This is a genomic window from Methylobacterium indicum, assembly GCF_017347565.1.
Lineage (GTDB): Bacteria > Pseudomonadota > Alphaproteobacteria > Rhizobiales > Beijerinckiaceae > Methylobacterium > Methylobacterium indicum.
Genome location: NZ_AP024145.1, coordinates 4,124,385 through 4,179,817, shown reverse-complemented (window position 1 = coordinate 4,179,817; position 55,433 = coordinate 4,124,385). Strand labels below are relative to the sequence as shown.

Here is a 55,433-nt window from a genome sequence, read left to right as displayed (position 1 = left end):
CTGCGATCCGGCCTGACCCGGAGATCCAGCCGGTCCCTGCGGGCCGGCCGGCCCCTGCTCGCCCTTCGGCCCGGATGCGCCCGCCGCGCCCTTCGCACCTGCCTCGCCCTTGGGACCGGCGTCACCCTTGGGACCGGGCTCGCCCTTCGGACCCATGTCACCCTTGGGACCCATGTCACCCTTGGGACCCGTGTCACCCTTGGGACCCATATCGCCCTTCGGGCCCGCCGGCCCGGCGAGGCCGGCGACGCCCTGTGGCCCGGTCGGACCGGGCTCGCCCTTCGCCCCCGGTGCGCCGGTGGCGCCGCAATTGGCGATCGCGATCTCGCGGGAGGCCTCGCCGGCCTTGAGCGTCGCGACGCAGTTCTGCGGCACGTAGGGCACCTTCAGGGTGAAGCGCCCGCGCTTGTCCGAGGTGACCGGGATGTCGTCGTCGAGGGTGACCACCACCCCGGCCTTGCCGACGCTGCCCGACACGGTGAGGTCGCCGGCCTCGATCCGGGCATCCCAGACCGTGATGGCGGATTGCCCCGCAGGGGCGGCGCGGGAGCCCGCCGGCTGCGGCTGTGCGAGGCCCGCGCCGGACAGGACGGCACAAGCGGGCAGGATCGCGGACAGGATCAACGCAGCGCGGAATGGACGCATCGTTCGGCCCCAGAGGCGTGACGGACGGGCCCGCGCGTGAAACGACGATCGGCGGGCGCCGCACCTTGCGGCGCTGTCAAGCTGCGGTCAACTGCGCAGGCGCCCGCCGAAAACAGGCCCGTCAGGCCTCGTCGTCGAGCACGCCTTCGAGGGCGTAGTGGCGCACGGTGTGGCGGTTGGCGATCAGCTCGTCGACGGTGGGCTCGCCCTTCAGCGCCCGGGCGATGGCGAGCTTCGTCGCCTCGTAGTTGGTGCGGTAGAGGTCCTTGCGGTCGAGGTTCGGGTCCTCGGGGCAGCGCGGGTCGAGCCAGATCATGATGATCATGCACAACTCGTCGAGCCCGTCGCGGGGCAGGATGCCCTCGATGATGCAATCGACGATGGCGTCGCCGGTGGCGGCCTGGACCACGCCGCCGAGGAGCTCGACGTACTCCGCGGTGTGGATCGTCGCCTTGGTGGTCATCATCGTGGCCGGGCGCACCAGCTGGTTGAGGTCGCGCACCACGAACATCCGGGTATGGCCCTGGACCTGCCCCATCATCGAGGCGAAGGCCTGCCCCACCGGGCCGCGCACCGAGCCGATCAGCACCTCGGGCATCGCGTCGGTGTACTGGCCCTCGGCCGCCAGCACCGTGGCCTCGCCGGTCCGGAAGACGATCTCGCTCATGGTCGGATTCCTCACGCTCACATCCCGGCGCGGGTCGACCACGGGGACGGCCGCAGCGTCAACCGGGGCGAACCCATCGACCTGTCCGGAAATTGGTCTATAGGGCCGAGGCCCCGGGGATGTGCGCCCGGGCAAGAGCTGATGCGGACGGATGAGCGATCGCGACTGGACCCTGCGGGTGACGCCGACCGAGGCGGGCGTGCGGCTCGAACTCGACCTCGCCGACCTCGACGGCGCGCCGGTCACGGCGGCGATCGCCCTCGACCGGGCCGAGGCGCGCCGCTTCGCCCGGGCGATGCTGGCCGCGGCCGGCGACGCGGCCGAGCGCACCTTCCCGCATCCGCCGGTTCAGGACCAGGATTGAGGGATCTCAGTAGCGTCCGGGCAGGCGCGGCACCTTGGTGCCGGGCTTCTCGATCGGCTCGGCGCAGGAATAGACGAACTCGGTCTGGAGATCGGTGAACACCGTCTCGCCGACGATGGTGCAGGTCTCCCGCGCCGTCTCCTTGAGATAGGTCGCGGCGGCCTCCGAGAAGCGGCGCCGGCGGGTGAGCGCCGGGTCCTTGCCCTCCAGGCCGCAGCCGGCGATCTCCCGCAGGTTGTTCGAGACGATCAGGACCTTGCGCTGCTGGCGCTGGTCGTAGACCTCGTAGGGGTCGTTGCAGCCGATCGTGACCACCTGCGGCTGGAGGCCGACATAGGTCTTCGAGATGTAGGAGAATTCGGTGCAGCCGGCCGCCGCCGCGACGGCGCCCGCGACGGCGACGAGGGCGAGCCTCCCTGGTCCTGTCCGCATCCCCGATCCTTCCCGCATCCTCAAGCCCAGCTTTGAGCCGGGGCGGGCGCGGCGGTCAAGCCCGGGTCAGGAGGTGGGCTCGTCCTCCTCCACTGCGTCGTCGGGGGGCAAAGGCGGCTGTTCGGTCGCAGCTTGCACGAAGTCGTCGTCCAGCGGACCGACGAGATCACGGAGCCAATCCCATTCACCCGGGACGTCCGCCGGCATCTCGACCGGCTCGTTCAGGGCTGCCTCGACGTCGGCATCGAGCGGTCGCACGCGCTCTTGAAGCCAGTCCCAGCGTCCCGGCACCGGCTTGTCGGGCTCGATCATACGCACCTCCGGGGTTGCAGCCCATCATGACGACGGGCCGCCCCCGGAGGCAAGCGCCCCCCTACTCCGCCGCCACGCGATACCGCGCCGTATCGTAGTTCAGCACCGGGCCGAGCCAGCGCTCGACCTCGGCCACGTCCATCCCCTTGCGGGCGGCGTAATCCTCGACCTGGTCGCGCTCCACCTTGGCGACGCCGAAGTAATGCGCGTCCGGGTGGGCGAGGTAGAGGCCCGAGACCGAGGAGCCCGGCCACATCGCGTAGGATTCGGTGAGCTTCACGCCGATGCGCCGCTCGGCCTGGAGCAGGTCGAACAGCGTGACCTTCTCGGTGTGGTCGGGCTGGGCCGGGTAGCCCGGGGCCGGGCGGATGCCGGCATAGGGCTCGGTGACGAGCTCGGCCGGGCTGTAGGTCTCGTCCGCCGCGTAGGCCCAGAATTCCCGCCGCACCCGCTCGTGCATCCGCTCGGCGAAGGCCTCGGCGATGCGGTCGGCCAGCGCCTTGACCAGGATCGACTTGTAGTCGTCGTTCTGGCGCTCGAAGCGCTCGGCGATCCGCACCTCCTCCAGGCCGGCCGTGACCACGAAGCCACCGACATAATCGGCGAGCCCGCTCTCCACCGGGGCCACGAAGTCCGACAGGCAGGTATTGGGCCGCCCGTCGCGCTTCGAGAGCTGCTGGCGCAGGCCGTGGAAGGTCGCGAGGGCGTCGGTCCGGCTCTCGCCGGTGAACAGCCGGATGTCGTCGCCGACCGCGTTGGCCGGCCAGAAGCCGATCACCGCCTTCGGGTTGAACCAGCGCTCCTCGACGATCTGGCGCAGCATGGCTTGCGCGTCCTCGAACAGGGCGCGGGCGGCCGGCCCCTGCTCGGGGTCGTCGAGGATCGCCGGATAGCGGCCCTTGAACTCGTAGGTCTGGAGGAACGGCGTCCAGTCGATATAGGGGACGAGCTCCGCCACCTCGTAGCTGCGGAACACCCTTGTGCCGGTGAAGGTCGGCTTGACGGGCCGGTACCCCGACCAGTCGGCCTTGAAGGCGTTGGCACGGGCTTTCGCCAGCGGCAGACGCTGCTTGTCGGCCTCCGAGCGGGCATGGGCCTCGGCGACGCGCTTGTACTCGGCGCGCACGGTCTCGATGGTCTGGCCCTTGGTGTCGGGCGAGAGCAGGTTCGAGACCACGCCGACGGCGCGGCTGGCATCGGTCACGTAGACCGCCTGGCCCTTGGCATAGGCCGGGTGGATCTTCACCGCGGTATGGACCCGGCTCGTCGTCGCGCCGCCGATGAGGAGGGGCACGTCGAAGCCCTCGCGCTCCATCTCGGCCGCGACGTGGACCATCTCGTCGAGGGAGGGCGTGATGAGCCCCGACAGGCCGATGATATCCACGTTCTCCTTGCGGGCGGTATCGAGGATCTTCGCCGCCGGCACCATTACGCCGAGATCGATGATCTCGTAGTTGTTGCAGGCGAGCACGACGCCGACGATGTTCTTGCCGATGTCGTGGACGTCGCCCTTCACCGTCGCCATCAGGACCTTGCCGGCCGCCTGCCGCCCGCCGACACCGCCATTGGCGGCTTTTTCCGCCTCCATGAACGGCATCAGGTAGGCCACCGCCTGCTTCATCACGCGGGCGGACTTCACCACCTGCGGCAGGAACATTTTTCCCGCGCCGAACAGGTCGCCGACCACGTTCATCCCCGACATCAGCGGGCCCTCGATGACGTGGAGCGGACGCTCGGCCTGCGACCGAGCCTCTTCGGTATCGGCCTCGATGTATTCGGTGATGCCGTTGACGAGCGCATGCTCCAGGCGCTTCGCCACCGGCGCCTCGCGCCAGGCGAGGTCGGCGGTCTTGTCGCGGGCCTGCCCCCCCTCCTTGAAGCGGGCGGCGGCCTCGAGCAGACGCTCGGTCGAGTCCTTGCGGCGGTTGAGGACCACGTCCTCGCACAGCTCGCGCAGTTCCGCGGGAAGCTCGTCGTAGACCGCGAGCTGGCCAGCATTCACGATGCCCATATCCATGCCGACCTTGATCGCATGGTACAGGAACACCGCGTGCATCGCCTCGCGCACCGGCTCGTTGCCGCGGAAGGCGAAGGACAGGTTCGAGATGCCGCCCGAGATATGGGCGTGGGGCAGGGTCTCGCGGATGATCCGGGCCGCCTCGATGAAGGCGACGCCGTAGCCGTCATGCTCCTCGATGCCCGTCGCCACCGCGAAGACGTTGGGATCGAAGATGATGTCCTCAGGGGGAAAGCCGACCGTCTCGGTCAGCACCTTGTAGGCGCGGGTGCAGATCGCGACCTTGCGCTCGAGCGAATCGGCCTGGCCCTGCTCGTCGAAGGCCATCACCACCACGGCGGCACCGTAGGAGCGGCAGATCCTGGCCTCGTGGATGAACTTCTCCTCGCCCTCCTTGAGGGAGATCGAGTTCACGATCGCCTTGCCCTGCACGCATTTCAGGCCGGCCTCGATGACCGGGAACTTCGAGGAATCGATCATCACCGGCACCCGGGCGATGTCGGGCTCGGCGGCGACGAGGTTGAGGAACTCGACCATGGCCTTCTGCGAATCGAGCAGGCCCTCGTCCATGTTGACGTCGATGATCTGGGCGCCGGCCGCGACCTGGTCGCGGGCGACGTCGAGCGCGGCGGCGTAGTCGCCGTTGGTGACGAGCTTGCGGAAGCGCGCCGAGCCGGTGACGTTGGTGCGCTCGCCCACGTTAACGAACGGGATCTCGGGCGTCAGCGTGAAGGGCTCCAGCCCTGAGAGCCGCATCAAGGGCTTCACGCTCGGCACCCGGCGCGGCGCCTTGCCGGCCACCGCACCGGCGATGGCCCGGATGTGGTCCGGCGTCGTGCCGCAGCAGCCGCCGACCATGTTGACGAGGCCGCTCTCGGCGAATTCGCCGACGAGCTTGGCCATCGCCTCCGGGCTCTCGTCGTAGAGGCCGAACTCGTTCGGCAGGCCGGCATTCGGATAGGCGCAGACCAGCGTGTCGCAGGTGCGCGACAGCTCGTCGATATGGGCGCGCATCTCGCGGGCGCCGAGCGCGCAGTTGAGGCCGAAGGTGAGCGGCTCGGCGTGGCGCAGCGAGTGCCAGAAGGCGGTCGGGGTCTGGCCCGACAGGGTGCGGCCCGAGAGATCCGTGATGGTGCCCGAGATCATGATCGGCAGGCGGGTGCCGGTCTCGTCGAAGACCTGCCAGGCCGCCGCCACCGCCGCCTTGGCGTTGAGCGTGTCGAACACCGTCTCGATCAGGATCAGCTCGGCGCCGCCGGCGATCAGGCCGCGCACCTGCTCGGCATAGGCCTCGCGGACCTGGTCGAAGGTCACGGCGCGGTAGCCGGGATTGTTGACGTCCGGCGAGATCGACAGGGTGCGGTTCGTCGGGCCGATGGCGCCGGCGACGAAGCGGCGGCGCCCGTCCTGACCCTCGGCGAGCACGGCCGCCTCGCGGGCGAGCCGCGCGCCCTGCGCATTCAGCTCGTGGATCACCGATTCCATGCCATAATCGGCCTGGGCGATGGTGGTGCCCGAAAACGTGTTGGTCTCGACGACGTCGGCGCCGGCCAGGAAGTAGTCGAGGTGGATCTGCCGGATCGCGTCGGGCTGGGTCAGGATCAGGAGGTCGTTGTTGCCCTTCTGGTCGTGGGCGTGATCGCGAAAACGCTCGCTGCGGAAATCCGCCTCGGTCAGGCCGAGGCGCTGGATCACCGTACCCATCGCCCCGTCGAGGACGAGGATTTTTTCCGCCGCGCGCCGGCGCAGGGCGGTCAGGATGTCGGCACCGTCGGCGGGGCGGAAATCGGTCATCGGGGTGGGGTTCCAGCGGGTCGGGCGAGGTATGGAATCAGTCCGGGCCGCGTCATGCGGCCCGGAAGACTGTCAGCGATGTCGAGACGTCCGGGGATCAGGCCGCCGCCTTCTCCGCCGCCGCGGGCGCCGCGCGCAAGCCCAGCAGGTGGCAGATCGCGTAGACGAGGTCGGCGCGGTTCATGGTGTAGAAGTGGAAATCGGTGACGCCGCGGTCGACGAGGTCGAGCACCTGCTCGGCGGCGACCGCCGCGGCCACCAGCTTGCGGGTGGCGACGTCGTCGTCCAGCCCCTCGAAGCGGGCGGCGAGCCAGTCCGGCACCGAGGCGCCGGTGCGGCGGGCGAAGTTGGCGGCCTGCTTGAAGTTCTGCACCGGCAGGATGCCGGGGATGATCGGGATATCGATGCCGCGCGCCTGCACCCGGTCGAGGTAGCGGAAGAACAGGTCGTTGTCGAAGAAGAACTGGGTGATGGCGCGGTCGGCGCCGCAATCGACCTTGGCCTTCAGCGCGTCGAGATCCTGGTCGAGGGAGCCGGCCTCGGGGTGGCGCTCCGGATAGGCCGAGACCGAGACCTCGAAGTCGCCGATGCGCTTGATGCCGGCGACGAGGTCGCAGGAGCGCTCGTAGCCGCCCGGATGCGCCGCGTAGGCGGTGCCGACGCCGTCCGCCGGGTCGCCGCGCAGGGCTACGATGTGGCGCACGCCGGCCTCGTGATAGGCGCGCACCACCTCGTCGACCTCGCCCTTGGTGGCGGCCACGCAGGTGAGGTGGGCGGCGGGCTTCAGGTCGGTCTCGCGCACCAGGCGCGACACGGTGTTGTGGGTGCGCTCCCGGGTCGAGCCGCCGGCGCCGTAGGTCACCGAGACGAAGCTGGGGCTGAGCGGGGCGAGCCGCTCGATCGACGACCACAGGGTCGTCTCCATCTCGGGGGTCTTGGGCGGGAAGAACTCGAACGAGACCCGGATCGGGCGGCAGCTCTCGCGGCTCGGGCGGAAGGAGGTGGCGTACATCGGCGGCCTCGGCGGGAGAATGTCTGAGATGATGACGGGAAGGGGTCAGGCGACGGCGCGGTCGGGCACGCCGGACGCGGATTCGGGATGATGGGCGAGCCAGAGCGTCACGGTGAGCTGGTGCTCCGCGCCGCCGGGGGGCGCGAGGTGGCGCAGCCGCACGTCGGTCAGCCCGGCCTCGGCGAGCCAGCCCGCAACCTGCTCGGCGGCGAAGCCGAGGCGGCGGTGGGCCTCGTCGGCGCGCAGGAATTCGAGGCTGTGGGGGGCGAAATCGACCACGAGGAGCCGGCCGCCCGGGGCGACGAGGCGGGCGGCCTCGCGCAAGGCCCGGGCCGGGTCGTCGAGGTAGTGCAGCACCTGGTGGATCAGCACGAGGTCGAAGCTCGCCCGGCCGAAGGGCGGGGCGTGGATGTCGCCCTGGCGCAGGTCGATCCGGGTCAGGCCCTGGCGCTCCAGGTTGGCGCGGGCCACCGACAGCATGGCGTGGTTGGCATCGAGCCCGGTCGCCTTCGCGGCCCGGGGCGCCAGCAGCCCGAGCATCCGCCCGGTGCCGGTGCCGAGATCGACGAGGCTGCCGATCGGGCCGCCCCCGAGCACGTCGAGCACCGCGGCCTCGACGGTGGCCTCCGGCACGTGGAGCGAGCGGACCCGGTCCCATTGCGGCGCGAGCCGCGCGAAGAACGTCTGGGCGGCGTCGGCGCGCTGGGCCCGCACCGCCTGGAGCCGGGCCCGATCCTCGGAGAGCGGCGGCGCCGTGCCGTCGAGGGCGGCGATGAGCGGCGCGACCAAGCCCGCCACGCCCTCGCGCAGGCGGAAGAACGCCCAGGCGCCCTCGCGGTGGCGCACCACCAGCCCGGCCTCGACCAGGAGCTTGAGGTGGCGGGAGATCCGCGGCTGCGACTGGCCCAGGATGTCGGTGAGGTCCGAGACCGACAATTCGCCGTCGCCGAGCAGCACCAGGATGCGCAGACGCGTCTCCTCCGCCGCAGCGCGCAGCACGCCCAGGGCGTCGGCGAAGGGGACGGTGGCGGTCATGTCGTCGGGCTCCTCGCCTCCGATGCGAAACATAAAGATATCTTTATGTGAGGAGTGGCAGCGGCGCAAGCGGCGTTTCGCGGGCGGGATCGTAGCGGGGAGGGGTGAAGCGATCCCGCCGGCGGTGGGACGGCGGTCGCCGGGCAGATAGGACAAGGGGAACGCAGAGGTCCGCCCCACTCCCCGCGGGCGCAGAGCCGTCCGGGGGGGAAGAAAGGCGCGTCTCCCCTCTCCCGTGTGGGAGAGGGGCCGGGGGATCGAAGATCCCGCGTGAGGGTGACACGCTTCAGTGTAAAACGCTGAGCGTCGTGCTGGCTGCTCTACGCTGAGTGCTGAACTCAGAACCGTAGCACCCTCGTGCGATCTTCGATCGCCCCTACCCCTCTCCCACATGGGAGAGGGGAATCACCCGCTTGATCTCAAGCGGAGTTTTTTCTCCAGACGGCCCTGCCGCGGGCGGGGAGAGAGGGAAACCCGCACCCTTTCTTTGCTCGACACCCCGCGTTGACCGCGCCCCTCCCTCTCCGGTATGTTCCCGCTTCGTTCGGGCTCGTCTGCCCACCCAGGAGCGTCCCGCTGCCATGGCGCAGGCCACCTCCCCCGGCCCGTCCTCCGGTCCGAATCCCCGCGGCAAGACGCTGTTCTTCTTCGAGAAGCCCTCGGCGATGCGCCAGGTGCAGCGGTTCTTCCGCTCGCCCACCACCGTCTGCGTCGCGGCCGAGGGGCACCTGCTGGAGGTGGCCGAGCCCGGGGAGATTCGGCCGGACTGGAAGCCCTGGCGCTTCGACGCGCTGCCGATCGCCATGGAGCGGCTGCCGGTCGCCCCCGGCCACGGCCGCTCGGGCCAGTCGCACGCGCCGAAGCTCGCGGCGATCCGCCAGGCGCTCAGCGGCGTCGAGCGGGTCATCATCGCCACCGATCCGGGCCGCGAGGGCTCGATGATCGCCTGGGAGGTCCTGGAGCATCTCGGCTGGCGCGGGCGGGTCGATCGCCTGCGCCTCGGGGCGCTGGACGAGATCTCGATCCGCCGCGCCTTCGGGCTGCTGGCGCGCGAGGACGATTCCGGCGAGCGCGACTACGCCGCCTATCTCGAAGCCCTGTGCCGGCAATACGAGGATTGGCATCTCGGCCTCAACGGCACCCGGGCGGTGTCCTTGCGCCTGCGCCCGCCGGCTTTCCGCGAGCCCTGGCGCTTCGGCGGCGTGCAGACGCCGACGCTCGCGATCCTCGCCGATCTCGAGGAGCGCATCCGCACCTTCGTGCCGCGCGACTTCTACAAGATCGCCCTGCCGGTGACGACGGAGAGCGGCGCGACGCTGACGCTCTGGCACGCGCCGAAGGAAAAAATCTTCGCGATCGAGGACGCCGAGACGATCCGCGACGCCGCCGCGGGCTGGGCCGGCCCGCTCGCGGTGGTGCAGAAGGACGTGCGGCGGACGCCGCCGAAGCTCTTCTCCAAGGACACGCTGGCGCGCGCCTGCGCCAAGCGCTTCGGCTGGGACCCGCAGGTGACCGCGCGCCACGCGCAGGCGCTCTACGACAAGGGCTATCTCAGCTATCCCCGCACCGAATCGATCCACCTGCCGGAGTCGCAAGCCAAGGACGCCGCCGCGGTGATCGCGGCGATCGCGACGGCCGACAAGGGCATCGCGACCCACGCCCCCGCGACGCCGCAGATCCGCCGCGGGCCGAAGGGCCATTACGTGAAGGACCCGGGCGAGCACCACGCCATCGTGCCCCTGCGCAAGGTGCCGGGCCCGGGCGACGTGGCACCGGAAGCGCTGCGGCTGTGGCTGCTCGTCGCCAAGAACTTCCTCGCCGCCCACATGGCCGACGGGATCGACGCCCGCACCACGGTCACCGCCGAGGTCGCGACGCCGCTCGGGCAAAAGCGCTTCGTCATCACCGGCAGCGTGGTGAAGGTGCCGGGCTGGCGCGCCCTCTACGGCACCGAGGCCGACGAGGACGAGGTGGTGCCCGGCAAGGCCAAGGCCGACGACGAGCCGACCACCGGCCGCCTGCCGCCGGTGCGCGACGGCGAGGCCGGCCAGGGCGGCGAGCCGACGATCGAGACCGCCCGGACCGAGCCGCCGCGGCGCATCACCCGGGGCGAGTTGCCGGTGGTGATGGGTCGCCTCATCGACCAGATCGAGGATCCGGCGCTGAAGCGGGCACTCGAGAACCCCGCCAACCCGACCGAGCCGAAGGGGCTGGGCACCGCCGCCACCCGCGACGCGGTGCTGCCGAAGCTGATGAAGAGCCACTACGTCACGCTGCTCAAGGGCAAGGACCCGGCGATCACCGTGACGGAGATCGGCCTCGCCTTCGTGGCGGCCGTGCGCCGGGTGTTTCCGGCCTATGGCGACCCGGTCGGGCGGGCGGTGTTCGAGTCGGAACTCGCCGAGATCGGCCGGGCGACGACGAAGGCGGAGGCGCTAAGCCGGGCCGAGGCCTTTCGGCAGCGCACCCGCGAGCGGGTCGAGGCGCTGATCGGCGCGGTCTCGGGCGCCGATCGCCTGGAGGTGGATGCCGAGGCGCCGTCCCGCGGCGGTCGCGCGCCGACCGCCGCCATGGTGGCGTTCGCCAAGTCGCTCGCCGCCCGCAAGGGCATTCCCCTCCCCCCGGAGGCCACCCGCGAGGTCGGCGCCTGCCGGGTCTTCCTCAACACCCATGCAGGGCCGAAAATCGGGGAGGCCGGGAGCCCGGCCGGCGACGGCGCGACCCGCCCGCCGACCCCGGCGATGCTGCGCTTCGCCGCATCGCTCGCCCGCGCGAAGCGGATGGAGGGGCTGCCGCCCGAGATCGAGAGCGACTTCAACGCCTGCCGCGCCTTCCTCGACGCCCATGCGGGCGGCGACGGATCGCGCACCGGCAAGGCACCCGCCCGCGAGACCCCGGCGAAGAAGGCCCGGCGCCCCCGCGCGGCCGCGAGCCCGGGCCGCGCCCCGCGCCGCCGTCGCACCGCCGGCGGGGCGTGACGGCGCCGGCAAACAATCGCCCGCGTGCCCGCATGAGACGGCTGGACAGGCGATCCGACCGTCTCTATACCGCCGCTCAACGCCGCTGCCCCACGCAGCCGGCGGGCCCGGGTAGCTCAGTTGGTAGAGCATGCGACTGAAAATCGCAGTGTCGGCGGTTCGACTCCGTCCCCGGGCACCACTTCCTCGTCAGTGACGTGAGTGGTGCCGTCCTTCGCGGAGGACGATCTCTGGTGCTGGAACGCCGCCTTGCGCGGCCGGTGCGCCCGGGTAGCTCAGTTGGTAGAGCATGCGACTGAAAATCGCAGTGTCGGCGGTTCGACTCCGTCCCCGGGCACCATTCCTTCGAACATCCCGAACATTCAGTCGATGCCGGCAGGTCGGTTGACGACGCTTTCGCGCGTTCGCATTCGTTTCGACGGGTGATGGCCCGACGTCTTCAAGCAAGTCGAGCCATCGTCACTCCTCTCTCTACGCCATCCTTGGCTCTTCGAAGACGAGAACCCAGGATCCATAACCGCCGACTAGGAAGAATAAGGCGAAGACCGCTCCGTCTCACCCTGAACCGTCAGCGTTTAGGGATCCCGGGTTCCGCTGTGCGGCCCCAGGACGACGCAGCGGATGTCGGGTCGCCCGGGGAGATCGACGGGACCGAGTTCGACGGGAGCGTTCGTCACGCCCTCGCCGGCCGCCCCACCGGCCCCTTCGCGGCCGACCCCTTCGCCGCCGACCCTTTGCCACCGGATGCCGTCCGGTTCTGCCACAGGTTCAGCGGTACGATCAGGACGACCGTGGCGAACACCCACCAGGCGGGACGCACGTCATAGGCGAAATCGAGGTTGGCGGAGAGGACAGCTGAGGCCGGCACGCCGGTGGCCAGCGCGTACCACAACGCCTCCAGGCCCGCCGTGGCGAGGCCGGCCGCCACGCTGAGGCCCAGGAGCGGCAGCGGCGCGGTCGGCACCTTGAAATGGTGCATCAGCCGCCAGCCCATCAGGGCGAGGAAGAGCCCGCTCCAATAGACCGGATTCGAGACGTCGATCTTCGATTGAATGAAGAAATGCAGCAGGGCGAGCGCGGTGAGCGGGTAGACGAGCCGGTGCAGCCGCGGCCAGGCCTTGCCGAGGCGCCGGATCATCCCGTCCGTCGAGGTGACGCCGAGCACGACGAGGCCGAGAAGGCCCGCGAAGCCGATGGTGAGATAGAAGCGGAAGACGATCTCGCTCGCCACCCGGGCGAGGTCGAACTTCTGGTCGGTGATGTACAGGGTGAAATGGACCAGCGCGTAGGCGAGCGCGGTGAGACCCAGCATCCGCCGCACCAGGATGAGCTTCGGCGCGTTGGCGATGCGCCGCATCGGCGTGACGGCGAGCGAGAGGATCAGGAACCGCACCGACCAATCGCCCATGGCGTGCAGGTAGGCGGTGAGCGGCTTGGCGCCGAGCCGGTCGAGGGCGTAGGCGGCCGTGAACCACAGGCCGGGCGCCAGCGCGAAGAGGAAGACCGCGAGCTTGAACCGCGACAGGCGGCCGGCGCGGTCGAGCCACGGCCAGGCGATGCCGGAGGAGGCGCGGCGCGAGGGAGTCGGACGGGGCGGGATCGGGCGGGGATCGGCGATCCGGGGGTGGACGGTCATGCGGCAACCGGGTGCAGTGCGGAATGCGCCACAGATAAGCCGCGAGCAGCGGTTTGACCCGGGCGGCCGGCCACACGATGGCGTGAGAGGCGGCACCCCGTGGAGATCCGCCGTGCCGCGCCTGACCCTCGCCGCCCTCCTGCTCATGATGGCGCCGGCGGCGCACGCCGCCTGCACCGCGCCGACGCCGCCGCCGGCGAGCGAGAAGCCGGTGAAGCCCGCCCTGCCGCAGAAGCCCGCCTGCCTCGACGCCAAGGGCGGCTGCCCGGGCTGGGAGGCCTACACCTACAACGACGGGATCAAGGCCTACAACGCGCAGCTCGGCCCCTTCCGGACGAGCGCCGAAGCCTATGCCCGCAAGCTCAAGGCCTACGCCGACGGCAGCGTCGCCTACGCGAATTGCGAGATGCAGTCGATGCAGTGACGCAGGCGCGGTAGGCTCGCGCCCCCGGCCGGCCTGCCGCCAGTCCGCATGGATGTCGACGCGTTCCTCGCCTGGAGCGCCACAAGTCCGGGCCGTCACGAACTCGTCGACGGCGAGGTCTTCGCGAGGGCGCCGGAGCGGGCGCGTCACGCCCGGGATCGTGCTCGCCGTGGACGATCTCTTCGGCGGGCGCTGACCGGCATGCTACGATGCTGGCGCAAGGAGCCATCGACAGGTTCGACGCGATGAAGCCGCTTCCGCAGACGCCCATGAATGTGGACGAGTACCTCGCCTGGAGCGAGGCGAATCCCGGACGGTACGAACTCGTGCAGGGCAAGGTGTACGCCATGGCAGCCGAACGGGCACGGCGCGCCAGAACCCGCGTCGCGGTCTTCGATGCGCTGCGAAGCGCGGTACGCGGTGCGGGGGTCGGCTGCGAAGCGATGCCCGACGGCATGACTGTCCGCATCGATGCCCACACGGCCTACGAACCGGACGCCCTGATCTATTGCGGCCCGCGCATCGGCCCCGACGCGATCGAGGTGAAGAATCCGGTCATCGTCGTCGAGGTCCTGTCTTCCAGCACCCGCAGGATCGATGCGAGCGAGAAGCTCATCGGCTACTTCCAGGTGCCGAGCATCCACCACTACCTGATGGTCGATCCCGATCGCCGCACGGTCGTCCACCACCGCCGTGCCGGCGATCGAATCGACACCGCCTTCATCCAGGACGGCTCCCTGAGGCTCGACCCGCCGGGCCTGGAACTCTCCATCCCGGCACTGTTCGAGGAGCCCTGAGCCCGGCGCTTGACCCTCCCGGCGGCGAATGCGACAGGCGCGACCACTCCTTCCCGCGCGAGCCCCTGCATGACCGCCTCCCTCGACCTTCTCGTCCTCGGCAACGCCATCGTCGACGTGATGGCCCGCACCGACGAGGCCTTCCTGGTGCGCGAGGGCGTGCACAAGGGCGCGATGCAGCTCATCGACGAGGCGCGGGCCGAGCACCTGTTCGGGGTGATGGGCCCGGCCACGGTCATCTCGGGCGGCTCGGGCGCCAACACGGCGGTCGGCGCGGCGCTCCTCGGCGCCCGAGCGGGCTTCGTCGGCAAGGTGCGCGACGATGAACTGGGCCGTCTCTTCGCCCACGACCTCAACGCCACCGGCGTCCGGTTCGGCGTCGCTCCGGCGACGGAAGGCCCGGCGACCGCCCGCTGCTTCGTGCTGGTGACTCCGGACGGCGAGCGCACCATGAACACCTATCTGGGCGCCTGCCAGGGCCTCTCGGCCTCGGACGTCGACGAGGAGACCGTGCGGAGCGCCCGCCACGTCTACCTCGAGGGCTACCTGTGGGACCCGCCGGCCGCCAAGGAGGCGTTCCGCAAGGCGGCCAAGATCGCGCATGGCGCCGGCAACAAGGTCGCGCTGACCCTGTCGGACGCGTTCTGCGTCGACCGTTACCGCGACGAGTTCCTGGGCCTCATCCGCGACGGCAGCCTCGACATCCTGTTTGCCAACATCCACGAGCTGAAGAGCCTGTACCAGACCGCCGACGCAGACACGGCCCTGGCGGCGCTCCGCGCGGAAAAGGGTCTCCTCGGCGTCGTCACCCGCTCGGAGGACGGCGCGCTCGTGGTCTCGGGCGACGAGACGAAATCCGTGCCGGCCTCGCCCGTGCGCGAGGTGGTCGACACCACCGGCGCCGGCGACCTGTTCGCGGCGGGCTTCCTCGCCGGCCTCGCCCGCGGCCTCGACCACGCCGATTGCGCCCGCCTCGGCGCCGTCGCGGCGGCGGAGATTATCTCCCATCTCGGCGCCCGGCCGCAGGGAGACCTCAAGGCACTCGCCGCCCAGGCCGGCCTGGAGGTCTGAACGCAGAGGCGGCGCTTTCGTCAGAGCTTGACCGATGCTAAGCCGGCTCTGCAACGGCAATCGCCGGCCTTGCGACGAGCGCCGACGACCCACACGCACCCCGAGCGTCGCACGCCCGTCACGCGCGTGCGGCACCGGAACTTAAGAAACCATCCGCCAGGGAGCGGCCCCGTTGGTCGAGAACCGCCGCTTCGGCAACCTGATCCCGCACCTCGTGCTGTGCCTCGGGGTCGGCATCGTGGTCTTCCCGGTCTACCTCGCGCTGATCGGCTCGACGCACGACGCCGCTACCATCGCCAACGGGCAGATGCCGCTCTGGCCGGGGACCCACGGGTTCGAGACCTACCGGCGGGCGCTCACCGAATCCGGCATGGCCGGCGCGCCGGTCGGGCTGATGCTGATCAACAGCACGATCATGGCGCTCGCCATCGCGCTGGGCAAGATCTCGATCTCGCTGCTCTCGGCCTATGCGCTGATCTACTTCAATTTTCCGTTCCGGCAGACCGCCTTCTGGGCGATCTTCGTCACCCTGATGCTGCCGGTCGAGGTCCGTATCTACCCGACCTACAAGGTCGCGGCCGACCTCCAGCTCCTCGATACCTATGCCGGCCTCGCCCTACCGCTGATCGCCTCGGCGACCGCGACCCTGCTGTTTCGCCAGTTCTTCCTCACGGTGCCGAACGAGCTCGTCGAGGCCTCCCGCATCGACGGGGCCGGGCCGGTGCGGTTCTTCCTCGATACCCTGCTGCCGCTCTCGCGCACCACGATGGCGGCGCTGTTCGTGATCCAGTTCCTGTACGGCTGGAACCAGTATCTCTGGCCGCTGCTGGTCACCACCCGCGACGACATGCAGACGGTGGTGATCGGCCTGCGCAAGATGACCTCGATCACCGACCAGCTCACCGAGTGGCAGATCGTCATGGCGACCGCCGTGCTGGCGATGCTGCCGCCGGTCGTGGTGGTGTTCGCGATGCAGAAGCTGTTCGTGCGCGGCCTGGTGGAGACCGAGAAGTGACCTCTTTCCGTACGATCGGACGCCCCTGATGGCCGGCCTCGCCCTCGACACCCTGCGCAAGACCTATTCCGGCGGCGTCGATGCGGTGCGCGGCGTCTCGCTCGACGTGCCGGACGGCGCCTTCTGCGTCCTCGTCGGCCCCTCCGGCTGCGGCAAGTCCACCGTCCTGCGGATGATCGCCGGCCTCGAGACCGTGACCTCGGGGGCGATCACCATCGGCGGACGCGTCGTCAACAACGTCGAGCCCGCCGACCGCGACATCGCGATGGTGTTTCAGAACTACGCGCTCTATCCCCACATGCGCGTCTACGACAACCTCGCCTACGGGTTGCGCAACCGCGGCACGCCGAAGCCCGAGATCGAGACCCGGGTGACCGAGGCCGCGCGGTTGCTGGGCTTGGAGGCCATGCTGACGCGCTACCCGCGCCAGCTCTCGGGCGGCCAGCGCCAGCGCGTCGCCATGGGGCGGGCGATCGTGCGCAAGCCGCAGGTCTTCCTGTTCGACGAACCGCTGTCGAACCTCGACGCCAAGCTCCGGGTGCAGATGCGGGTCGAGATCCGCCGTCTCCAGCGTCAGCTCGCCGTCACCACGGTCTACGTCACCCACGACCAGGTCGAGGCGATGACCATGGCCGACCGGCTGGTGGTGATGAATGGCGGAGAGATCGAACAGGTCGGCACCCCGATCGAGATCTACCGCCGCCCGGCCACTCGCTACGTCGCGACCTTCATGGGCTCGCCGCCGATGAACATCCTGCCCGCGGAAGCGGTGGCGGGGGGCGTGCGGATCGACGGGACGGTGATCCCGGTGACCGGCCTCACCGCCGGCACCGCCGTCGAGGCCGGCATCCGCCCCGAGGATCTGCGGATCGCGGAGGACGGCTTGCCGTTCCGGGTCGCGTTCGTGGAGGAGCTCGGCGCCACCCGCCTGCTGCACGGGCCGCTCGCCGGCACCGACGTGGCGGTGCAGGTGCCCGCCGGCTCCCCCGCGCAGGAGGGCGACACGGTGCGGCTCGCGATCGACGGGAGCGCCGTGCACCTGTTCGACCCCGCCACGGGGCGGCGGCTGGCGCAGGGCTGACCGGAGGCCGACGGCCTTTCCCGCTGGCCAAGCCTCGGCGTATGCAAGCTCGAGACGGATCCCGTGCAGGGGATCCCGGCGCCATTCCGCAAACGGGAGGCGCATCGTTGGGAGGCGTACTTTCCGTGCACAAACCCCTCGCCGGCATCAAGGTGCTCGAACTCGCCCGCATCCTGGCCGGCCCCTGGATCGGCCAGCTCCTGGCGGATCTCGGCGCCGACGTGGTCAAGGTCGAGCGGCCGGTCGTCGGCGACGACACCCGGACCTGGGGCCCGCCCTTCGTCGAGGGCGCGGACGGCGAGCGGCTTTCGGCCTCGTATTTCCACTCGACGAACCGCGGCAAGCGCTCGGTCGCGGCCGATTTCGAGACCGCGGAAGGGCAAGCCGTGGTGAAGCGGCTCGCCGCCCATGCCGACGTGGTGATCGAGAACTTCAAGGTCGGCGGCCTCAAGAAGTACGGGCTCGACCACGAGGCCCTGAGCGCCCTCAACCCCCGGCTCATCACCTGCTCGGTCACCGGCTTCGGCCAGGACGGCCCCTACGCGCCGCGGGCCGGCTACGACTTCATGGTCCAGGGGCTGGGCGGGATCATGTCGCTCACCGGCGAGCCCGAGGGCGAGCCGGTCAAGACCGCGGTCGCCTTCGCGGACGTGTTCACCGGGGTCTACGGCACGGTGGCGATCCTCGCCGCCCTCCAGGGCCGGCACGCCACGGGCAAGGGCTGCCACATCGACATGGCGCTCCTCGACACCCAGGTCTCGGTGCTCGGCAACCAGGCCCTGGTCTATCTCGTGTCGGGCCTGCTGCCGCCCCGGATGGGCAATGAGCATACCAGCATCGTGCCCTACCAGGTCTTCCCGACGTCGGACGGCCACATCATCGTCGCCTGCGGCAACGACGGCCAGTTCCAGAAGTTTTGCAGTGTGCTCGGCACGACCTGGCACCTCGACCCCGACTATTCCACCAATCCGGGCCGGGTGACCCGGCGCGACGTGCTGATCCCGCTCATCAGCGCCGAGACGAGCCGCCACACCAAGGCCGACCTGTTGGCGCGCCTCGGCGCCGTCAACGTGCCGGTCGGCCCGATCAACGACCTCGCCGAGGTCTTCTCCGACCCGCAGGTGGTCCATCGCGGGATGCGCCTCGACCTGCCGGATCCGCGCGCCAAGGGCGGCACGATCCCGAGCGTGCGCTCGCCGATCGTCATCGATGGCGTGCCGATGGCCGCCCAGACCGCCTCGCCGCAGGTGGGGGACCATACGCAGAGCGTGCTGGCGGATCCGGCCTGGGGCGGGTGACGGACGTCGTCGATGCAGGCGGCGCGAGCCAAGGCCATCGCTGACTGCTATGGTGCTCGCTACGAGCCTCCCGGAAGACGCCCGTCCCCACCATGACCTCGATCGCGTTCGACACGCTCAAATTCGCCCGGACGTTGCGCGACCGGGCGAAGATGTCGCCCGAGCAGGCGGAAGGTCTGTCCGACGCTCTTCTCGAAGCCATCCAAGGCGATATTCCGACGAAAGCGGATCTCAAGGACGTCGAGGCGAGCATCGAAGGCGTCAAGGCGAGCATCGAGGCGCTGCGGACCAGCACGCGATCGGACATGGACGCCGTCAAGGCGAGCCAGCGGGAAACCGAGCTACGCCTGGAAGCGCGCATCGAATCGACGAAGAGCGACATCATCAAATGGGTCGCCGGACTGATCGGTTTTCAGACACTCGCGATCATCGGCGCCGTCATCGCGCTGGCACGGATTCTCAAACCGTGAGGTGTGAGGTCGGCCGACGATGCATGATCATGGCGAGCCGATTCCGTCCGTTTCGCGCGCGGCCTTGTCCGCTTTCGAATACCCGAGAGAAGCAACTCAAGAACGTGGCTCGACAAAGGACGCACCCATGACCGACGCCCCCCGCCCCCGCACCGGCGGGCAGATCCTGGTGGACCAGCTCGCCCGCCACGGCGTCGGCGACATCTTCTGCGTGCCCGGCGAGAGCTACCTCGCGGTGCTCGACGCGCTGCACGACGCGCAGATCCGCCTCACCGTCTGCCGGCAGGAGGGCGGGGCCGCCATGATGGCGGAGGCGCACGGCAAGCTCACGGGGAAGCCCGGCATCTGCTTCGTCACCCGCGGCCCCGGCGCCACCAACGCCTCGCCCGGCCTGCACATCGCCAAGCAGGATTCGACCCCGATGATCCTGTTCGTCGGCCAGATCGAGCGGGCGGCCCGCGAGCGCGAGGCGTTCCAGGAGCTCGATTACCGGGCGGTGTTCGGCACCATCGCCAAGTGGGTCACCGAGATCGACAGCGCCGACCGCCTGCCCGAGCTGATCGCCCGCGCCTTCCACGTCGCCACCGCCGGCCGGCCCGGCCCGGTGGTGATCGCGCTGCCCGAGGACATGCTGGTCGAGACCGCGACCGTCCCGGATGCTCCCGCCTTCCGGCCGGTCGAGACCCATCCGGCGCTCGCCCAGATGGTCGCGCTCCAAAACCTGCTGGGGCAGGCCGAAAAACCCTTCGCGATCCTCGGCGGCAGCCGCTGGTCGGCGGAGGCCGTGCGGCGCTTCTCGCGTTTCGCCGACCTGTTCTCGCTCCCCGTCGCCTGCTCGTTCCGGCGCCAGGGCCATTTCTCGGCCGATCACCGCTGCTATGCCGGCGATCTCGGGCTGGGCGTCAACCCGAAGCTCCTCGCCCGGATCAAGGAGGCCGATCTCCTGCTCGTCGTCGGCGGGCGGCTGTCGGAGATCCCGTCGCAGGGCTACACGCTCCTCGACATCCCCGGGCCCCGCCAGACCCTCGTCCACGTCCACCCGGACCCGGAGGAACTCGGCCGCGTCTACAGCCCGACGCTCGCCATCAATGCGAGCCCGACCGCCTTCGCGGCGGCGATCGAGACCGTGCAGCCGCCTCGCGCCCTGCCCTGGGCCGCGGGCACCGAGGCCCTGCATGCCGAATACCTGGCCTGGAGCGATCCGACCCGGATCACCACCCCGGGCAATCTCCAGATGGGCGGCGTGATGGCGCATTTGCGCGAGGCACTGCCCGCCGACGCGATCCTGTGCAACGGGGCGGGTAACTTCGCCACCTGGGTGCACCGCTTCTGGCCGTTCCGCGCCCATGACGGCCAGCTCGCCCCGACCTCGGGCTCGATGGGCTACGGCGTGCCCGCCGCCATCGGCGCCAAGCGCCTGCTTCCCGACCGCACCGTCGTGGTGGTCTCGGGCGACGGCGACTTCCTGATGAACGGGCAGGAATTCGCCACCGCCGTCCAGTACGGGCTGCCGGTCATCGTCATCCTGGTCGATAATGGAATGTACGGCACGATCCGGATGCACCAGGAGCGCGAATATCCCGGCCGCGTCTCCGGCACCGCGTTGAAGAACCCCGATTTCGCCGCCTATGCCACCGCCTTCGGCGGCTACGGCGAGCGGGTCGAGCGCACCGAGGATTTTCCCGCTGCCCTGGCGCGGGCGCTTGGCTCCGGCCTGCCGGCGATCCTGCATTGCCCGATCGACCCCGAGGCGATCACCCCGACGACGACCATCCAGGCGCTGCGGGATCGGAAGCGGGCCTGAAGCTTCGAGTTCGAAGCTTTCATCCCACCTGCAACCTCATCCTGAGGTGCGACCGCAGGATGAGGTCGTGAGTAGGATGATCCGGAGAACTGCGCCGACGGGGTCGCACTCTTCACGACCCTCCCTTGTCCCGCGGGCACGGCTGTGCTTAGCCAGCTACTAACAAGCTGCCCGCCGCTGGAGACGGTGCGGGCCGCGTCACCCCCGGCGCCTGTCGTCGGAGTGTCACGCGGGCCCCGCATGAGGGGCCGCACACGAGGAGACGACAACCCGATGGCCCCCACCCTGACGATCCGCATCGCACTCGCCGGCCTCGGGCTGGCCGCCGCCGCGACCCCGGCGCTCGCCGTGACCGAGCTGCAATGGTGGCACGCGATGACGGGCGCCAACAACGACGCCGTCAACCGCCTCGCCGACGAGTTCAACGCGAGCCAGAGCGACTACAAGGTGGTGCCCACCTACAAGGGCAATTACGGCGAGACGCTGAATGCCGGCATCGCGGCCTTCCGGGCCGGCACCGCGCCGCACATCATGCAGGTGTTCGAGGTCGGCACCGCCACGATGATGTCGGCCAAGGGCGCGATCAAGCCGGTCTACCAGCTGATGAAGGATGCCGGCGAGCCGTTCGACGCGAACGCCTACCTGCCGGCGATCACCGGCTACTACTCGACGACCAAGGGCGAGATGCTCTCGTTCCCGTTCAACTCGTCGTCGATGGTGATGTGGGTCAATACCGACGCCCTGAAGTCGATCGGCCTCGACGCGCCGCCGAAGACCTGGCCGGACCTGTTCGCGGCGGCCAAGAAGCTGACGCAGAACGGCTTCCCGAATTGCGGCTTCTCGACGACCTGGGTGACCTGGCTCAACATCGAGCAGCTCTCGGCCTGGCACAACGTGCCGGTCGCCACCAAGGCCAACGGCATGGACGGCCTCGACACCACGCTCGAGATCAACGGCCCGCTCCAGGTCAAGCACCTGACCAACCTCGCCGAGGCGCAGAAGGACAAGTCCTTCGACTATTCCGGCCGCTACGACAGCGGCTTCGGCCGCTTCACGGCCGGCGAGTGCCCGATCATGTTCGGGTCGTCCGGTTCCTACGGCAACGTCAAGGGCGCGGCGAAGTTCGCCTGGGCCTCGGCGCCGATGCCCTACTATCCCGACATGCCCGGCGCGCCGCAGAACAGCATCATCGGCGGCGCCTCGCTGTGGGTGATGGGCGGCAAGAAGCCCGACGAGTACAAGGGCGTGGCGAAGTTCTTTACCTTCCTGTCCGACACCGACCGGCAGGCGAAGCTGCACCAGACCACCGGCTACATGCCGATCACCAAGGCCGCCTACGAAAAATCCAAGGCGGACGGCTTCTACGACAAGAACCCGGCCCTCGAGACGCCGATCAAGGAACTGACCAACAAGCCGCCGACGGAGAATTCCCGGGGCCTTCGCCTCGGCAACCTGCCGCAGATGCGCGACATGTGGGCCGAGGAGATCGAGGCGACGCTGGCCGGCAAGAAGACGGCGAAGCAAGCCCTCGACGAGGCGGCGACCCGCGGCAACGCGATGCTGCGCCAGTTCGAGAAGCAGGCCGGACGGTAACCTCATGAGCCCCGAGCGCATCACCTTCGGAGGTCGGCTGCTGCCGGCGGCGCTGATCGCGCCGCAGCTCCTGATCGTCGGCCTGTTCTTCTACTGGCCGGCCGTACAGGCGGTCTGGCAGTCGTTCCAGATGCAGGACGCGTTCGGGCTCTCGACGGAGTTCGTCTGGTTCGACAACTACCGGGCCCTGTTCACGGACCCGGCCTATTACCAGGCCCTCGTCACCACGCTGGTCTTCGCGGCGGCGGTGGCGGGGCTTTCCTTAAGCTTCGCCCTGCTGCTCGCCACGATGGCGGACCGGGAGATCCGGGGTTCGGGGATCTACCGGACGCTCCTGATCTGGCCCTACGCGGTGGCGCCGGCGGTGGCGGGCGTGCTGTTCGGCTTCCTGTTCCAGCCCGGCCTCGGGCTGATCGCGCGGGGCCTCAACCAGATCGGCATCCCGTGGAACCCGCTCCTCGACGGGAACCACGCCATGATCCTGGTGGTGATGGCGGCGGCCTGGAAGCAGGTCTCCTACAACTTCCTGTTCTTCCTCGCCGGCCTTCAGGCGATCCCCGGCAGCGTGATCGAGGCGGCGGCGATCGACGGTGCCGGCCCGGCCCGGCGGTTCTGGACCATCGTGTTTCCGCTTCTCTCGCCGACCACGTTCTTCCTGATGGTCGTCAACGTGGTCTACGCCTTCTGCGAGACGTTCGGCGTCATCGACGTGCTCACCCATGGCGGTCCCGGCCGGGCGACCCAGACCCTCGTCTACAAGGTCTACCAGGACGGCCGCATCGGCGCCGATCTCGGCGGCTCGGCGGCGCAGTCGGTGGTGCTGATGGCGATCGTGATCGGGCTCACCGCGATCCAGTTCCGCTACGTCGAGAAGCGGGTGGCGTACTGAAGCCCTCGCGGGCCGCGGAGGGTACCTCACCCCCGCGCCTGGACCGGGCGGCTGGAACGGTCCTTTGAAACGACAGGGCGCGATGCGCTCCCGCTTCCGACCGGAGGCGGGGCGCATCGCGCCTTTTGTATGCCCGACGACCCCGCACGGATCGACGGAGCGGGCGACGCTCAGGACGACATCGTCCGCTCGGGCTCGCCCTCCTCGCCGAAGCCGAGCTCGTCGAACACGGCCGTCGCGGCGCGGATCATCGCCTGCACGGAGGGCAGATCGCGGATCTGCGGGCTCGCGGTGTGCTGGAGGTCGAGGATCCCGGCGGCGAGGCGCAGGGCCTGGATCTCGGCTCGGGCGGCCTGGGAGATGTCGGCCTGGGACAGGTCGGAATGCCGGGCGGAGGAATGGATCGCGAAGGTCATGGTGCGTGCCTGGTCGTGGGGAGAGGACAATCGGGAAGCGGGTCCGGGATGGGCGCCGGAGGTCATGACCAATGCTCCTCCGCGGCGTGGAGCGCGGTAGGCGGATAGGTGCGGCCGACATAGCCGAGGGCGAGCCGGATCAGGTCGAGGACGACCGGATCCTCGCAGGCCGCGGCATGCCGGTAGGCCTCGATCAGGTGCTCGGCCAAGCAATCGGCCGGAGGCCGCTCCAGGCCCGGCGGCGGCAGGCTGCGGGGGAGCGAAACGGGGAAGCGGGTGTCGTCGTGGTACGGCATCGCTCGCCTCCTCACGCGGCCAGGCCGCGGCCGACCCGCGGTCGGTCGGGAGGCGTCGAGGGGCGGGCGAGGACCGAGGCCACGATGCCGTAGGCCGCCCGGGTCTCCCGCAGGGCCTCCTCGGTCATCGCGATCGAGACCGCGCAGAGCGAGACGCCCTCGCAGGCGACCGGCAGGCCGAGGGGCCGCGGGCGCCAGCCGATCTCGGCGAGCTGGGGAATCCAGTAGGTCTCGACGACGAGGTTGAGATGCGGGATGCCCTGTTCGAGGCAATGCTCGATCATGCCCGCCGACACGATGCCGGCGGCCCGCGACAGCGGCCGTTCCTCGCGGTAGCGCGCCGAGGCGAAGAGCCGGGTGCATTCCCAGGTCCCGGGCTCGCGGGCGAAGCCCCGGATGTCGGCGAGGTGCGGAAACACCTCGCTCAGGAGCGTCGGACCGTCGGAGGGCAGGAGCCGGGTACCGCCCGCGACGCGGCCGTCGCGGTCGATGGCGAGGAGGTAGCGGGTGGCCTCGGTGTCGAAGCGGTCGCGCCCGGCGGCGTCGACGCTCCGGAGTGCCCGGCAGCGCCCCTCCTCGAAGGCGGCGCGGCGGAGCGCATGGTGCTGCGCCAGGGCGTCCGCGTAGGCTCCACGGCTCGTCCGGTCGATGGCGTGGAGGCGGATCATGCGCTGACGTCCCTCGGTCCGGCTCCATAAGGCCAGAGGGGGACGTGTCCCGGTATCCCGGAAAACCGGGAGGGTGCCCGCCGCAGATGCGGATTTTTAGAGTGAGATCTCCCGCAGCCGCAGGGCCTCGATCACCGTGTGGGTGGTGTTGCGGGTGCCGATCTTGGTGCGGGCGTTGCGCAGGTGGGTGGCGACGGTGTCGATCGAGACGCCGAGGAAATCGGCGGTCTCCTCCTGGGTGCGTCCCTGCGCGGCGCAGGACAGCACGTCGCGCTCGCGGGCGCTCAGGAGCCGTCCGCCCGGCTTGCGGCGGCGGGCGGTGGTGCGGGCGGCGGCCGACCAGGCGTAGAGCCCGAGCAGATGGACCGCGCGCCGGACCCGCGGCGTCATCTCGACCCGCTCGCCGGCGAGCGAGATCCCGCCCTGGAAGCCGTGGGCGTCGTGGATCGGCACGCAATAGCCCGCGCCCATGCCGTGCTCGCGCGCCTCCTCCATCACCCGGCGGGCCTGCGAGGCGGTATCGGGCTCGAGGGGCGCCTCGTTCCAGGCGAAGGGCTCGGTGGTGCGGAAGCAGTGCCGCACCACGGGATCGTAACGGTAATGTCCGACACGGTCGTAATGCGCGAGCCAGCCATCCGGCCAGACGCTGAGCAGGAGGTTGGGGCCGATCCGCTCGCTCGGCTGCGGCAGCCGGGTGATCGCGAAGTAGGAGAAGCCGCAGCGGGCGACGAGGTCGAAGATCGTTTTCTGCACGTCCAGGGGGTCCGACAGGCCGTCGAGGCCGTCGATCAGGTCGAATGACTGACGAATGAACGCGTCGTCGGCGTCCGACATGTTCCACCCCCGACCGGTGCACCGCCCCGGTGCGGCGGACGCCCGCCCGTGCCGCGGTATCCGGTATCCCGGGGAGTATTAGAATCCTACCAGCAAAGATCAATCCGTGTCGGCGCGACCGCCGCGGACGCCGCCCCGGCGTTGCCTCGGCGCACGTTCCGCACTATCGGGAGCCTGACAAAAGCCCTCCCCGCTGCCGAAGGTCTGGCCGATGAAAGCGCGCGTCACCGTCACCCTGAAGACCGGCGTCCTCGACCCCCAGGGCAAGGCGATCGAGGGGGCGCTGCGCTCGCTCGGGATCTCGGGCATCGCCGGCGTGCGCCAGGGCAAGTTCTTCGAGGTCGAGGTCGACGCCGCCGACGAGGCCGCCGCCGAGGCGACCGTGAAGGCCGCCTGCGACCGGCTGCTCGCCAATACCGTGGTCGAGAACTACCGCGTCGAGATCGCCCGATGAAGGCCGCCATCGTCGTCTTCCCGGGCTCGAACCGCGAGCGGGACGTCGCCCGGGCCCTGCGCCTCGCCGGCGCCGAGGTGGCCACCGTCTGGCACACCGAGACCGAGCTGCCCGCCGGCACCGACCTCGCGGTCCTGCCCGGCGGCTTCTCCTATGGCGACTACCTGCGCTGCGGCGCCATCGCGGGACGCGCCCACGCCATGGACGCGGTGCGGGCTCACGCCGCCCGCGGCGGGCTTGTGCTCGGCATCTGCAACGGCTTCCAGATCCTGTGCGAGTCCGGCCTGCTGCCGGGCGTGCTGATGCGCAATGTCGGCCGCCGCTTCATCTGCCACCGCCAGACCCTGCGGGTGGAACGCGCCGACACCGCCTTCACCAAGGCCTACGCCCAGCACGAGGTGATCGACGTCTGTGTCGCCCACGGCGAGGGCAACTACTTCGCCGATGCCGAGACCCTGGCGCGGATCGAGGGCGAGGGCCGGGTGGCGTTCCGCTACTGCGACGCCGCCGGCCAGATCACGGTGGAAGCGAACCGCAACGGCTCGCTCAACTCCATCGCGGGGATCTATTCGGAAGACCGCAACGTGCTGGGGATGATGCCGCACCCGGAGAACTTCGTCGAAGGGCTCGTCGGCGGCACCGACGGGCGCGGCCTGTTCGAGAGCCTGGCCAAGGCGGCCTGAGGGATCCGTCGGGGAGCGTCTGCCTCATCCCGCCCACGCCCTCATCCTGAGGTGCGACCGCAGGGAGCCTCGAAGGAGGGCTCCAGGACTCGCTGTGGTCTCTGGAGCTCTCCTTCGAGGTCAGTCGATCGTCGATCGACTAACACCTCAGGATGAGGTGTGGAGAGTGGGATGAGTAAAGCAACGAGGCGGGCCCGAACGGCCCGCCTTTATTTTTCGTTCAGTGTCCGTCGAACTCGATCAGGGTCCGCACCGGCAGGTCGAGGGCGCGAAGGCGGTCGGCGCCGCCGAGTTCCGGCAGGTCGATGACGAAGCAGGCCGCCACCACCTCGGCGCCGATCCGGCGCAGCAATTCCACCGCCGCCGTGGCGGTGCCGCCGGTGGCGATCAGGTCGTCGACCAGGATCACCCGGTCGCCGGGCTTCACCGCGTCGGAATGGATCTCCATCTCGTCGGTGCCGTATTCGAGCGCGTAGGCGATCGACACGGTGGTGTGGGGCAGCTTGCCCTTCTTGCGGATCGGTACGAAGCCCGAGGAGAGCTGGTGGGCGATGGCGCCGCCGAGGATGAAGCCCCGCGCCTCGATACCGGCGACCTGGTCGATCCGGCCGCCCGCGTAAGGGTGCACCAGCTCGTCCACCGCGCGCCGGAAGGCGCGGGCATCGCCGAGCAGGGTGGTGATGTCGCGAAACATGATGCCGGGCTTCGGATAGTCCGGGATCGAGCGGATCGCGTCCTTGAGGGCGGACGTGGTGCGCGGGTCCATGGCGTCAGGCCTTTTTTCGAGATGTCGGCGAAGGCCGGGGCCGGTCGGAGCCGGCCCGGGCGGCGGGGTCAGCCGCCGACCTTGCGCAGGATGGAGACGAGCTCGCGCTGCAGCACCTCGTTGCCGCAGGCGACCGAGCCGGCGGTCATCGGGTCGGCACCACCGTCGGCGCTGCTGGCGAACCCGCCGGCCTCGCGCACCAGGAGCAGGCCCGCGGCCATGTCCCAGGTCTTGATGTCGCGCTCCCAGTAGAGGTCGGCCCGGCCGCAGGCGACCGCGGCGAGGTCGAGGGCGGCCGAGCCGGTCTGGCGCACGCCGCCGGTCACCGCCATCACGGCGGCGAGCTCTTTGAGCAGGCGCGGATGGCTGCCGCGGCCGAGATAGGGCGAGCCGTAGAGCGCCAGGCTGTCGGCGAGGTCCTGCCGGCCGGCGACCCGCAGGCGCTTGTTGTTGAGGAAGGCGCCCTTGCCGCGCTCGGCGAGGTAGAGCTCGTCCTTGATCGGCTCGTAGATCACCGCCGCGACGATCGTGCCCTCGCGCTCGAGGCCGACCGAGATGCAGAAATGCGGCACGCCGTGCAGGAAGTTGGTGGTGCCGTCGAGGGGGTCGACGTGCCAGGTATGGGTCTTGTCCTGGCCCTCGATGACCCCGCTCTCCTCCATCACGAGGCCGTAGCCCGGCCGCGCCTTCATCAGGGCCTCGCGCAGGGTGGCCTCGGCCTTGCGGTCGGCGGCGGTGACGAAGTCGCCCGGCCCTTTTCGCGAGACCTGCAGGTTCTCGATCTCGCCGAAATCGCGCTTGAGCCCGCGCGCCGCCTTGCGCACGGCATCGACCATCACGGTCATCAGGGGAGAGACGATCATCGGGCGGCGGCTCCCGGAATGCGGGTCGGGGTCATGGGCGAAGTCCTTCGGAGTCGGGCGCTGGCACCCGCGTCGGATGAAAACGGCAAAAGCGCGCGACCGCGGCGAGGCGGGGCGCTTGGCTGGTGATTGGCTCTAGAGCATCGGCACGAGGCGAGGAAACCACTTTTCGGTCGATGCGGGGCTGATGCGCGCCGACGGCTCCCCGCTCACGGCCCCGCCCGGTCCGCCGCCAGCCGCTCGGCGCGGGCCTTCTCCTCCGCGTTGAGCCCGGACACGGCCTGGGTCAGCCAGGCGTCCGAGAGGCCCTGCGCCCGGGCGGCCATGTCCCAGGCCGCGGCCTCGACGAGGTTCTTCTGAACGCCGCGGCCGCTGGCGTAGAGCCGGGCGACGCGGTTCTGGGCCACCGCGTTGCCCCGGAAGGCGGCGTGGCGGAAGTAGCGGGCGGCGCGGGCCTCGTCCTTCGCCACGCCCTCGCCGTTGAACAGCAGGATCGAGTACTCGACCTCGCCGGGCAGATCGCCGTTGTCGGCGGCGCGGCGGAACCACTCGGCCGCCTTGGTCGGATCCTTCGCGGTCCCACGGCCCTGGAGATAGAGCACGCCGAGCGCGTGCTGGGCCGGGGCCAGCTCCTGGTGGGCGGCCTGGCGCAGGAGATCGACGGCGCGGGTCAGGTCGGCGGGCGCGCCTGTCCCGAGCAGGATCAGGGCGAGGTTGTAGCTCGCGGTCGCGTCGGCCCGGGCGGCGGCCTTCTCCAGGAGGGCGCGGCCGGCGGCCTGGTCCTTCGGCACGCCCCGGCCCTCGATCTGCATCATGCCGAGCGTCGCCGCGGCATGCGGATCGCCGAGATTGGCGGCCAGCCGGTACCATTCGGCGGCACGGGCGGGATCCTGGCGCACGCCGAGGCCCTGGCTGTAGAGCTCCGCCAGCAGGGTCATGGCGGGAAAATCGGTCTTGTTGGTCTCGAGCCGCTTCGTCGCCTCCTTGAAGGCCGTGACGTAGAAGCCGCGCTGGTAGGCGCCGTAGGCGAGGTCGGCGTTCGGGTCCTTCGACGGCGCGGGCGGCAGCGAGGCCGCGCCCGGCAGGGTCTTGTTGGGCGCGCCGAAGGTCTGGGTGCCCGGCAAGGTCGGGGCGGGCGTCGCCGGGACCGGCGTCGTCGCGGTCGGCTTGGCCGCGACCGGTCCGGCCGCGAGGTCAAGGATTGCGAGGCCGGCCGCGCCGAGGAGCGCCGGCGTCGCGAGGCGGAGCATCCGCATCCTCACCCCTCCCCGGCCGGCCGGTCCTGGATCATCCGCTGCACCTCGGCCACCGCGGCCTCGCCCCCCTCCCCGGCCCAGAGCACGGGATCGAGGCCGATGAACTCGGCCCCCGTGGCGAGGAGGTCCGGCACCGCCGCAAGGTCGCGGGCAAGCGCGATGCACGGCGTCTCGAAGATCTCGACCCACCAGGTCAGCCGCGCCACGAGGTCGTCGTGGGCGAGCTTCGCCTCGTCGCCGAACAGGACGTAATCGGCGCCGGCCTCGCCGGCCTCCATGGCGGCGTGCTTGGTGCGCAGCCGCCCGACCCCGAGGATGCGGCCGTCGCGCAGGCGATCGCGGAGCGCGCGCAGCGGGCTGTCGCCCTCGTCCTCCTCATCCTCCTCGCCGTCGGCCTCGGCGGGGATGTCCGATTCCGCCTGGTCCTCGGCGCCGTAATTCGCCGGGACGTGGACGCCGTCGGCGCCGCTGCGGGAGGCCACGGTGGCGAGGTCGATGCCCCCGCCGCCGGCCAGCACCAGGGCCGCCCCGGCCTCCTGCACCGCGGGCGCCACCGCCTTGACGGCGTTGACGAGGGCGCGCTCCTCGCCGGGCGGCAGGCGCAGGATCACCGCGGCGACGTCGCCGGCCGCGACCGCGCGCGCCAGGCGATCCTTGAGGTCCGGGCCGGCCTCGGGGGCGGTGAGGAGGATCAGGCGGGTCTGGGGATCGGCCATCTTCAGTCTGTCGCGAGGGGTCTGGACGGGGGCTGTCGAAAACGCGCGGGGCGGACGGCCCGCCGGCCGCCCGCCCTGCTGCATGGTCAATGGGGCGGCGATGCGGCGCTCAAGGCCGCCTCACCACCCTGCCTGGATTACTCGGCGGCGGCCTTCGACGGGGCGAAGGACGGGTCGAGCTTGCCGGCGGCGTAGCGCTTGGCCATCTCGGAGAGCGCGATCGGCCGGATCTTGCCGGCGTTGCCCGCCGTGCCGAACTCCTCGAAGCGCTGCTTGCAGAGCTTCGTCATCGCGTCCATCGCCGGCTTCAGGTACTTGCGCGGGTCGAACTCGGCCTTGTTCTCCATCAGGATCTTGCGGATCTGGCCGGTCATCGCCATCCGGTTGTCGGTGTCGATGTTGATCTTGCGCACGCCGTGCTTGATGCCGCGCTGGATTTCCTCAACCGGCACGCCCCAGGTCGGCTTCATCTCGCCGCCATACTGGTTGATGATGTCCTGGAGGTCCTGCGGGACCGACGAGGAGCCGTGCATCACCAGGTGGGTGTTGGGCAGGCGGCGGTGGATCTCCTCGATCACGTTCATCGCCAGCACCGCGCCGTCGGGCTTGCGGGTGAACTTGTAGGCGCCGTGCGAGGTGCCCATGGCGACCGCCAGCGCGTCGACCTTGGTGGCCGCCACGAATTTTTCCGCCTCGGCCGGGTCGGTCAGGAGCTGGTCGTGCGACAGGACGCCCTCGGCGCCGTGGCCGTCCTCGGCCTCGCCCTCGCCGCTCTCGAGCGAGCCGAGCACGCCGAGCTCGCCCTCGACCGAGCAGCCGGCCCAGTGCGCCATCTCGGTCACCTTGCGGGTGATCTCGACGTTGTAATTGTAGTCCGCCGGGGTCTTGCCGTCGGCCTTCAGCGACCCGTCCATCATCACCGAGGTGAAGCCGTACTGAATCGCGGTGGCGCAGGTCGCCTCGTTGTTCCCGTGATCCAGGTGCATGCAGACCGGGATGTGGGGATAGATCTCGACGAGGCCGTCGATCAGCTTGGCCAGCACGACGTCGTTGGCGTAGGAGCGGGCGCCGCGGCTCGCCTGGAGGATCACCGGCGAGTCGGTGGCGTCGGCCGCCGCCATGATGGCGAGGCCCTGCTCCATGTTGTTGATGTTGAAGGCCGGCACCCCGTAGCCGTGCTCGGCGGCGTGGTCGAGGAGCTGCCTGAGCGTGATGCGCGCCATGTCGAAATCCTCCGAGACTGTCAGTGTTGCCGCACTATAGCGGACGGGTCGGCCGGCGTCCTAACGCAGCCGACCTGAACGGAACCCTCAAGCTTGCCGGCGCAGGGCGTCGACGCCCGGGAGCGGCTTGCCCTCGAGCCATTCGAGGAAGGCGCCGCCGGCGGTCGAGATGTAGGTGAAGTCCGCCGACACGCCGGCATGGTTGAGCGCCGCCACCGTATCGCCGCCGCCCGCCACTGAGACGAGCTGGCCGGCCTTGGTGCGCGCCGCCGCGTGGCGGGCCGCCGCCACCGTGCCCTGGTCGAAGGGCGCGATCTCGAAGGCGCCGACGGGGCCGTTCCACACCAGGGTCTTGGCATCGTCGATCGCGGCCGAGATCCGGTCCACCGACAGGCCGCCGATGTCGAGGATCATGCCGTTGTCGGGGATCGCGTCGACCCCGTAGGTGTGGTGGGGGGCGCCGGCCTTGAATTCCTCCGCCACCACGCCGTCGACCGGCAGGATGAGGGCGCAATTGTTCTCGCGGGCCGCCTCGATGATCGCCTGGGCGGTAGAGGCCAGGTCGCGCTCGCAGAGCGACTTGCCGACGCTAAGGCCGGCGGCATGCAGGAAGGTGTTGGCCATGCCGCCGCCGATCACCAGGGCGTCGACCTTGGCGACGAGGTTCTTCAGGAGATCGATCTTGGTCGAGACCTTGGAGCCGCCGACGATCGCCACCACCGGCCGGGCCGGCGCCTCGAGGCCCTTGGTCAGCGCATCGAGCTCGGCCTGCATCAGGCGCCCGGCATAGGCCGGCAGAACGTGGGCGAGCCCTTCCGTCGAGGCGTGCGCCCGGTGGGCGGCGGAAAAGGCCTCGTTGACGTAGACGTCGCCGTTGGCGGCCAGAGCCTCGACGAAGGCCTTGTCGTTCTTCTCCTCGCCGGCGTGGAAGCGGGTGTTCTCCAGCATCAGGACGTCGCCGTCCTTCAGCGCCGCCACGGCCGACGCGGCGGTCTCGCCGATGCAATCCTCCGCGAAGGCGACCGGGCGGCCGAGCGCCGAAGCGGTGGCCTCGGCGATCGGGCGCAGGGACTCGGCGGCGACCGGCTTGCCCTTCGGGCGGCCGAAATGGGCCAGCAGGATCACCTTGGCGCCGGCCTCGACGAGCTCGTTGAGCGTCGGCAGCACGCGCTTGATGCGGGTGGCGTCGGTGACGCGGCCCCCGTCCATCGGCACGTTGAAATCGACGCGGACGAGGACGCGCTTGCCCTTCAGGTCGCCGGCATCGTCGAGGGTACGGAACTGGGTCATCGGCGGGGCACCTTGTGGGGGTGGCGCGGCGCGGATCAGCGCAGCGGGATCAGGGACTGGAGGTTGAGGCGCTGGGCCACCAGGGTCAGCACCACCGTGAGCACGGCGGTGACGACCGCCGTCAGGATCAGGGCGCCGGCACCCGGCAGGCGGCGGGTACGGTCGGAGAGCGCCCGGACCTCGGCGCGCAGGGCCGCGAGGTCCGCCTGGCGGGCGGCCTCGTTCATGCGGGCGCCGGCCGCCTCGACCCGGTCCTCGACGCGGGCGAGCAGGGCCTCGGAGCGGGCGTACTTGTCCTCGATCCGGGAGGCCTTGTCCTCGATGCGGGCGAGCTGGTCGGCGACCTGGCTGGGGAGCGCGACGGCGATCCGGGCAGGAGCGCCAGGCTGGGCCTGCGGAGGGACGGGATTCGGCGGGACGGCGGGCACCGCGTTCGGCGGCGCGGCGGCCGGGGTGGGAACCGGTCCCTGGAGCAGGGCGGCGTCGGCGGCGTTCGCGGGGCGGGTGGAGGGCGCGGCGTCGGTCATCGGCGGATCCTCGGGGGCGAATCCTGAAGGACGAAGCGGGTGGCCCCTGGCCGGGGCCGCCCGAAAACGAAGGCCGGCCCCCTCCAGGGGAGCCGGCCCGTCGCGTCGGCCGTGATCAGATGAGCTTCGCCATCGCGATGGCGGTGTCGGCCATGCGGTTCGAGAAGCCCCACTCGTTGTCGTACCAGGTCAGCACGCGCACGAAGGTGCCGTCCATGACCTTGGTCTGGTCGATGTGGAAGGTCGACGAATGGGGGTCGTGGTTGAAGTCGATCGAGACGTTCGGGGCCTCGGTGAAGCCGAGCACGCCCTTGAGCGGGCCGTTCGCCGCGGCCTTGATGGCCTCGTTGATCTCGGCGACCGAGGTGGCGCGCTTGGAGTTGAACTTGAAGTCGACGACCGAGACGTTCGGGGTCGGCACGCGGATCGAGGTGCCGTCGAGGCGGCCGTTCAGCTCCGGCAGCACCAGGCCGACGGCCTTGGCGGCGCCGGTCGTGGTCGGGATCATCGACAGGGCCGCGGCGCGGGCCCGGTAGAGGTCCTTGTGCATCTGGTCCAGCGACGGCTGGTCGTTGGTGTAGGAGTGGATCGTGGTCATGAAGCCGCGCTCGATGCCGACGGCGTCGTTGAGCACCTTGGCGACCGGGGCGAGGCAGTTGGTGGTGCACGAGGCGTTGGAGACCACCAGGTGGTCGGCCGTCAGCTTGTCGTGGTTCACGCCGTAGACGACCGTGAGGTCGGCGCCGTCCGCGGGAGCGGAGACGAGGACGCGCTTGGCGCCGGCATCGAGGTGGAGCTTGGCCTTGTCCTTCGAGGTGAAGATGCCGGTGCATTCCATCGCGATGTCGACGCCGAGCTCGCGGTGGGGCAGCTCGGCCGGGTTCTTGATCGCGGTGACGCGGATGCGCTGGCCGTCGACCACGATGTGGTCGCCCTCGACCGACACGGTGCCCGGGAACTTGCCGTGGACCGAGTCGAAGCGCAGCAGGTGGGCGTTGGTCTCGACCGGGCCGAGATCGTTGATGGCCACGACCTCGATATCGGTGCGGCCGGCTTCCTTGATGGCGCGCAGGACGTTGCGGCCGATGCGTCCGAAGCCGTTGATGGCGACCTTGACCGTCATGTGTTCTCTCCCTTGGGATGGGCGTGGCGAAGGGGGTGGGGGCGGGCTGCCGCTCGTCGGCGAAGCGCCCCTGGGAGCCGGTCGGCCCCTGCGGCGGGCCGGGCTGCGCGGCGGGCCGTGGTTGCAGGATTTCGGCCGGCGCGGCGTGCGTGGCTGCTGACGAGAGACCGGCTTCGGCCGGCGAGGCCCGCTGCGCTCGTGGTCCCGCACACGCCTGCCGTCCCGGTGGGGACGGTACGGGCGGAGAGCACGGGAAGCGTCACGGCAGCTCGTATTCCGTCAATCCGCCGGCGACAGTCGCCCGGCGGGGGCGCGGGCTTCCTATCATGGTGCCGGGACGTGTCAAACCCAAGCGGAGCCTTGGGGAAAACTGTCCGGACCGGCCGTTCCGATCCGGTCCCGACGAGCGATGTCGCCGGATTAAACGGCGCGTTGCTCCGTAGATGCGCGCATCCTCGTCCCTCCCGGCGGCTCCATCGCGATGACGTCCGGGGCGCGCGACGACGTCGGTGCTCGGCATCGTCCGGAGAGACGTTTAACCATGTGAGCGCAAGGAGCGGGGATCGGCCGGAACCGTAACGAAGATTGCGTTCGCCGATCTGTATGCACATGGGTACAGGTGACGGCAGCCATGCAGATCGATCTCCACACCCTCTACTGCCTGATCGTCGGGACGCTGATCGTCGCCGGTGCGATGACGCTCTGGGAGCGTCAGGCGCATCCGCGGCGGGCCCGCGAACTCGCGATCTGGGCCGGCGCCTACCTGGCCTTCGCGGCGGGCCTGGTCATGGCGATGAACCGGTCCGCCCTGCCGGGGGTCCTCGGGGCGGCGCTCGCCAACCTGCTGATCGTCTCCGGTTACCTGATGGTCCTGCACGGCGTCGGCCATCTTGACGGGCGGGCGCGCCTGCGCCTGCCGCTGGCCGTGCTGGCCGGCCTCGTGCTCCTGTGGGCCACCCTCGGACCGCGCTTCGCCGGGCCGTTCTGGAACTACCTCGCCTCGCTGCCGATCGCGCTCGCCTGCGGATTGACCGCCCTGGCGCTGATGCGCAGCCGCACCGCCCGGCCCTTGCGCGCGCGGCAGGTCGCGATCGCGGTGGCGGGCGGCCACGGGCTGTTCAACCTGGCGCGGGCGGTCCTGACGCCCGTCCTCGTCGCGGCCTACGGCGACGGCCTGCTGCCGGTCCTGGGCAAGGTGACGATGTACGAGGGGGCACTGTACTCGGTGGCCATGCCGATGAGCCTGATCGCGCTGGTGCGCGAGGAGGCCCAGGCCCAGGCCGTCGCGGCGGCGCGCACCGACTACCTCACCGGCGTCGCCAACCGCCACGGCTTCTTCGAGAGCGGAGCGCGCCTCCTCGGCGCGCGGGCGCCGGACCGGCCGGTGGCGCTGCTCGCCTTCGATCTCGATCACTTCAAGGCGATCAACGACCGTCACGGCCACGCCGCGGGCGACGCGGTGCTGCGGCTCTTCGCCGAGACCGCCGGGCGGGTCGCCGGACCGGGGGCGCTGCTCGGCCGGCTCGGCGGCGAGGAATTCGCCGCCCTGCTGCCCGGGCTCGACGTGGCGGCGGCCCGCCGGGTCGGCGAGGGCATCGCCCGCGCCTTCGCGGCGGCGGCGACGGATCGCGACGGTCCCGGCATCCCGGCGACGGTCAGCGTCGGCCTCGCCGCGGCGGGGCCCGAGTGTCATGAGTTGCCCGCGCTGCTCTCGGCCGCCGACCGGGCGCTGTACCGGGCGAAGGCCGGCGGGCGGAACCGCCTGGAGGTCGCCGCGGCGGCCTGATTGTCCCCAGCCTCGCCCCGCGGATCCGGCACGACGATTGCGAGGCACGGCGCGGGCCTTTAGGGTTTTTCCGGATTGTCGCGTTTTCGGAGATCAGCATGACCGCAGCGGTGGAGGAAGCGCTGCGCCGCCTCGAAGCCTCGGTGGCCCTCCTCGAATCCGCGGTGGCGCGCCGGCTCGACGCGGAGCGCAGCCACAGCGACCTCGAGACCGAGCTCGAGATCATGCGCGACGACCGCGCCCGGCTGGCCGCGGAGCTGGACGGGGCGACGGCGCGCCTCGCCGAGGTGCAATCCGTGACCGAGGACGTGGATCACCGACTGGGGCGCGCCATCGGCACCGTCGAGGGCGTGCTGGGTCGCGCCGGCGAGCGCGGCGAGGCCTGACGCCCTCCCCTGCCGGCCGCCGGCCATCGGTTGCGAGCCCCGTCAGCCCCCGGCCGTTCGCCCGACGGCGAACCGTTGCCCGAACCGAACCGAACCGACGTCCCAACTGGAACCGATGCCCCTATTGGATGCGATGCCCCAGGTGACTCCATGCCTCAAGTGACCGTCACCATCGCCGGCAAGACCTACCGCATGGCCTGCGGCGAGGGCGAGGAACGCCATCTCGAAGGGCTGGCCGCGAGCTTCGACGCCCGCATCGGCGACATGCGCAAGGCCTTCGGCGAGATCGGCGACATGCGCCTGCACGTGATGGCGGCGCTGACCCTGGCGGACGAGCTGGCCGAAACGAAGCGCCGGATGGAGGCGATGGAGCGCGAGACCGCGTCCCTGCGCGAATCCACCGATGCCGGCACCGCCGAACGCGAGGGCGCCGAGGCACGCCTCGCCGAGACCGTGCAGCGCACCGCCGAGCGCATCGAGCGCCTGGCCCGGCGGCTCGGGCCGGTGCCCGGGGGATCGCAGGGGGGCTGAGGCCGGACGCGGCCCCGCCGCTCCTCGGGCCGACCGGGCCCGCATCGGCGCGACCCGGTCGAGGAGAACCGGAATGTGGGTGCCGCCGACAGGGCGGCATCGTGCCGGCGGAGCCGGGACAGGCCCGGCTCCGCCGCCCGCATCGGCGCGTCAGACGCGGCCCGGGTAGTTCGGGCTCTCGCGGGTGATCGTCACGTCGTGGACGTGGCTCTCGCGCAGGCCCGCATTGGTGATGCGGATGAACTGCGCCTTCTCCTGCATCTCGGGGATCGACGGGGCGCCGACATAGCCCATGGCGGCGCGCAAGCCCCCGGCGAGCTGGTGCAGCACCGCCGCGACCGGGCCCTTGTAGGGGACCTGGCCCTCGATGCCCTCCGGCACGAGCTTGTGGGTGTCGCTGACTTCGGCCTGGAAGTAGCGGTCGGCCGAGCCGCGCGCCATCGCGCCGACCGAGCCCATGCCCCGGTAGCTCTTGTACGAGCGGCCCTGGTACAGGAACACCTCGCCCGGGGCCTCGTCGGTGCCGGCCAAGAGCGAGCCCAGCATCGCCACCGAGGCGCCGGCGGCGATCGCCTTGGCGAGGTCGCCCGAATACTTGATGCCGCCGTCGGCGATCACCGGCACGTCGGCCTCGTTGCCGGCCTCGACCGCCTCCATGATGGCGGTGAGCTGGGGCACGCCGACGCCGGCGACGATGCGGGTGGTGCAGATCGAGCCCGGGCCGATGCCGACCTTGATGGCGTCGGCGCCGGCATCGATCAGCGCCTTCGCGCCCTCGCGGGTCGCGACGTTGCCGGCGATGACCTGCACGGCGTTCGACAGGGTCTTCACCCGGCGCACGCTCTCCAGCACCTTGGAGGAGTGGCCGTGGGCGGTGTCGACCACGATCACGTCGCAGCCGGCATCGATCAGGCGCTCGGCCCGCTCGAACCCGCCGTCGCCGGTGGTGGTGGCGGCGGCGACCCGCAGGCGGCCCTGCTCGTCCTTGATCGCGTTGGGGTAGGCGACCTGCTTCTCGATGTCCTTGACGGTGATGAGGCCGATGCAGCGGTAGTGGTCGTCGACGACGAGCAGCTTCTCGATGCGGAACTGGTGCAGCAGGCGCTTGGCCTCGTCCTGGGTCACGCCCTCGCGCACGGTGATCAGCCGGTCGCGGGTCATCAGCTCGGCGACGGGCTGGCTCTGGTCGGTGGCGAAGCGCGTGTCGCGGTTGGTCAGGATGCCGACGAGCTTGCCGCGCGAGCCGTTGGGGCCGCGCTCGACCACCGGGATGCCCGAGATGCCGTGCTGGCGCATCAGCCCGTAGGCGTCGGCCAGGGTCTCGTCGGGGTGGATGGTGATCGGGTTGAGCACCATGCCGGACTCGTACTTCTTGACCAGCCGCACCTGCTCGGCCTGCTCCGGCGGCTCGAGGTTGCGGTGGATCACCCCGAGGCCGCCGTTCTGCGCCATCGCGATGGCCATCCGGGCCTCGGTCACCGTGTCCATCGCCGAGGCGATGATCGGCATGTTGAGCTTGATCGTGCGGGTGAGGCGGGTGCCGAGATTCACCTCGGCCGGCATCACCGAGGATGCGGCGGGGCGGAGCAGGACGTCGTCGAAGGTCAGGCCCTCGATGATCGAATCCGTGATGATGCGGGCCATGAACCAACTCCTGCTGCCTGCGGACCCCGGGAGAGGCCGCAGAATCGGCGCCGTGCCGGGCGGTCTGCCGGGCAATCTGCCTGTATTGAGTTGGCACCGGCCGATAGCACGCGTCCGTGACGGGCGCAAAGCGCTATCGCCGCAGCGCAGCGATGCGATCCACGCCTGTTGCGGGGACGGCGCCCGTTCACGTCCCGCTGCCGGCGGGCGTGAGGACGAACTCCGACCAGTCCGGCACCCGCATCGCCCGCCGGTAGGCCACCACCGTGCCGGGCCAGAGCGCGATGTTGTGCCCGGCCGCGTCCTGGTACCAGCTGGCGCAGCCGCCCTGCTGCCAGATGCTGCCCGCGAGCCGCGCCTCGAGCTCCGCGAGGTGGCGCGCCTGCGCCTCCGGGGCCGGCTCGATCGCCGCGAGGTGGCGCGCCTTCATCTCGGCGAGGCAGGCGAGCACGTACTCGACCTGCGCCTCGATCATCAGCACCACCGAGTTGTGGCCCAGCCCGGTATTGGGGCCGAGCAGCATGAAGAAATTGGGAAAGCCCGCCAGCGCGACGCCGCGATGCGCCGCCACCCGCTCGCCCCAGGCCCGGGCCAGGATCAGCCCGTCGCGGCCGACCACCGGCACCCGGGCGAGCGAGGCGGTGACGTCGAACCCGGTGGCGAGCACCAGCACGTCGAGGGAATGGCGGGTCCCGTCCGCCATCGCCACGCCGTCGGGGGTCACGGCGCGGATCGTGCCGGTCTCGAGCGTCACGTTCGGCCGGGTCAGGGCCGGGTAGAACTCGTCGGAGATCAGCACCCGCTTGCAGCCGAGGCGGTAGGGGGGCGCGAGCTTCGCCCGCAGGGCGGGATCGCGGATCTGGCGGCGCAGGTGGAGCCGGCTCGCCATCTCGGCGAGGCGGGTGAGGCGCGAGACGCGGGTGAAGCCGAGCCCCGCCTGCGCCTCCCGCAGCCAGAACTGGGCCCCGCGCAGGAGCCGGCGCGCGAGCGGGAGGCGGCGGAAGAGGGCCTGCAACCGCGGGCCGATCGCCCGGTCGTTGCGCGGCATCACCCAGGGCGGGGTGCGCTGGAAGAGCACCAGCCGGCCGACCTCGGGGGCGATGGCCGGCACGACCTGGATCGCGCTCGCCCCCGTGCCGATCACGCCGACGCGCCGGCCCGCGAGCGGCACGCGGTGGTCCCAGGCGGCGGTGTGGAAGAGCGGGCCGCGGAAGGACGAGAGGCCGGGAATCGCCGGCAGCGCCGGGTGGTGCAGGGCGCCCATGCCGGAGACCAGCACCCGGGCCTCGACGGGTCCGCGATCGGTCTCGACCCGCCACAGCGCCCGCCCCTCGTCCCAGACCGCGCCGGTGACGGCGGTGGAGAGGGCGAGGCAACGCGCGAGGTCGAACCGCTCGACCAGCCCGCCCAGATAGGCGGCGATCTCGGGCTGGCCGGCATAGGTCCGGGTCCAGTCGGCCTTCGGCGCGAAGGAGAGCGCGTAGAGATGGGCCGGGATGTCGCAGGCCGCGCCCGGATAGGTGTTGGTGTGCCAGGTCCCGCCGACCGAAGCGGCCTTCTCGACCACCATCACGTCGTCGATGCCGGCCTGGCGGCAGCGGATCGCCATGGCGAGGCCGGAGAAGCCCGCGCCGATCACCAGGACCGCGAGCGGGGTCTTCGGCCAGGGAGCGGGGGAGGCGACCGTGGCGGGGGCCTCCGTCACCGCGCGGCCTCCGTCGTGCGGGCATGGTCCTTCAGGAAGGCGGCGGCCTCCGACAGGGAGCGGCGCGCCTCGGGCAGGAAGGACTGGGCGAGCTGCCAGACATGCGGCACCACCGGCCAGACCTTCACGGTGGCGTCCACGCCCGCGGCCCGCGCCTTCTCGGCAAAGCGCATGGAATCGTCGCGCAGCACCTCCCGCTCGCCGACATGGAACAGGAGCGGCGGTAGGCCGGTGGGGTCGCCGTAGAGCGGCGAGGCGAGCGGGTCGGCGGGATCGTGGCCGGCGAGGTAGAGGTCGACGAGGTGGCGCAGCTTCGTCGGCTCGAACATCGCATCGCGGCCGGCATTGGTGCGCATCGACGCGCCCTCCCCCTGCATGTCGGTCGAGGGCGAGAACAGCACGGCGGCCTGCGGTTGCGGCAGCCCGTCCCGGCGCGCCCGCAGCATCAGGGCGAGCGCCAGGTTGCCGCCGGCGGAATCGCCCGCGACGCCGGCGGGGCCCGCTGCCGCGAAGGCCGACCAGCAGGCGGCCGCGTCGTCGAGGGCCGCCGGGAACGGATGCTCGGGGGCGAGGCGGTAGTCGGGGCAGAACACCCGGAAGCCCCGGGCGGCGAAGCCCCCGGTGAACGGCCGGTGGGTGCGGGGCGAGCAGGCGATGAAGCCGCCGCCATGCAGGTAGAGGAGGCGCGGCGCGTCGGGCGCCAGCCCCGGGCGCTCGGCCCACTCGCCCGGAACGCCGCCGACCTCGCCGTCGCGGAACGCGATGCCGGGCAGGTCGGGAAAGCCGCCCTGGTTCATGACCCGCCGGATCGCCGCGACGTCGCCGCCGGCCCGGGCGATCTTCGGCCGGACCTGCCAGCGGATGATCCAGGTGAAGATGTGGGCGCGCAGGCTGGTCATCAGGGGTCACTCCATGGCGCGGGCGATCAGCGACCAGTAGCGCACCGGCATCAGCCGCTGGATCAGCGCCACCAGGGCGGCATCGCGGCCGACGACGATGCGGGGCTCGCGGCGGGCGATGCCGGCGAGGATGCGCGCGGCCGCCGCCTCGGGGGACAGGCGCAGGAAGCGCTCGGCCTCCCGCTTGCCGCGGGCGACCTCGGCGGGATCGAGGCGCGGGCCGGCCCGGGCATTGCGGGCGATGGCAGTGGCCACGCCGCCCGGATGGACGACGCTGACCCCGAGGTTGGTGCCGGCATATTCGTGCCGCAGCGCCTCGGAGAAGCCGCGCACCGCGAACTTGCTCGCCGCGTAGGCGCTCTGGCCCGGGGGCGCGACGAGGCCGTAGAGGCTCGACAGGTTGACGATCTGGGCCGCGGGGCGGCTTTCCAGCGTGCTCAGGAAGGCGTGGGTCATCCGCACCACGGCGCGGAAGTTGACGTCCATCAGCCAGTCGAAGTCGGGCAGGTCGAGGTCGGCGAAGCGGCCGGCGAGCGCCACGCCCGCATTGTTGACGAGGAGGTCGAGGGGCCCGTGGCGGGCGGCGACCGTCTCCGGCAGGGCCGCGATGGCGGCGGCGTCCGTGAGGTCGAGGCAATGGGCGCCGACGTCGCGTCCGAGCGCCCGGACGGCCGCCTCGGTGCGGGCGAGGCCGTCGGGGTCGCGGTCGACGAGGACGAGGCGGGCGCCGCGCCGGGCGAGACCGGCCGCGAGCGCCGCGCCGATGCCGCTGCCGGCCCCGGTGACCAGGGCCAGCTTGTCGTGCAGGGGAAAGGCGTCCGCCAATGCGCGCTCCGTCCGGGCCCGGGGATGCCTGAATCGCCCGGGCGGGGCGGGAGCGCAAGGGGCGGACGGGAGCGCGGCCGTCAGGCCGCGCGGTTGAGCGTCTTCGGCAGCTCGACGTCGATCTCGAGCGTCGAGACCGCGTCGCCACGCTCCATGGTGATCTTCACCTTCTCCTGGTCGATGGCGACGTGCTTGGCGATCACCGCCAGGATCTCCTCGCGCAACACCGCCACCAGGTCCGAGCGCCCGAAGGCCGTCCGCTCGTGCGCCAGCAAGATCTGAAGACGCTCGCGCGCCACCGGCGCCGTCCCGCGCCGCGACAGGAAGCTCAGCAGGTTCATGCCGCCCTCCGCGTGAACAGCTTGCCCAGGAGAGACCGCTTCTCGCTCGGCACGGTCATCGCCACCGTCTCGCCCTTGAGGCGACGCACCGCGTCCGCGTAGGCCCGCGCCGGCGCGCTCTGCGGCGCGTTCAGCGTCACCGGGCTGCCGAGGTTCGAGGCCTTCAGCACCTCCTCGCTCTCCGGGATCACCGCCAGAAGCGGGATCGACAGGATCTCGAGAACGTCGTCGATCTTCAGCATCTCGCCGCGCTCGGCCCGGCCGGGGTCGTAGCGGGTGAGGATCAGGTGCTTCTCCAGCCGCTCGCCCTTCTCGGCCCGCTCGGTCTTCGAATCGAGGAGCCCGATGATCCGGTCGGAGTCGCGCACCGAGGAGACCTCGGGGTTGGTGACGACGACGGCGATGTCGGCGTGGCGCATGGCGAGCGTGGCGCCGCGCTCGATGCCGGCGGGGCTGTCGCAGATCACCCAGTCGAATTTTTCGCGCAGCTCGCCGATGACGCGGGCGACGCCCTCGTCGGTGAGCGCGTCCTTGTCGCGGGTCTGGGAGGCGGGGAGGAGCGAGAGGGTGTCGAGGCGCTTGTCGCGGATGAGGGCCTGGGGGAGCTTGGCGTCGCCCTGGACGACGTTGATGAGGTCGTAGACGACCCGGCGCTCGGCGCCCATGATGAGGTCGAGGTTGCGCAGGCCCACGTCGAAGTCGACGACGCAGACGTTCTGGCCGGCCTGGGCGAGCGCGGCGCCGAGCGCCGCCGTCGTGGTGGTCTTGCCCACCCCGCCCTTGCCGGACGTCACCACTATGATCTTGGCCATTCGAGAATGCTCCCCCCGAGCTGTCGGGATGAGGCGGCGTCCCCGGTCCGGGTCGCGCGCTCACGGGGTTGTTCGGGTGTGTCGCCGGGCGGGCCGGGGCGGTCGTCGCCCGCGCCATGCCCGTCCGGCCGGCATTATGTCCTCAGTCGAGGGCGGCCATGCGGAGGGTGTCGCCCTCCAGCCAGACCTGGACCGCCTTCTTGCGCAGCTTCGGATCGGTGGTGTCGGCGGTGCGGAAGAGACCGTCGATGCCGATCAGCTCGGGCTCGAACTTGCGGCAGCAGATGCGGGCCCGGGGATTGCCCCCGGCCCCCGCGATGGCGCGGCCGCGCAGCGCCCCGTAGATGTGGATCGAGCCGCCGGCCAGGATCTCGGCGCCGGAGGCGACCGAGCCCATCACGGTCACGTCGCCCTCCGGGTGATAGACCGACTGGCCGGAGCGCAGCGGCGTCTCGAGCACGAGGGAATTCGGCTTGCGCGGCTCCGGCGGCTTGACGGGCTCGGGCTCCTTGAGGAGCTCGGGCTCCTTGGCGGGCTCGGGCGGCGCCATCTCGGCCGGACGGCCGCCGCTCAGGAGCGGGGGCAGCGCCGGGCCGAGCCAGGCCGGCTCGGCCTTCTCGACGCCCATGATGCGGATGCCGCGCTGCTTGAGCTCGTCGACGAGGCCGGCGATGTCGGGCGTTGCGGCCGCGGCATCGGTGGCGTCCTCGGTGGGCTCGGCCGCCTCGGGTCCGGCCGCGTCTTCCCGGAGGGAATCCTTGGCGAGGCCCGAGACGTCCAGGATCACGGCGCGCTCGGAGAAGAGCGTCGGCGAGCGCTGCACCAGGGCGTCCAGGTGCGAGAACCAGTCGCCGAGCGGCGTCTCCGGCGCGAGCACGAGCGCCCGGAACGAGCGGCCGCGCAGCGGGAGAGAGGGGCGTGTGAGGCTGATGCTGGTCACGGCGGTTGACGAGTTGTTACCGACCACCATGAAGCGCGCAGCGTGGTTACCGGATCGTTAATGCGGCGGGCGGGGCGGCGGTTTCGTTCAGGGATCGGCCCGAACGACACGGCGGCGCCCCGCCGGCCGCCTGCCCCCGGACACGACGAAGGGCCCGCGCGGAGGCGGGCCCCGGGATGGTCTCGATCGCTGCGGGACGGATCGGGCGTCAGCCGAGGAAGTCGCCGCATTTCGGCGGCGGCTCGGTGCCCCAGGGCATCAGCGGCACCGTCGAGGTCGAGTTCTTGGGCGAGCCCTGCACCACCTTGTCCGAGTAGACCATGTAGATCAGCGTGTTGCGCTTGGCGTCGCAGCCACGCACGATCTGCATGCTCTTGAAGATCAGCGAGCGGCGCTCGCTGAACACGACCTCGCCCTGCTTGATCTTGTCCTTGAACTTGACCGGGCCGACCTGGCGGCAGGAGAGCGAGATGTCGGAGACCTCCTCGGCGAGGCCGAGCGTCCCCTTGATGCCGCCCTTCTCGGGCTGGGTGTAGTGGCAGGCGACGCCGGCCACGTCCGGATCGTCGATGCCGTAGACCACGAGCTTGTCGTTGGGCGTCAGGGGCCGCCAGACCGTCGACTTGTCGAAGATCCGGTCCGGTTCCTGCGCCTGCGCCGCGTTCTGCGCCGCCCCGAGGCACGCCCCGAGGGCGAGCGCCGTCACAACAGCCTTCCGACCGCGAGCCCTGAGACCCCGCCGCCACACCATCGCGTCAACCTTTCAGTGAAGAAGCTTAACGCATGTAGGGAGGCTGTCGCCCGGCGGCCAGGGAGGGTAGAACGGGGGCGTCCCGTCCTGCCACGCTTGGGCGTCGACGTCAGGCCTCACCGCCGGCGTTGCCGCTCGGCGCCGCGCGCCTGCGGGACGGCTTTCGTCTTGTCCGCCGCCCTCGGGCGGGCGGATCGTCCCCGCATACCGGCCGGTCCCCGCACACCATGCCGCTGCTTCGCCTCACGGCCCGGCTCCTCGCCGGGATCCTCGCCACGCTGTCGCTGTGCCAGGCCGCCCTGGCCGAGCCCAACGCGGCGGCCTGCCAGCGCTTCCGCGCCGAGCTCGCCGGCCTCCAGCGCGACTCGAATCGCGGCCAGATCGAGGAGATCCAGCAGCTCGTCGCCTACCGGCAGTCGATCGGCTGCGAGGGCGGGCGCTTCCTGTTCTTCGACATGCGGCCGCCGCAATGCGCCCAGGTCGAGCAGCGCATCCGCGCCCTCAATGCCGGCTACGGCGCCGGCGCGCGCGAGGTCTCGAATGCCCGGCGCGAGCAGCTCATCGCCGCCGTGAAGGAATCCTGCACCGGCCTGCCGACCCCGGCGGCCCTGCAATCGAAGCCCGCCGACGGCTTCGGGCGCGGCGGCTCGCAGGTGATCTGCGTGCGGATGTGCGACGGCGCCTATTTCCCGATGCCGAACCTGCCCGACGGGCGGGAGGGCGCCGACGAGATGTGCCAGGCGCTCTGCCCGGGGGCCGAGGCCGCCGCCTACTCGATGCCGCCCTCCGACAACGGCCTGACCCAGGCTGCCGCGATCCAGACCAAGCGCGCCTACTCGGCCCTGCCGAACGCCTTCAAGTTCCAGAAGGCCTTCGTGCCGAACTGCTCGTGCAAGGGCACGCAGACCTGGGCGCAGGCCCTGGTCAAGGCCGAGAGCATGCTGGTGCGCCACAAGGGCGACATCTTCGTCACCCCGGCCCAGGCCGAGGCGATGTCGCGGCCGAAGGTGCGCCTGACCCTCGTCGGCCGCGCCGACCGGGCCGCCGCCACCCTGGCGGCCACCGCCGCGACCCGCGTCGAGGAGACGGTCGAGGCCGCCGACGCCGCCCGCCCCGCCGGCCCCGAGGAGCGCCCCGCGGTGCGGATCATCGCCCCGAACCTGATCCCGGTGCCGCTCACCGCCAAGGCGGAGGGCCCGCAGGCCGCGGCCGCCACCGTGCCGGCACCCGGTGCCGCCCCGGTCGCGACCCCGTAACGCCGGCCTCGTGAACGGTCCCGGCCCGGTGCGACCGCACCGGGCCGGCTGACCGAGGGGAATCGCACGAGGGAACCAACTCGCCGTCAAGGTGTTCGAAGGGACCGACGACGGACGAGAGGTTTCTTGATGCGCTCTGCCCGCGCGCTGCTGCTGACCGGCACGATCCTGCCGGCGCTGCTGCTCCAGCCCCTTCTCGCGAGCCAGGTGGCGGCGCGGGGCGACGACGTGATCCGGCTGGCCCAGGGCGGCCCGGGCGAGCGGGGTGGTCCCGGCGGACCGGGTGGTCCGGGAGGCCCCGGCGGTCCGGGAGGCCCCGGCGGCGGGCCGGGCGAGCGCGGGCATGGCGGACCCGGTGGTCCGGGCGGCGAGCGCGGCGGACCGCGCCCGGAGCGTGGCCCGGCCGAGCGCCCCGAGCCGAGACAGGAACGACCCGAACCCCGCCAGGAGCGGCCCGAGCCGCGGCAGGAGCGCCCGGCGCCTCGGCCCGAGCCGCGCGAGCGTCCCGAACCCCGCCAGGAACGACCGGAGCCCCGCCAGGAGCGGCCCGAGCCGCCGCGCGAGCGGCCGGATCGCCAGGAACCGCGCGAGCGCCAGGAGCCGCGCGAGCGCCCGGCGCCTCCCCGTGAGCGCCCCGAACCCCAGCAGCGCGAGCGGCCCGAACCGCAGGAGCGCGGCCCGCAGGGCCGCCCGGATCGCCAAGAGCGGCCGGATCGCCAAGAGCGGCCAGATCGCCAGGAGCGCCCGGACCGTCCCGACCGGCAGGAAAGGCCCGACCGGCAGGAGCCGCGTGGTCCGCGCGGCGAGGAACCCGGCCGGCCGCCGGCCCCGCCGCAGGATCGCGGTCCCGCCGGGCGCCCCGACCGCGCGGGTCCCGACGCCCGGCCGGATCGTCGCGACGAGCGCCCCGATGCGCGCGAGGATCGCCGCGGGCCGGATGCGCCGGGCCAGCGCGGCCCCGGCCAGCCGCCCGCGCCCGGTCAGCCTCCGGCTCCCGGCCAGCCCCCCGCCCCCGGCCGTGCGGCTCCGCCGCCAGGTGCGCCGCAGCCCGGCGAGCCGGGTCGCGGCCCGGGCCGCCCTGACGCGCCCGGCGCCGGCCCGAACGATGCGCCGCTGCCGCCCAACCAGCGCCCCGGCGTGCCCGGCCGGCCGTTCGTGCCCGGCGGAGCCGGGGCGCCGCCACCGGTCGGTCCCGACGGCCGCGACGAGCGCGGCTTCGACCGGCGCGATCCCCGCGACCAGGACCGGCGCAACGGCGATCCGCGCGACTTCGACCGGCGGGGCGACGACCGGCGGGGCGGCGACCCGCGCGACTTCGATCGCCGCGACCCCGATCGCCGCGATGCCGATCGCCGCGACGGCGACCGGCGCGGCTTCGGCGACCGCGGCGACCTGCCCGGCGGCTATCGCCGCGACGCGCCGGACTACGTTCCGGGCGGCTTCCGCCGCGGCGACATCGACGTGCGCAGCTACGACGACGTCCGGCGGGCCCGGCGCGAGTACAACGAGGGCGGCCGCCTGATCATCCGCGAGCCCGGCCGCGTGATCGTGCGCGACGACGACCGCTACTTCCTGCGCCACGACGAGACCGAGCGGTTCCGCCTGCTCGACCGCGACGCCCGCATCGAGCGCCGCGGCCGCGACACGGTGACGATCATCGACCGCCCCGGCGGCTATCAGGTCTTCACGGTGGTGGACGACGACGGCCGGCTGCTGCGGCGCTACCGCCGCGGGCCGGACGGGCGCGAGGTGGTGCTGATCGACAATTCCTACGCGGGCCCGCCGCGATCGATCGAGCAGGACGTGGTGGTGCTGCCACCGCCGGACATCCGCATCCCCCGCAACCGCTACGTGGTCGAGGCGGACCAGGCCGACGAGGGCGCGATCTACGAGGCGCTGACCGCCCCGCCGGTGGCCCCGATCGAGCGGCGCTACACCCTGGATCAGGTGCGCTCCAGCCCGACCCTGCGCGCCCGGATGCGCAGCGTCGACATCGACACGATCACCTTCGACACCGGCTCGTGGCAGGTGACGCCGGACCAGGCCCGGCGCCTCGCCACCATCGCGGCGGCGATCAACCAGGCGATCCAGAACAACCCGCAGGAGGTCTTCCTCATCGAGGGCTACACCGACGCGGTCGGCAACGACGTCGACAACCTCTCGCTCTCCGACCGGCGCGCCCAGTCGGTGGCCGAGGTGCTGACCCGCGACTTCAAGGTGCCGCCCGAGAACCTGACCACCCAGGGCTACGGCGAACAGTACCTGAAGGTGAACACGCAGAGCGCCTCGCGGGAGAACCGCCGGGTCACCGTGCGGCGCATCACCCCGCTGATCCAGCAGCAGGGTCAGCCGGCCCAGCAGCAATAAAGCATTTTCCGACGAAGTGGAAACCGGTTCGTCGGAGAAAATGCGACAAAACAAAGACTTAGAGAGCTTCGCGATTGCAACGCGATCGTGAAGCTCTCTAGCGCCGGCAGCCGTACACGAGAGATCCGGGCCGCCCCTCACCGGGGTGGCCCGTTTCCGTTTCGACGATACGCGATCCGCGCGGATCGACGATGCGTTGGCCCAACAGGGCGCACCGCCTAGATTGACCGGGGCAGACCGCGACCCGCCGCGCGAGACGGCGGAAGCGGGCCTTCGCAGGAGGAGACACCCATGACCGTCCATGCACGCCGGCTCGGCCGGTGGGGCGGCGCCCTCGCGGGCGCGCTCGTCGCCACGGCCGTCGCGGCCCAGCAGGCGCCGCTGGAGGTGCCGGCCAAGAGCGTGCCGGTGCCGGCCGACGTCAGCCCGCAGATGGCGAAGATCGTCGGCGCTCCCCTGCGCAGCAACTGGAACATCCAGCCGAAGACCGGCGAGGAGTGGAAGCCCATCGCCGAGGCCGGGGCGGCCGCCCTGCGCAAGCTCGTGCCCGGTATGCTCGAACGGCTGAAGGTCGGAATCGAGCCGACCACCATCGACGGGGTGCGGGCCTATATCGTCACCCCGAAGGACATCCCGCCGGAGAACCGCGACCGGGTCCTCGTCCACGTCCATGGCGGCTGCTACGTGCTCAATCCCGGCGAGGCCGGGCTGCCCGAGGCGATCTTCATGGCCGGGTTCGGCCGCTTCAAGGTGATCTCGGTCGATTACCGCATGCCGCCCGAGGCGACCTACCCGGCCGCCCACGACGACGCCATGACGGTCTGGAAGGCGGTCACCCGCACGACCGACCCGAAGAAGACCGCGATCTTCGGCACCTCGGCCGGCGGGGCGCTGACCCTGGCGATGGTGTTGCGCGCCAAGCAGGAGGGGCTGCCGCTGCCCGCCGCGATCGCGCCCGGGACACCGATGTCGGACACGACCAAGGTCGGCGACAGCTTCGTCACCAACGCGATGCTCGACAACGTGTTGGTCTCGCCAGACGGCTTCTGCGACGCCGGCGCGAAGGTCTACGCCAACGGCCACGACCTCAAGGACCCGATGCTGTCGCCGGTCTATGGCGACATGCACGGCTTCCCGCCCACGATCCTGACGACGGGCACGCGCGACCTTCTGCTGTCGAACACCGTGCGGGTCCACCGCAAGCTGCGCGATGCCGGGGTCGAGGCCTATCTCCAGGTCGGCGAGGGCCAGTCCCACGCCCACTACATCCGCGACGATACCGCCCCGGAGACGAAGGCGGTGTTCGAGGAGATCGCCCGGTTCTTCGACCGGCACCTCGCCCGCTGACACGCTCCATCGCCGCCGCCCTCACGAGGCAGCGGCGCACGGCCCGAAGCCGATCGGGGAGGAGCACGCGCACGATTGGCGCGTCCTCCACGCTCCTCCCATTCACGGCACCGGACTGCGAGCAATGAGATCGAATGCAAAACATATCGATCTCATCGCGGCTCGGGTCGAGGTCGTCGGTGGGGGGAAAGCAGCCGGAGCTCTTGGGATGGGCTTCGAGATCGGCGTTCCAACGCCTCAGAACGTCCGCATCTCGCGGATCTGCCCGTCGAAGCCGACATGGAGCATGCGCTCCTTGCCGTCCTGGCCCTTGGCCGCGACCTCGAGGTGGCGCGGCCCGCGGCCGGCGACCCGGATATCGGTGTAGCCGGCATCCGTGACCGCCTTGGTGAGGGCCGGAACGTCGACGCTCGGCCCCAGCCCGACCTTGTCCTTCGCCCAGTCGAGGCCCCCGGGGGGCGGACCGGCGGGGCGCAGGGTCTCGGTCCTGCCGTCGGCGCGGGTGAGCGCGCTGGCCTGCAGGAAGCCGTTCTCGAACCGGCCCTGCACCGTCACGCTCTCGCCCTTGGCGACCAGGGCACCGCCCTCCCCGGCCCGGCCGGTCTCGACGAGCGCCCGTCCGGTGCCGTCCTGGAGGATGAACTTGTTGCCGAAGATCTCGGCGACCTCGCCCTTGGCGGCGGTGGCGCCGGAGGGCGCGAGCGCACTCACGGCGACCGGGGCGACGGGGGTGAGCGGCGTCTCGGCCGGCTGAGCGAGCGAGAGGCCGACGGCGCCGAGGGCCAGCGGCACCGCGACGGCGCCGACGAGGAGGCCGCGGCGGGGCTTGGTGCGGGCGGCGGGAGCGATGGTCTCGGTCGCGCCGGTCTCGACCTTGGCGGTCTCGATCTCGGTGGCCTTGCCGTCGATGATGGTGTGGTCGGTCATCGGTGTGTTCCTGTCGTCGGGGCCCTTCCGGGTTGGCGCTCTTCTACGTCAGGACCCGGGAACCGGGCCTGAACCTCGCCGTTCAGGTTCGGTTAAACCGCCGGGACTACGGCGAAATCCGCGCTCCCACCGTTGAGTACGACCGCCCATGAAGCTCCTGCTCGTCGAGGACGATGCGGCCCTCGCGGCCGAGATCCTGCGGGTCCTGCGCGCCGAGAACTGCGCCGTCGACCATGCCAGCAACGGCGAGGACGGCGCGCATCTCGGCGACACCGAGACCTACGACGCGGCGGTGCTCGATCTCGGCCTGCCGAAGCGCGACGGCATCGCGGTGCTGCAGGGCTGGCGGGCGGTGGGGCGCACCCTGCCGGTGCTGGTCCTCACCGCGCGGGACGCCTGGAGCGACAAGGTGGCGGGGTTCAAGGCCGGGGCCGACGACTATCTGGTCAAGCCGTTCCGGGTCGAGGAACTGGTGATCCGCCTGCGGGCGCTGGTGCGCCGGGCCGCCGCCCATGGGGCCACCACCGTGACCTGCGGTCCGGTCAGCTTCGATCCCGGCCTCGGCGCCTTCACCCGCGACGGGCTGCCGCTCAAGCTCACCGGCCTCGAATGGCGGGTCCTGTCCTGCCTGATCCTGCGCCGGGACGGGGTTGTGCCGCGGGGCGAGCTGCTGGAGCGGGTCTACGAGGGCGACGCGGAGGTCGATTCGAACTCCGTCGAGGTCATCATCACGCGCCTGCGCCGCAAGATCGCCCCGGCCCGGATCGAGACCGTGCGCGGCCACGGCTACCGGCTCACCGCGGGCGAGGCGGCGTGACGGGCTTAGGCCAGATCGGCTCCCTGCGCCGGCGCCTGCTCCTCGGGGCGCTGGGGCTGATCGTGGCCGCCCTGGTGGTGGCGGGGCTCGCCATCGGGCTGATCCTCGCGCGCTTCGTGCGCGGGCAGATCGAGTCCCGGCTCGATGCGCAGATCGTCTCCCTGGTCTCGGGGCTGGAGCCGGGCCAGCCCCTCCGCCTGTCCCGCGACCTCGACGCGCCGCCCTTCGACCGCCCGGGCTCGGGCTGGACCTGGCAGGTCCGGCGCGGGGCGGCGTCGCTCGGCTCCGCCTCCCTCGCCGGGCGCGACCTCGCCCTGCCGCAGGTCCCGCAGGCCGGCGACGACCGGCCGCGCCCGGCGGACGGCATCGGCCCCCGCGGCGAGGCCTTGATCCTGCGGGTCCTCGACCTCCCGGACGGCACGATGGTGGCGGCGAGCGCGCCGCGCGCCGCCCTCTGGGGGCCGTTGCGCGAGGCGGGCCTTGCTCTCGCGGCGAGCCTCGGGGTGCTGGGCCTGTGCCTCGCCGCCGGCGCCGTGGCGCAGGTCCGCCTCGGCCTCAAGCCCCTCGACCGGTTGCGCCGGGAACTCGAGGCGGTGCGGGCCGGGCAGCGCGAGCGGGTGCCCGCTTCCCAGCCGGCGGAGGTCCGGCCGCTCGCGGCCGAGATCAATGCGCTTCTGAACGAGAATGCCGCGCAGCTCGCCCAGGCCCGCACCCATGTGGCGAACCTCGCCCACGGCCTGAAGACGCCGCTCGCGACCCTGAGCCTCGCTCTCTCCGAGCCCGGTCGCGACCCGGATGGGCGCCTCGCCCACCTCGTCGCCAGCCTCGACCGCGGCGTACGCCACCACCTGCGCCGGGCCCGCAGCGCCGCCCTCACAGGCGCCACCCGGACTCGAACCGAACTCGTCGGGCCGGTGATGGATCTCGCGGCGGCCCTGGAGCGGCTACACGCCGAGAAGGGCGTGCGGGTGGCCTGCACGGTTCCGCCCGGCCTCGCGGCGGCCTGCGACCCGCAGGATCTCGACGAGATGCTGGGCAACCTGATCGACAATGCCTGCGCGTGGTGCGCCCGCGCGGTGCGGGTGTCGGCGGAAGACTCCGGCAGCGACGTGATCGTGTCGATCGAAGATGACGGTCCGGGCCTCGGGCCGGAGGCGCTGGCGGCGGTGGCGCAGCGCGGCAAACGCCTCGACGAGACCGTGCCGGGCCACGGCTTCGGCCTCGCCATCACCACGGAACTGGCGGAGCTGTATGGCGGCGGGCTGGAGCTCGACCGGTCGGCGATGGGGGGCTTGCGGGCGCGGTTGCGGCTGCCGGGGTGAGTGCAAAGCCCTGAGCGCGCTTCGCTCTGCCGAGGATTTCCCGTCGGCTCATCCCACCGAGAGAGACCAGGACAAAGAATGGCGCGGGGTCTCTCCTCTCCCCGCGGGCGGGGAGAGGGTCGCTTGCACCTTGTCGTGCAAGCGACAAGCGGAGGCGAATGCCGGAGCGAGGGTGAGGGGGTGGGTTCCGGAAGAGTCTCGTTCGGAACCACCCCCTCACCCTCGCCCTACGGGCTTGCCGAACCCTCTGAACGAGGGTTCGGCCCTCTCCCCGCCCGCGGGGAGAGGGGATTTCCCGCGCCTCACCTTTCCCTGAATAGCCCTGCGTCATCCCTGAGGCGCAGCGGCGAGCCCTGGACGACGTGGTGGATCGTCGGAACCCGAGATCCCTTCAGTCGTACACGACCCGGGCCTTATCCTTGCATCTTCGCCAGCATCGCGTCGGAGACCGCGAAGTTCACGAAGACGTTCTGCACGTCGTCCTGGTCCTCGATGGTCTCGACGAGGCGGATCAGCTTCTCGGCGGTCTCGTCGTCGACGTCGACGGTGTTCTGGGCGCGCCAGATCAGGGCGGTGCGGCGGGGCTCGCCGAAGCGGGCTTCCAGGGTCTTGGAGACTTCGCCCATCGCGCCCTGCTCGCAGATGACCTCGTGGCCGCTCTCGTCGGACTTCACGTCGTCGGCGCCGGCCTCGATGGCGGCTTCCAGCATCGTGTCGGCATCGGCCACCTTGGCGTCGAAGGCGACGAGGCCGACATGGTCGAACATGAACGACACGGCGCCGGTCTCGGCGAGGCTGCCGCCGGACTTGGTGAAGGCCGAGCGCACGTCGCTCGCGGTGCGGTTGCGGTTGTCGGTCTGGGCCTCGACGATCAGCGCGGCGCCGCCGGGACCGTAGCCCTCGTAGCGGACCTCCTCGTAGTTCTCCGCGTCGCCGCCGGCCGCCTTCTTGATGGCGCGCTCGATGTTGTCCTTGGGCATGTTCTCGGCCCGGGCCGCGAGAATCGCGGCGCGCAGGCGCGGGTTCATCGACGGGTCGGGCGTGCCGAGCTTGGCCGCCACGGTGATCTCTCGGGCGAGCTTGGAAAACACCTTCGAGCGAACCGCGTCGACGCGGCCCTTGCGGTGCATGATGTTCTTGAACTGTGAATGCCCGGCCATGGTGCTCCCCGGCGGATGGATCGATCCTTGCGCGCGGAGAGCGCCCGGCGGGGCTCTCGACGCCGCAAGGCCTGCGTGAGACAGCCGGCTTATAGGCGCCCGCCCCGGGGGAAGACAATCAGGAAGACACGCGCGCCGCGCGAGGTTTTCGCACGCCGTCGCACTCGCGAAAACCCGGTGGAATCAGGCCCCTAACCCCTCGCGGTCAGTGGGCCGCGGTCCCGATGATCGCCCGGCGCAGGCGGCCGGAGACGAGGTCGATCAGCGCCACGGTGACGAGGATCATCAGCACCAGGAAGGCGACCTGCTGCATCTCCAGCACCCGGATCAGCTCGGTGAGGTACTGGCCGATGCCGCCGGCCCCGACGATGCCGATGATGGTGGCCGAGCGGGTGTTCGATTCGAAGAAGTAGAGCACCTGGCTCGCGAGCACCGGGAGCACCGCCGGCACCAGGCCGAACCGCACCCGGTGCAGCCGGGATCCGCCCGACGCGGTCACGCCCTCCTGCGCCTTGCGGTCGGCGGTCTCGACCGCCTCGGAGAAGAGTTTTCCGAGCGCCCCGAAATCCGAGCAGGCGATGGCGAGCGCCCCGGCGAACGGCCCGAGGCCGACGACGTTGATCCAGATCAGCGCCCAGATCAGCACGTCGACGGAACGGATCACGTCGAAGCCGCGGCGCACCCCGAAGCGCAGGAAGGGGTTTTTCACCACGTTGCGGGCGGCGAGGAACGCCACCGGGAAGGCGAGGCAGGCCGCCGTCAGGGTGCCCAGGAAGGCGATCGCCAGGGTCTCGCCGAGGGCCGACAGGAACAGGCCGAAGCGCCCTTGCGCCGAGGGCGGCAGCATCATGCCGGCAAACTCGCCGAGGCGGTGCAGGCCGTTGACGATGCGCAGGAGCGAGAAGTCGAGCCTGACCATGGCGAAGACGGCCAGCGCGACGATTGCGGCGAGGCTGCCGATCACCACGGCGCGGCGCGGCCACGAGGGCCGGAAGACCGCCGGGTGGCGTTGGCGCAGGCCGTCGAGATCGGCGAGCGCAGCCTGGCGCAGGGCGGAGGGCGGGCGGGGTCTCACGCGTGGGCCTCCCGGCCGAGGAGGTGGTGACGTAAGGACTCGGTGGCCAGATCGATCGTCACCACGGTCAGGATGATGAGGACCAGGATCGCG

At 71.3% G+C, this 55,433-nt stretch carries 54 protein-coding genes and 2 tRNA genes (2 of these 56 cut by a window edge); 24 read left to right on the top strand and 32 right to left on the bottom strand.

The window, feature by feature from the left end:
* On the bottom strand, positions 1–645 hold the 5' portion of the coding sequence (locus tag miv_RS19480; RefSeq protein ID WP_207178348.1) for a collagen-like domain-containing protein. Its footprint begins 219 nt before the window's first position; only the first 645 of its 864 coding nucleotides appear in the window; the start codon lies at positions 643–645; its stop codon lies beyond the left edge, outside the window.
* 121 nt (positions 646–766) lie between these two features.
* Complete coding sequence (locus miv_RS19475; protein WP_048426393.1) at positions 767–1,312, bottom strand: formaldehyde-activating enzyme; 546 nt, start codon at positions 1,310–1,312, stop codon at positions 767–769.
* Positions 1,313–1,463: 151 nt separating this feature from the next.
* Between miv_RS19475 and miv_RS19470 the strand changes: the two genes are divergently transcribed.
* The gene (locus tag miv_RS19470) at positions 1,464–1,676 is read left to right on the top strand and encodes a hypothetical protein (protein ID WP_058618411.1); all 213 of its coding nucleotides are present in this window, start codon (positions 1,464–1,466) and stop codon (positions 1,674–1,676) included.
* 6 nt (positions 1,677–1,682) lie between these two features.
* Here miv_RS19470 and miv_RS19465 read toward each other — a convergent pair whose 3' ends face one another.
* The 5 genes from miv_RS19465 to miv_RS19445 form a co-directional block, all read right to left on the bottom strand.
* Positions 1,683–2,108, bottom strand: a complete 426-nt coding sequence (locus tag miv_RS19465; RefSeq protein ID WP_058618412.1) for a hypothetical protein — start codon at positions 2,106–2,108, stop codon at positions 1,683–1,685.
* A 66-nt stretch (positions 2,109–2,174) separates the two neighbouring features.
* A complete protein-coding gene (locus miv_RS19460) occupies positions 2,175–2,420 on the bottom strand; it encodes a hypothetical protein (protein ID WP_207178346.1) in 246 nt (81 codons plus the stop codon).
* 61 nt (positions 2,421–2,481) lie between these two features.
* Positions 2,482–6,231, bottom strand: a complete 3,750-nt coding sequence (gene metH, locus miv_RS19455; protein WP_207178344.1) for a methionine synthase — start codon at positions 6,229–6,231, stop codon at positions 2,482–2,484.
* 97 nt (positions 6,232–6,328) lie between these two features.
* On the bottom strand, positions 6,329–7,243 hold the full coding sequence (gene metF, locus miv_RS19450; protein ID WP_048426397.1) for a methylenetetrahydrofolate reductase [NAD(P)H]: 915 nt from the start codon (positions 7,241–7,243) through the stop codon (positions 6,329–6,331).
* A gap of 45 nt (positions 7,244–7,288) precedes the next feature.
* Complete coding sequence (locus miv_RS19445) at positions 7,289–8,278, bottom strand: ArsR/SmtB family transcription factor (protein ID WP_207178341.1); 990 nt, start codon at positions 8,276–8,278, stop codon at positions 7,289–7,291.
* A 581-nt stretch (positions 8,279–8,859) separates the two neighbouring features.
* Between miv_RS19445 and miv_RS19440 the strand changes: the two genes are divergently transcribed.
* The 3 genes from miv_RS19440 (at position 8,860) to miv_RS19430 (ending at position 11,596) form a co-directional block, all read left to right on the top strand.
* Entirely contained in the window at positions 8,860–11,256 is a 2,397-nt protein-coding gene (locus tag miv_RS19440) for a type IA DNA topoisomerase (RefSeq protein WP_207178339.1), read from the top strand.
* Positions 11,257–11,361: 105 nt separating this feature from the next.
* Positions 11,362–11,437 (top strand) — tRNA-Phe (locus tag miv_RS19435).
* A gap of 83 nt (positions 11,438–11,520) precedes the next feature.
* Positions 11,521–11,596: transfer RNA gene (locus miv_RS19430), tRNA-Phe, on the top strand.
* A 333-nt stretch (positions 11,597–11,929) separates the two neighbouring features.
* Here miv_RS19430 and miv_RS19425 read toward each other — a convergent pair.
* A complete protein-coding gene (locus tag miv_RS19425) occupies positions 11,930–12,892 on the bottom strand; it encodes a protein-methionine-sulfoxide reductase heme-binding subunit MsrQ (RefSeq protein WP_207178337.1) in 963 nt (320 codons plus the stop codon).
* A 145-nt stretch (positions 12,893–13,037) separates the two neighbouring features.
* Here miv_RS19425 and miv_RS19420 point away from each other — a divergent pair, with 145 nt between their 5' ends.
* From miv_RS19420 to ugpA, 10 genes are all read left to right on the top strand, one after another.
* Positions 13,038–13,316, top strand: a complete 279-nt coding sequence (locus miv_RS19420) for a hypothetical protein (RefSeq protein ID WP_048430056.1) — start codon at positions 13,038–13,040, stop codon at positions 13,314–13,316.
* 209 nt (positions 13,317–13,525) lie between these two features.
* Positions 13,526–14,113 carry a Uma2 family endonuclease gene (locus miv_RS19415; RefSeq protein ID WP_342345212.1) on the top strand — a complete coding sequence of 196 codons (588 nt, stop codon included), beginning with the start codon at positions 13,526–13,528 and terminating at the stop codon, positions 14,111–14,113.
* Positions 14,114–14,182: 69 nt separating this feature from the next.
* The gene (locus miv_RS19410) at positions 14,183–15,184 is read left to right on the top strand and encodes an adenosine kinase (RefSeq protein ID WP_207178335.1); all 1,002 of its coding nucleotides are present in this window, start codon (positions 14,183–14,185) and stop codon (positions 15,182–15,184) included.
* A gap of 172 nt (positions 15,185–15,356) precedes the next feature.
* The gene (gene ugpE, locus miv_RS19405; RefSeq protein WP_207178333.1) at positions 15,357–16,199 is read left to right on the top strand and encodes a sn-glycerol-3-phosphate ABC transporter permease UgpE; all 843 of its coding nucleotides are present in this window, start codon (positions 15,357–15,359) and stop codon (positions 16,197–16,199) included.
* Between the two features lie 28 nt (positions 16,200–16,227).
* The gene (locus tag miv_RS19400) at positions 16,228–17,280 is read left to right on the top strand and encodes an ABC transporter ATP-binding protein (RefSeq protein WP_207178331.1); all 1,053 of its coding nucleotides are present in this window, start codon (positions 16,228–16,230) and stop codon (positions 17,278–17,280) included.
* A gap of 125 nt (positions 17,281–17,405) precedes the next feature.
* Positions 17,406–18,578: a CaiB/BaiF CoA transferase family protein gene (locus tag miv_RS19395; RefSeq protein WP_048430025.1), complete on the top strand. Its 1,173-nt coding sequence runs from the start codon at positions 17,406–17,408 to the stop codon at positions 18,576–18,578.
* Between the two features lie 92 nt (positions 18,579–18,670).
* The gene (locus tag miv_RS19390) at positions 18,671–19,048 is read left to right on the top strand and encodes a CCDC90 family protein (RefSeq protein ID WP_048430026.1); all 378 of its coding nucleotides are present in this window, start codon (positions 18,671–18,673) and stop codon (positions 19,046–19,048) included.
* Positions 19,049–19,175: 127 nt separating this feature from the next.
* Positions 19,176–20,852 carry a thiamine pyrophosphate-binding protein gene (locus tag miv_RS19385; RefSeq protein ID WP_207178329.1) on the top strand — a complete coding sequence of 559 codons (1,677 nt, stop codon included), beginning with the start codon at positions 19,176–19,178 and terminating at the stop codon, positions 20,850–20,852.
* A 273-nt stretch (positions 20,853–21,125) separates the two neighbouring features.
* Positions 21,126–22,445 (top strand): sn-glycerol-3-phosphate ABC transporter substrate-binding protein UgpB, encoded by a 1,320-nt coding sequence (ugpB, locus tag miv_RS19380; protein ID WP_048430028.1) that lies wholly within the window; start codon positions 21,126–21,128, stop codon positions 22,443–22,445.
* A 4-nt stretch (positions 22,446–22,449) separates the two neighbouring features.
* Positions 22,450–23,334, top strand: coding sequence for a sn-glycerol-3-phosphate ABC transporter permease UgpA (gene ugpA / locus miv_RS19375; RefSeq protein WP_048430029.1), 885 nt, complete (start codon positions 22,450–22,452; stop codon positions 23,332–23,334).
* Between the two features lie 170 nt (positions 23,335–23,504).
* On the opposite strand, the gene miv_RS19370 is transcribed toward ugpA, so the two are convergent.
* From miv_RS19370 to miv_RS19355, 4 genes are all read right to left on the bottom strand, one after another.
* Positions 23,505–23,816 carry an SPFH domain-containing protein gene (locus miv_RS19370; RefSeq protein ID WP_244748602.1) on the bottom strand — a complete coding sequence of 104 codons (312 nt, stop codon included), beginning with the start codon at positions 23,814–23,816 and terminating at the stop codon, positions 23,505–23,507.
* Positions 23,813–24,046, bottom strand: coding sequence for a hypothetical protein (locus tag miv_RS19365; RefSeq protein ID WP_048430031.1), 234 nt, complete (start codon positions 24,044–24,046; stop codon positions 23,813–23,815). The genes miv_RS19370 and miv_RS19365 overlap by 4 nt, the downstream gene beginning before the upstream one ends.
* 11 nt (positions 24,047–24,057) lie before the next feature.
* Positions 24,058–24,714 (bottom strand): acyl-homoserine-lactone synthase, encoded by a 657-nt coding sequence (locus miv_RS19360; protein ID WP_048430032.1) that lies wholly within the window; start codon positions 24,712–24,714, stop codon positions 24,058–24,060.
* 96 nt (positions 24,715–24,810) lie between these two features.
* Positions 24,811–25,548, bottom strand: a complete 738-nt coding sequence (locus tag miv_RS19355) for a helix-turn-helix transcriptional regulator (RefSeq protein ID WP_048430033.1) — start codon at positions 25,546–25,548, stop codon at positions 24,811–24,813.
* Between the two features lie 211 nt (positions 25,549–25,759).
* Between miv_RS19355 and purS the strand changes: the two genes are divergently transcribed.
* Both purS and purQ read left to right on the top strand, forming a co-directional pair.
* Complete coding sequence (gene purS / locus miv_RS19350) at positions 25,760–26,002, top strand: phosphoribosylformylglycinamidine synthase subunit PurS (protein WP_048430034.1); 243 nt, start codon at positions 25,760–25,762, stop codon at positions 26,000–26,002.
* The gene (gene purQ / locus miv_RS19345) at positions 25,999–26,685 is read left to right on the top strand and encodes a phosphoribosylformylglycinamidine synthase subunit PurQ (protein ID WP_048430035.1); all 687 of its coding nucleotides are present in this window, start codon (positions 25,999–26,001) and stop codon (positions 26,683–26,685) included. The genes purS and purQ overlap by 4 nt, the downstream gene beginning before the upstream one ends.
* A 220-nt stretch (positions 26,686–26,905) precedes the next feature.
* Here purQ and miv_RS19340 read toward each other — a convergent pair whose 3' ends face one another.
* The 8 genes from miv_RS19340 to gap all read right to left on the bottom strand — a co-directional run bounded on the left by miv_RS19340 (position 26,906) and on the right by gap (position 34,449).
* Positions 26,906–27,451, bottom strand: coding sequence for an adenine phosphoribosyltransferase (locus miv_RS19340; protein ID WP_048430036.1), 546 nt, complete (start codon positions 27,449–27,451; stop codon positions 26,906–26,908).
* Between the two features lie 68 nt (positions 27,452–27,519).
* Entirely contained in the window at positions 27,520–28,314 is a 795-nt protein-coding gene (locus miv_RS19335) for an inositol monophosphatase family protein (protein WP_048430037.1), read from the bottom strand.
* Positions 28,315–28,523: 209 nt separating this feature from the next.
* Positions 28,524–29,570: a tetratricopeptide repeat protein gene (locus tag miv_RS19330; protein ID WP_207178327.1), complete on the bottom strand. Its 1,047-nt coding sequence runs from the start codon at positions 29,568–29,570 to the stop codon at positions 28,524–28,526.
* Between the two features lie 2 nt (positions 29,571–29,572).
* The gene (locus miv_RS19325) at positions 29,573–30,286 is read right to left on the bottom strand and encodes a thiamine phosphate synthase (protein ID WP_207178325.1); all 714 of its coding nucleotides are present in this window, start codon (positions 30,284–30,286) and stop codon (positions 29,573–29,575) included.
* Between the two features lie 137 nt (positions 30,287–30,423).
* Positions 30,424–31,509: a class II fructose-bisphosphate aldolase gene (fba, locus tag miv_RS19320; RefSeq protein ID WP_048430041.1), complete on the bottom strand. Its 1,086-nt coding sequence runs from the start codon at positions 31,507–31,509 to the stop codon at positions 30,424–30,426.
* 87 nt (positions 31,510–31,596) lie between these two features.
* Positions 31,597–32,799 carry a phosphoglycerate kinase gene (locus miv_RS19315; RefSeq protein WP_207178323.1) on the bottom strand — a complete coding sequence of 401 codons (1,203 nt, stop codon included), beginning with the start codon at positions 32,797–32,799 and terminating at the stop codon, positions 31,597–31,599.
* A 35-nt stretch (positions 32,800–32,834) separates the two neighbouring features.
* Positions 32,835–33,326 (bottom strand): hypothetical protein, encoded by a 492-nt coding sequence (locus miv_RS19310; RefSeq protein WP_244496573.1) that lies wholly within the window; start codon positions 33,324–33,326, stop codon positions 32,835–32,837.
* A 115-nt stretch (positions 33,327–33,441) separates the two neighbouring features.
* Complete coding sequence (gene gap / locus miv_RS19305; RefSeq protein WP_093568149.1) at positions 33,442–34,449, bottom strand: type I glyceraldehyde-3-phosphate dehydrogenase; 1,008 nt, start codon at positions 34,447–34,449, stop codon at positions 33,442–33,444.
* Between the two features lie 631 nt (positions 34,450–35,080).
* On the opposite strand from gap, the gene miv_RS19300 reads away from it, so the two are divergent.
* From miv_RS19300 to miv_RS19290, 3 genes are all read left to right on the top strand, one after another.
* Positions 35,081–36,235, top strand: a complete 1,155-nt coding sequence (locus tag miv_RS19300; protein WP_207178320.1) for a GGDEF domain-containing protein — start codon at positions 35,081–35,083, stop codon at positions 36,233–36,235.
* Positions 36,236–36,333: 98 nt separating this feature from the next.
* Positions 36,334–36,621, top strand: coding sequence for a DUF4164 domain-containing protein (locus miv_RS19295; protein WP_048430045.1), 288 nt, complete (start codon positions 36,334–36,336; stop codon positions 36,619–36,621).
* A gap of 150 nt (positions 36,622–36,771) precedes the next feature.
* Positions 36,772–37,152 (top strand): cell division protein ZapA, encoded by a 381-nt coding sequence (locus tag miv_RS19290; protein ID WP_048430046.1) that lies wholly within the window; start codon positions 36,772–36,774, stop codon positions 37,150–37,152.
* 150 nt (positions 37,153–37,302) lie between these two features.
* Here the strand turns inward: miv_RS19290 and guaB are convergent, their stop codons facing one another.
* The 8 genes from guaB to miv_RS19250 form a co-directional block, all read right to left on the bottom strand.
* Positions 37,303–38,796, bottom strand: coding sequence for an IMP dehydrogenase (gene guaB / locus miv_RS19285; protein WP_207178318.1), 1,494 nt, complete (start codon positions 38,794–38,796; stop codon positions 37,303–37,305).
* 187 nt (positions 38,797–38,983) lie between these two features.
* Complete coding sequence (locus tag miv_RS19280) at positions 38,984–40,405, bottom strand: flavin-containing monooxygenase (RefSeq protein ID WP_207183560.1); 1,422 nt, start codon at positions 40,403–40,405, stop codon at positions 38,984–38,986.
* 92 nt (positions 40,406–40,497) lie between these two features.
* Positions 40,498–41,400, bottom strand: coding sequence for an alpha/beta hydrolase (locus tag miv_RS19275; RefSeq protein WP_207178316.1), 903 nt, complete (start codon positions 41,398–41,400; stop codon positions 40,498–40,500).
* A 6-nt stretch (positions 41,401–41,406) separates the two neighbouring features.
* Positions 41,407–42,225: an SDR family NAD(P)-dependent oxidoreductase gene (locus tag miv_RS19270; RefSeq protein ID WP_207178314.1), complete on the bottom strand. Its 819-nt coding sequence runs from the start codon at positions 42,223–42,225 to the stop codon at positions 41,407–41,409.
* Positions 42,226–42,305: 80 nt separating this feature from the next.
* Positions 42,306–42,566, bottom strand: coding sequence for a cell division topological specificity factor MinE (gene minE / locus miv_RS19265; protein WP_207178312.1), 261 nt, complete (start codon positions 42,564–42,566; stop codon positions 42,306–42,308).
* The gene (minD, locus tag miv_RS19260; RefSeq protein ID WP_048430052.1) at positions 42,563–43,378 is read right to left on the bottom strand and encodes a septum site-determining protein MinD; all 816 of its coding nucleotides are present in this window, start codon (positions 43,376–43,378) and stop codon (positions 42,563–42,565) included. Before minD ends, minE begins: the two co-directional genes overlap by 4 nt.
* 142 nt (positions 43,379–43,520) lie before the next feature.
* Entirely contained in the window at positions 43,521–44,318 is a 798-nt protein-coding gene (minC, locus tag miv_RS19255) for a septum site-determining protein MinC (RefSeq protein ID WP_425312926.1), read from the bottom strand.
* 208 nt (positions 44,319–44,526) lie between these two features.
* Positions 44,527–45,069 carry a CreA family protein gene (locus miv_RS19250; RefSeq protein WP_048430053.1) on the bottom strand — a complete coding sequence of 181 codons (543 nt, stop codon included), beginning with the start codon at positions 45,067–45,069 and terminating at the stop codon, positions 44,527–44,529.
* 227 nt (positions 45,070–45,296) lie between these two features.
* On the opposite strand from miv_RS19250, the gene miv_RS19245 reads away from it, so the two are divergent.
* From miv_RS19245 to miv_RS19235, 3 genes are all read left to right on the top strand, one after another.
* Complete coding sequence (locus miv_RS19245; protein WP_048430054.1) at positions 45,297–46,325, top strand: DUF2865 domain-containing protein; 1,029 nt, start codon at positions 45,297–45,299, stop codon at positions 46,323–46,325.
* 129 nt (positions 46,326–46,454) lie between these two features.
* Positions 46,455–48,692 carry an OmpA family protein gene (locus miv_RS19240; protein ID WP_207178308.1) on the top strand — a complete coding sequence of 746 codons (2,238 nt, stop codon included), beginning with the start codon at positions 46,455–46,457 and terminating at the stop codon, positions 48,690–48,692.
* 291 nt (positions 48,693–48,983) lie between these two features.
* Positions 48,984–50,039 (top strand): alpha/beta hydrolase, encoded by a 1,056-nt coding sequence (locus miv_RS19235; protein WP_207178306.1) that lies wholly within the window; start codon positions 48,984–48,986, stop codon positions 50,037–50,039.
* A 237-nt stretch (positions 50,040–50,276) separates the two neighbouring features.
* Here miv_RS19235 and miv_RS19230 read toward each other — a convergent pair whose 3' ends face one another.
* Complete coding sequence (locus tag miv_RS19230; RefSeq protein ID WP_207178304.1) at positions 50,277–50,966, bottom strand: DNA-binding protein; 690 nt, start codon at positions 50,964–50,966, stop codon at positions 50,277–50,279.
* A gap of 148 nt (positions 50,967–51,114) precedes the next feature.
* Between miv_RS19230 and miv_RS19225 the strand changes: the two genes are divergently transcribed.
* Both miv_RS19225 and miv_RS19220 read left to right on the top strand, forming a co-directional pair.
* Positions 51,115–51,783: a response regulator transcription factor gene (locus miv_RS19225; RefSeq protein ID WP_207178302.1), complete on the top strand. Its 669-nt coding sequence runs from the start codon at positions 51,115–51,117 to the stop codon at positions 51,781–51,783.
* A complete protein-coding gene (locus tag miv_RS19220) occupies positions 51,780–53,105 on the top strand; it encodes a sensor histidine kinase (protein ID WP_207178300.1) in 1,326 nt (441 codons plus the stop codon). Before miv_RS19225 ends, miv_RS19220 begins: the two co-directional genes overlap by 4 nt.
* A gap of 413 nt (positions 53,106–53,518) precedes the next feature.
* Here the strand turns inward: miv_RS19220 and miv_RS19215 are convergent, their stop codons facing one another.
* The 3 genes from miv_RS19215 to phnE (miv_RS19205) all read right to left on the bottom strand — a co-directional run.
* Positions 53,519–54,265, bottom strand: coding sequence for a YebC/PmpR family DNA-binding transcriptional regulator (locus miv_RS19215; RefSeq protein ID WP_058620527.1), 747 nt, complete (start codon positions 54,263–54,265; stop codon positions 53,519–53,521).
* 205 nt (positions 54,266–54,470) lie between these two features.
* On the bottom strand, positions 54,471–55,340 hold the full coding sequence (gene phnE, locus miv_RS19210) for a phosphonate ABC transporter, permease protein PhnE (protein WP_244748597.1): 870 nt from the start codon (positions 55,338–55,340) through the stop codon (positions 54,471–54,473).
* Positions 55,337–55,433: the 3' end of a phosphonate ABC transporter, permease protein PhnE gene (phnE, locus tag miv_RS19205; RefSeq protein WP_207178298.1), read on the bottom strand. It continues 788 nt past the right edge of the window; only the last 97 of its 885 coding nucleotides appear in the window; its start codon lies beyond the right edge, outside the window; its stop codon occupies positions 55,337–55,339. The genes phnE (miv_RS19210) and phnE (miv_RS19205) overlap by 4 nt, the downstream gene beginning before the upstream one ends.

What these genes read in the sequence shown, in the direction of transcription:
- miv_RS19475 (WP_048426393.1), bottom strand. Translation starts at nt 1,312, where the DNA reads ATGAGCGAGATCGTCTTCCGGACCGGCGAGGCCACGGTGCTGGCGGCC.
- miv_RS19470 (WP_058618411.1), top strand. Translation starts at nt 1,464, where the DNA reads ATGAGCGATCGCGACTGGACCCTGCGGGTGACGCCGACCGAGGCGGGC.
- miv_RS19465 (WP_058618412.1), bottom strand. Translation starts at nt 2,108, where the DNA reads ATGCGGACAGGACCAGGGAGGCTCGCCCTCGTCGCCGTCGCGGGCGCC.
- miv_RS19460 (WP_207178346.1), bottom strand. Translation starts at nt 2,420, where the DNA reads ATGATCGAGCCCGACAAGCCGGTGCCGGGACGCTGGGACTGGCTTCAA.
- metH (WP_207178344.1), bottom strand. Translation starts at nt 6,231, where the DNA reads ATGACCGATTTCCGCCCCGCCGACGGTGCCGACATCCTGACCGCCCTG.
- metF (WP_048426397.1), bottom strand. Translation starts at nt 7,243, where the DNA reads ATGTACGCCACCTCCTTCCGCCCGAGCCGCGAGAGCTGCCGCCCGATC.
- miv_RS19445 (WP_207178341.1), bottom strand. Translation starts at nt 8,278, where the DNA reads ATGACCGCCACCGTCCCCTTCGCCGACGCCCTGGGCGTGCTGCGCGCT.
- miv_RS19440 (WP_207178339.1), top strand. Translation starts at nt 8,860, where the DNA reads ATGGCGCAGGCCACCTCCCCCGGCCCGTCCTCCGGTCCGAATCCCCGC.
- miv_RS19425 (WP_207178337.1), bottom strand. Translation starts at nt 12,892, where the DNA reads ATGACCGTCCACCCCCGGATCGCCGATCCCCGCCCGATCCCGCCCCGT.
- miv_RS19420 (WP_048430056.1), top strand. Translation starts at nt 13,038, where the DNA reads ATGATGGCGCCGGCGGCGCACGCCGCCTGCACCGCGCCGACGCCGCCG.
- miv_RS19415 (WP_342345212.1), top strand. Translation starts at nt 13,526, where the DNA reads ATGCTGGCGCAAGGAGCCATCGACAGGTTCGACGCGATGAAGCCGCTT.
- miv_RS19410 (WP_207178335.1), top strand. Translation starts at nt 14,183, where the DNA reads ATGACCGCCTCCCTCGACCTTCTCGTCCTCGGCAACGCCATCGTCGAC.
- miv_RS19400 (WP_207178331.1), top strand. Translation starts at nt 16,228, where the DNA reads ATGGCCGGCCTCGCCCTCGACACCCTGCGCAAGACCTATTCCGGCGGC.
- miv_RS19390 (WP_048430026.1), top strand. Translation starts at nt 18,671, where the DNA reads ATGACCTCGATCGCGTTCGACACGCTCAAATTCGCCCGGACGTTGCGC.
- miv_RS19385 (WP_207178329.1), top strand. Translation starts at nt 19,176, where the DNA reads ATGACCGACGCCCCCCGCCCCCGCACCGGCGGGCAGATCCTGGTGGAC.
- ugpB (WP_048430028.1), top strand. Translation starts at nt 21,126, where the DNA reads ATGGCCCCCACCCTGACGATCCGCATCGCACTCGCCGGCCTCGGGCTG.
- ugpA (WP_048430029.1), top strand. Translation starts at nt 22,450, where the DNA reads ATGAGCCCCGAGCGCATCACCTTCGGAGGTCGGCTGCTGCCGGCGGCG.
- miv_RS19370 (WP_244748602.1), bottom strand. Translation starts at nt 23,816, where the DNA reads ATGACCTCCGGCGCCCATCCCGGACCCGCTTCCCGATTGTCCTCTCCC.
- miv_RS19365 (WP_048430031.1), bottom strand. Translation starts at nt 24,046, where the DNA reads ATGCCGTACCACGACGACACCCGCTTCCCCGTTTCGCTCCCCCGCAGC.
- miv_RS19360 (WP_048430032.1), bottom strand. Translation starts at nt 24,714, where the DNA reads ATGATCCGCCTCCACGCCATCGACCGGACGAGCCGTGGAGCCTACGCG.
- miv_RS19355 (WP_048430033.1), bottom strand. Translation starts at nt 25,548, where the DNA reads ATGTCGGACGCCGACGACGCGTTCATTCGTCAGTCATTCGACCTGATC.
- purS (WP_048430034.1), top strand. Translation starts at nt 25,760, where the DNA reads ATGAAAGCGCGCGTCACCGTCACCCTGAAGACCGGCGTCCTCGACCCC.
- purQ (WP_048430035.1), top strand. Translation starts at nt 25,999, where the DNA reads ATGAAGGCCGCCATCGTCGTCTTCCCGGGCTCGAACCGCGAGCGGGAC.
- miv_RS19340 (WP_048430036.1), bottom strand. Translation starts at nt 27,451, where the DNA reads ATGGACCCGCGCACCACGTCCGCCCTCAAGGACGCGATCCGCTCGATC.
- miv_RS19335 (WP_048430037.1), bottom strand. Translation starts at nt 28,314, where the DNA reads ATGATCGTCTCTCCCCTGATGACCGTGATGGTCGATGCCGTGCGCAAG.
- miv_RS19330 (WP_207178327.1), bottom strand. Translation starts at nt 29,570, where the DNA reads ATGCGGATGCTCCGCCTCGCGACGCCGGCGCTCCTCGGCGCGGCCGGC.
- miv_RS19325 (WP_207178325.1), bottom strand. Translation starts at nt 30,286, where the DNA reads ATGGCCGATCCCCAGACCCGCCTGATCCTCCTCACCGCCCCCGAGGCC.
- fba (WP_048430041.1), bottom strand. Translation starts at nt 31,509, where the DNA reads ATGGCGCGCATCACGCTCAGGCAGCTCCTCGACCACGCCGCCGAGCAC.
- miv_RS19315 (WP_207178323.1), bottom strand. Translation starts at nt 32,799, where the DNA reads ATGACCCAGTTCCGTACCCTCGACGATGCCGGCGACCTGAAGGGCAAG.
- miv_RS19310 (WP_244496573.1), bottom strand. Translation starts at nt 33,326, where the DNA reads ATGACCGACGCCGCGCCCTCCACCCGCCCCGCGAACGCCGCCGACGCC.
- gap (WP_093568149.1), bottom strand. Translation starts at nt 34,449, where the DNA reads ATGACGGTCAAGGTCGCCATCAACGGCTTCGGACGCATCGGCCGCAAC.
- miv_RS19300 (WP_207178320.1), top strand. Translation starts at nt 35,081, where the DNA reads ATGCAGATCGATCTCCACACCCTCTACTGCCTGATCGTCGGGACGCTG.
- miv_RS19295 (WP_048430045.1), top strand. Translation starts at nt 36,334, where the DNA reads ATGACCGCAGCGGTGGAGGAAGCGCTGCGCCGCCTCGAAGCCTCGGTG.
- miv_RS19290 (WP_048430046.1), top strand. Translation starts at nt 36,772, where the DNA reads ATGCCTCAAGTGACCGTCACCATCGCCGGCAAGACCTACCGCATGGCC.
- guaB (WP_207178318.1), bottom strand. Translation starts at nt 38,796, where the DNA reads ATGGCCCGCATCATCACGGATTCGATCATCGAGGGCCTGACCTTCGAC.
- miv_RS19280 (WP_207183560.1), bottom strand. Translation starts at nt 40,405, where the DNA reads ATGGCGATCCGCTGCCGCCAGGCCGGCATCGACGACGTGATGGTGGTC.
- miv_RS19275 (WP_207178316.1), bottom strand. Translation starts at nt 41,400, where the DNA reads ATGACCAGCCTGCGCGCCCACATCTTCACCTGGATCATCCGCTGGCAG.
- minE (WP_207178312.1), bottom strand. Translation starts at nt 42,566, where the DNA reads ATGAACCTGCTGAGCTTCCTGTCGCGGCGCGGGACGGCGCCGGTGGCG.
- minD (WP_048430052.1), bottom strand. Translation starts at nt 43,378, where the DNA reads ATGGCCAAGATCATAGTGGTGACGTCCGGCAAGGGCGGGGTGGGCAAG.
- miv_RS19250 (WP_048430053.1), bottom strand. Translation starts at nt 45,069, where the DNA reads ATGGTGTGGCGGCGGGGTCTCAGGGCTCGCGGTCGGAAGGCTGTTGTG.
- miv_RS19245 (WP_048430054.1), top strand. Translation starts at nt 45,297, where the DNA reads ATGCCGCTGCTTCGCCTCACGGCCCGGCTCCTCGCCGGGATCCTCGCC.
- miv_RS19240 (WP_207178308.1), top strand. Translation starts at nt 46,455, where the DNA reads ATGCGCTCTGCCCGCGCGCTGCTGCTGACCGGCACGATCCTGCCGGCG.
- miv_RS19235 (WP_207178306.1), top strand. Translation starts at nt 48,984, where the DNA reads ATGACCGTCCATGCACGCCGGCTCGGCCGGTGGGGCGGCGCCCTCGCG.
- miv_RS19230 (WP_207178304.1), bottom strand. Translation starts at nt 50,966, where the DNA reads ATGACCGACCACACCATCATCGACGGCAAGGCCACCGAGATCGAGACC.
- miv_RS19225 (WP_207178302.1), top strand. Translation starts at nt 51,115, where the DNA reads ATGAAGCTCCTGCTCGTCGAGGACGATGCGGCCCTCGCGGCCGAGATC.
- miv_RS19215 (WP_058620527.1), bottom strand. Translation starts at nt 54,265, where the DNA reads ATGGCCGGGCATTCACAGTTCAAGAACATCATGCACCGCAAGGGCCGC.